The sequence below is a fragment of the Acidobacteriota bacterium genome, assembly GCA_033549365.1.
Lineage (GTDB): Bacteria > Acidobacteriota > Aminicenantia > Aminicenantales > Saccharicenantaceae > JAWSUF01.
The window spans coordinates 57,672-115,342 of the sequence record JAWSUF010000004.1 but is presented as its reverse complement, the minus strand read 5'-3'; the positions used below and the strand labels follow the sequence as shown (position 1 = coordinate 115,342).

Here is a 57,671-nt window from a genome sequence, read left to right as displayed (position 1 = left end):
GCTGCGTCGTTTCCAACTTCGCTCTGTCCGGGGCGCTTCCTGTTCTGGAAAAAATGTACAGAGGAGACGCGATCATTACGGAATTTATATCGGCGGAAATCCTTCGAGGAATCCAGGCCGGTCATACGGCCCTGGCCGGAATTCCGGAAGCTGTTCGGGCCGGGTGGATGAAAGAAACGGGACTGCGGTCGTCCAAAGAAAAAGCTCTCTTTTCGGCATTGTCGATATCGCTGGGTCTGGGGGAAGCATCGAGCATCGCCGTCGCCAAATGCCGCGGTTTCCGTCTGGCCTCCGACGATCGAGTGGCCCGGGCCGAAGCGGGGCGGCTGGCCGTTCTCCTGACCGGAACCGTCGGTATCCTGGTCAAGGCCGTGAGATCCGGTGTCTGTAACACCGGGACAGCCGAAGTCCATCTTAACAAGATGATCGCCGCCGGCTTCTTCTCGCCCGTTCAATCGATTCAAAACATTGTCTAAAATGGTGCCCATCGACCTCGTCAAGAACCTGGTCGCGATCGGCCGCCGGAAGCTCGCCAAAACCTCGTCCCCCAATTTCGAATGAGATGAACCCGCCATTCCGGATATAACTATTCGAATAACCACGCGGTCTTCCGGAGTCTGTTCGTCAAAAAGGGAAAGCCATACGCGATCGAGCCTGACGAGGAGGGATGCGAGGTCGTTATACAATTCTCTGTATCCCGGCTGATCGAATAGCCGGACCATTCCGGACGGCGTGTTTCGGTCGGTTTTGACAGGCCGCAGGCGTTCCTGTATCCTGAGCGGGAAGATGCAAAAGCCCCGCAACCCGTTCCCGACCGTCGACATCATCATCGAGGTCATGCGCAACGGCCGTAAAACCGGGATCGTGCTTATCAAAAGGAAGAACCCGCCTTACGGCTGGGCTCTTCCCGGGGGATTCGTCGATACCGGCGAATCCCTGGAGGCGGCGGCGGCCCGCGAAGCCCTCGAGGAGACTTCGCTGGCCGTCGACCTCGTCCGTCAGTTTCACACCTACTCGGATCCGAGGCGCGACCCCCGGTTTCACACGATCTCCACGGTTTATATCGCCCGGGCCGAAGGCCGTCCCGTCGCCCGCGACGACGCCCGGGAAGCGGGGGTTTTCACGAAAACCGGCCTGCCTCCCCGCCTGGCCTTCGACCACGGCCGCATCCTCGACGAATATTTCGCCGGGAAAGGACGACGACCATGTGCGACAACACGGACAATAAAAACCAAAAACCCGCCCCCGACTCCGGAATCGAGCTCAGGGAAGTCCGCAAGGTCTGGGGCCCGTCGGAAGCGGACATAATCAAGGCCTTTCTCGAAAGCCACGGCATCTCCAGCCTGCAGCGCGGACGCGTGGTTCAGTCCGTCCATCCCTTCACCGCTGACGGTTTGGGAGAAATCCGGGTCTTTGTCGGCGATAAGGACTATGATCGGGCCATGGAGCTTCTCAACGAACTTCCCAATTTGGAAGAAGACCCCGACTAGCCCCGCATCCACCGCCGGGAACCCCCGGATCTCATTTTTCTCGTCAGCCTCAATCAACAACCTCAGATGTCGATTTGCAACCATCCGGACCTCCTTGATCGTGTCCGGATAGTTGATCCGTTCCAGCGTTCACCGGGAATTCTATTTCAAAATCCCCGCTGATCAGGACGTGAAATCCAGGAATTCTTCGCTTTTTTTAGTAAAAAAATGGGTAATAATCGCTTGACTTTCGGTATTTTATAACCTATATTTATGTCAAAACGGGATGAAACGGGACGAATCGGGAAGTTTGGCCATGAACAACACTTTGATGGGCAGCTATTCGGCCCGGCTCGACGCCAGCGGAAGAATCAAGATTCCGGAGAAATTCCGCGAGACGATCGAGGCCGGTTACGGCCGGGATCTGTTCATCACGTCCCTCAGGGACGAATCCATCCAGATCTATCCCCTGGCCGTCTGGCTGGAGATGACCGGGATGGCATCCGAGGGCGGCGCCCACCTGCGGCCCGATGTCAGGAAATTCCTTCTTCGCGTCAACCGCAAGGGCAGCCGCTACGAGATCGACTCCAAGGGGCGCGTTCTGATCAGCCCTGTCCTGAGGGAAAAAGCCGGGTTGAAGGACGAGGTCGAAGTCATCGGTCTGTCCAACCACCTCGAAGTCTGGAACAAGGACAGCCTCGACAGGATTCTCGAGGACACGCCTTTGTCCGATGAGGAGTTCGAAAACATCGCCCGTCTCATCCCTCGAGGAAAACTGGAATGACCACCCATGGGCATATCCCCGTTCTTCTCGATGAAGTCCTGGACATCCTTGATGCCGCCCAGCCCGGATTGTATATCGACGGAACCCTGGGCGCGGCCGGCCACGCCTTCGAAATCCTGAAGAAAAACCCCGGCGCTTCGCTCATCGGCCTGGACCGGGATGAAACATCCCTCCGCGCCGCCTCCGAGCGTCTCGAATCCTTTGCCGACAGAATCGTCCTCTACAACGCCGACTTCCGCCAGCTTCCCGATCTGGATATCGATTTTGCCTCCGTCAAGGGGTATCTCTTCGATCTGGGAATCTCCTCCCGGCAGCTCGACGATCCGGTCCGGGGATTCAGCCACTCCCTGGAAGGGCCCCTCGACATGCGCATGGACGCCCGGGAGAAAACCACGGCTTTCAAAATTCTGGACACATCCAGCGAATCCCGTCTGGCCGAGATCTTCCGGAATTATGGAGAGCTCAACCAGGCCAGAAAACTGGCCCGGGAAATCGCCGGGCGGCGTAAATTCCGGAAATTCGAAACGACGACCCAACTCCGCCTTCTCGTCGAGGAGGTCTGCCGGTGGCATCCGCAAAAAGGCCGGATCCATCCCGCCGCAAAGGTCTTTCAGGCTCTTCGAATCGAAGTCAACCGGGAACTCGAAGGCCTTTCGGAATTTTTGGACGAACTCTTCGATCTCATGGCCCCGGGCGCCCGAATCGCCGTGATCTCTTTTCACTCCCTCGAAGACCGCATCGCCAAACGGGCTTTCCTGGGTGCATCCTCCGGGGAAAATGCGCCGCCGCGCCTGAAAATTCTCACCCGCAAACCGGTGACCCCCTCCAAGGAGGAGGTCTCCCGCAATCCCCGATCCCGATCGGCGAAAATGCGGGCGGCCGAAAGGATCTGACGTGGTCCGCCAATCGATGAATTGGAGCAACCTCGCCCTCACCACCGGAGCGATCCTGGTCGTCCTCGGCCTGTTGACGTTTTATATCTGGCATCAAACCGAATCCATCCGCATGGGATATCAAATCGGCGATATCGAAGCCCGAAACGCCGCCCTCCGGGAAGAGATCCGAAAACTCGAAACCCGCAAAGAGCAGCTTCTTTCGCTCGAAACCATCGATCGGATCGCCCGGGAAAAACTCGGCCTGTCCGACCCGCGCCGGGAACAGGTTGTCTACGAGATTCCACCGCAAGGGATGAAAGTCGAAATCCCATGAGAACCTATTACGGCAGCCTTGTCAGGAAACGGGCCAAAGTCACCGTTGCGCTGTTCGCCTTGTGGTTCATCGTAATTCTGATCCGGCTTGTTCAGCTCCAGGTTCTCGAACATCCCCGCCTCAAATCCGAAGTTCTCGATCAGAACAGAAACAGAATCACTCTCCAACCCCAACGGGGACGCATTCTCGACCGGAACGGGACGGTCCTCGCCGTCAGCCTTCCGGTTCAGTCCGTCTTCTACAGTCCCCACGGCTCCGTCGCTCCCGCGGAGATGAGGGGAACTCTCGATCGCCTGGGAGAAGTCCTGAACCTGTCCGAGAGGGAAAAAGCCGCCCTCCTCCAAAGAGTCGCGGACGGCCATCCCTTCTCCTGGATCAAGAGAAAGATCGATGATGACACGGCGGCCCGGGTTTCGGCCCTTGCGCTGAAAGGTGTCTATCTCCAGGAGGAGCGGGAGCGCTTCTATCCCCAGGGACATCTGGCGGCTCATGTCCTTGGGGGCGTGGATATCGACGGAAACGGCCAGGCCGGTATCGAATATCAGTACAACGACATCCTTCGCGGCGAGACAGGAGAACGCCTGATCCTCCGGGACGCCAAGCGCCGGGGTTACCATATTGAGACCATCCGTCAGGCCCTTCCGGGCCGCGACATTACGCTGACGCTCGATGCCGCCATCCAATACTACGCGGAAACCGAGCTCGGAAAAGCCGTTTTCGAACACGGTGCGGAATGGGGGACGGTCATTCTTTCGGATCCCTATACAGGCGACATCCTGGCCATGGCCAACACGCCAACCTACGACCCCAACCGATTCCCCCCTCAAGGCGGCGCCGGTATCAACCGGGCCGTCAGATATCTCTTCGAACCGGGTTCGACATTCAAGATCGTGTCCGCCGCCGCGGCGCTGGAGGATCATGTCCTTGAGCCGCACGAGCTTTTCGATTGCCGGTCCGGATCGATCAGCATCGGCGGAACGACCATTCGCGATCACAAGACGTTCGGAGTTTTGAGCTTTCCGGAAGTCTTGATTCATTCCTCAAACGTTGGGACGGCCCTGTTCGGCCGCCGGGTCGGGGAGAACCGCCTGTATCAGACCATTCGGGATTTCGGTTTCGGCGAAAAGACCCGGAGCGGTCTGCCGGCCGAGGAGGCCGGGATCTGCCGCACTCCGGACAAATGGCATATCTCCTCGCTGTCCTATCTCTCCATCGGATATGAGATCTCCGTCACTGCCCTGCAGGTTCTTCAGGCCATGAACGTTTTCGCAACCGGGGGCTATCTCGTCCGTCCGCGGGTTGTCAGGACTTTCGGAGATCCGGATCTTGACGCCGGCCTCGTTCCCCCGCCTGTCAAGGTCATTTCCGCGGAAACCGCTTCCACTTTGACGGACATTTGGATCAGAGCAGTGGCCGAAGGGACGGGACGCCCGGCCCGGCTGTCCGGCTTCTCGGTCGCCGGGAAAACCGGAACGGCCCAGATCTTCGATCCGGAAAAGCGGACCTATCGATCGTCCCGGCACCGGGCCTCCTTTGTCGGATTTGTGCCCGCCGAAGACCCGATTTTTTCCATGGTCGTCGTCATCTCCGAACCCAAGGGAGATCTCCGCTATGGCGGTCAGGTGGCTGCACCCGTTTTCCGGGATATCGCCGTCCGCGTCCTCCGCCATCTCCGCATTGCGCCACACCCCGACCCCCATCCCGGACTGATCTCCGTTTCCCTGCAAAGCGAGAACATCCCATGATCCTGAAAGAGATCCTGAAAGACATTCCCGTCGTATCCTTCTCCGGAGACGACGGCCTGGAAATCCTGGACATCGTCCATTCCTCGAAATCCGTCGTTCCAGGCAGCCTGTTCGTCGCGTTGAAAGGCGAAAAGACGGACGGGATGGATTTCGTCCGGGACGCGGAAAATGGCGGAGCGGCGGCGGTTCTTGCGGACCGGGCGCGGCCCGCGGATGTCCGCCTGGCCTGGATTCAGGTCCCCAACGCCCGCCGGGCGATGGGCGAGATCTCCGCAGTCTTTTTCGGGCGGCCCTCCGACGCCCTCACGGTCATCGGCATCACGGGAACGAAGGGAAAAACGACCACCGCCTATCTTTTGGAATCCATTTTCAAAACCGCGGGTTTCGTTCCGGGCGTCATCGGGACGATCGAATACCGCGGTCCCGGAATCCGGATCGAGGCGGCCCGGACGACCCCTGAGGCCCCCGACCTCCAGAGAATGATGGCGGACATGCAACGCAACGGCGCCACGCATGTCATCATGGAGGTGTCGTCCCACGCTTTGGAACAGGATCGGGTCCACGGCACCCACTTCGATGTCGCCCTGTTCACGAACCTCAGCGGCGAACATATGGATTATCACGGTTCCATGGAAAATTACTTCGAATCCAAAAAGAAGTTGTTTTTCCTCAACCACAAGCGCAAGGCCTCCGTCGTCAACATCGATGATCCTTGGGGCAGGAAGCTTTTCGCCGAGCTTCCCATGCGGGCCTTCGGCTACGGCCTCGGTCACGAAGCCGTCGTCCGAGCCGAAAACTTCCAGCACACGCCCAAGGGTCTGGAAGTCAAACTCGTGTTCCCCGGCGGGCGTAAGGTCCTGTCCTCGTCGCTGGTCGGCCGGCACAACGTCCAGAACATCCTGGCGGCCGCCGGGGCGGCGCTGGCTTTGGAGATTCCGAGTGAAGCCGTCGCCGCGGGGATCGCGGCTCTGCCCGGAGTTCCGGGACGGTTCGAAGCCGTGCCCAACTCCCGCGGATTGCACATCGTGGTCGACTACGCCCACACCGACAGCGCCCTGCGCCATGCCCTGGAAACAGCCCGCGATTTCCGCCCGAAACGGCTCATCGCGGTATTCGGCGCCGGAGGAAATCGGGACAAAAGCAAGCGACCCCGGATGGGCGCCGTGGCCGCGGCCCTGGCCGACCTGTCGATCATCACATCGGATAACCCCCGCCGGGAAGACCCGGCGGCCATCATCGCCGACATCGAAGCCGGTTTCAAAGAAGAAGCCGGATCCGGATATGAAATCGTTGTCGACAGAAAAGAGGCCATTCGGCGAGCGCTGTCTCTCGCCCGTCCGGACGATTTTGTCATTGTGGCCGGGAAAGGCCACGAAAACACCCAAACCATTGGAGATCGGGTTCTGCCGTTCAGCGACGTCGACGTCATCGCAGAAATTCTCGCGGAGGAGACGTCCTGAATATGGCCGCGCTTCGACTCGACACCGCCGCCGAGTACTCGGGGGGCCGGATCCTTTCCGGACGCCCGGAGACCGTCTTCACGGGATATACAATCGATTCCCGGACGTCCGGGCCGGGCGATCTCTTTTTCGCCCTCCCGGGGCATCGCGACGGCCACGATTTCATTCCGGCCGCCTCGGAACGGGGCGCCCGCGGCGCGATGGTATCCCGGCCGATCTCCCCGCCCCGCAAGGGGTTCGCCCTTCTCGAAGTTCCCGACACGATCCGGGGTCTTCAGGACCTCGCGGCGGCCGTTCTCAACCATCACCCGGTCAAGATCGTCGCCGTCACCGGAAGCGCGGGAAAAACGACAACCAAGGAGTTCGCCGCCGACCTCCTGTCTCCACGCCTGGGCATCCTCAGGTCCGAAGGGAATTTCAACAACCATCTGGGCCTTCCCCTCTCGCTCCTCGGGCTGGATGAAAACCACGAGGTCGCCGTTCTGGAAATGGGCATGAGCGCCTCAGGAGAAATTCTGGCACTGACGCGGATCGCGCCACCCGACATCGCCGTCATCACCAACGTCCTCCCCGTTCATCTCCAATATTTCGACGGCATCGAAGCCATCGCCCGGGCCAAGAAGGAAATTCTCGACGGGGCCAAGCCCGGAGCGACCGCCGTTTTGAACGGCGACGATGAGCTCGTTCTGAGAATGGCGGGCGGATGGCCGGGGGAATGCATTCATTTCGGACTCGGGCCGGGCCACGCCGTCCGGGCTTTCGATATCCGAACCGAAGATGATCGGGGAATGCGTTTCACTCTGGAATATGGCGGCCGCCGGTCCGAAGCTTTTCTTCCCTTCGTCGGCGAGGCTTTCCTCCTCAATGCCCTGGCCGCGGCCGGCATCTGTCTGGCGTTCCGGGTTCCGGCCGATGCCGTCGTTGAAGGCCTGACCCGCCTTAAACCTCACGACCGGCGGGGCGTTTTTCTGGAACTCGAAAACGGCATCCGGGTCTATGACGATTCCTACAACTCCAATCCCGAAGCGTTGGCATCCGTACTTCGCAGTCTCGGCCGTCTCCCCGCCCGGAGAAAAGTGGCCGTTCTCGGAGACATGCTGGAACTGGGGCCCTCCGAGATCGATTTTCACCGCCGGGCCGGAGAAACCGTTTTCCGGGAAGGCTGGGATTTGCTCATCACGGCCGGTCCCCTTGCCGCTCATATGGCCGACGGGGCCGAGGCGGCCGGCATGCCGGGTGACGCCGTCTACGTTTTTCCGGATGCCCGGCAAGCGGCCCAGGCCGCCGGAAACTATCTGGAACCCGGGGATCTCGTCCTCGTCAAAGGGTCCCGGGGTATGGCCATGGACCGAATCGTCGACGCCCTGAAAAAAGACCGAAAGGAGTGACCCGTGCTGTACTGGCTTCTCGTTCCTCTAAAAAGCTCCTTGTCGTTTTTCAACGTCTTCCGGTACATCACCGTCCGGACGGCTCTGGCCGCCCTTACGGCGCTCCTGCTGTGCTTTCTTCTCGGGCCGCCGATGATCAAGCTTCTCAGGAAATTCCAAATCAAACAGGAAATCCGTACGGACGGACCGCCTTCGCATTCCGCCAAAAAGGGCACACCGTCCATGGGCGGAATCCTCATCATTTTCTCCACGCTGGTCTCAACCCTCATCTGGGGAAACCTTTCGAACCTCTATGTCTGGACGGCCATGGGAACGATGTTTTTCTTCGGGCTGATCGGAGGGGCGGACGATGTCCTGAAAATCCGGCGGAGGCAGTCGCTGGGCCTGAAAAGCGGACAGAAAATCAGCCTTCAAATCGCCCTGGCCCTCGGCCTGGGGATCGCTCTTGTTGTTATGGGAAACCGGGGACTGTTCGATCTCCACATGGCCTTTCCTTTTTTCAAAACCTGGGTCCCCTATCTCGGCATTTTCTACCTGCCCTGGATCATGTTCATCCTTGTCGGCGCCTCGAACGCCGTCAATCTGGCGGACGGCCTGGACGGTTTGGCCATCGGCCTGACGCTCATCAGCGCCGGCGCCCTGACCGCGCTGACCTACATCGCCGGTCACGCCCTCTGGTCCCAGTACCTGAACATCCCCATGGTTCCGGCGGCCGCCGAGCTGACCGTCTTCGGCGGCGCGCTGACGGCCGCCTGTCTCGGTTTTCTGTGGTTCAACTGCCATCCGGCGCAAATGTTCATGGGCGACGTCGGCGCGCTCTCTCTCGGCGGATCGCTGGGCATCGTCGCCGTTCTGATCAAGCAGGAATTTCTTCTCTTCGCGGTGGCCGGAGTTTTCATCCTGGAAGCCCTTTCGGTCATCCTGCAGGTGTCCTACTTCAAGTTGTCGGGCGGGCGCCGGATCTTCAAAATGGCGCCGCTCCACCACCACTTCGAGCTCAGCGGCTGGCCGGAGGAAAAGGTCGTCGTCCGCTTCTGGATTCTGGGACTGGTATTCGCCCTGTTCAGTCTGACGACATTGAAATTGAGATGATCATGGACCTGAGGAATAAAGACGCGCTCGTTGTCGGTTTCGGGAAAACCGGGGCCGCCCTGGTGCGTTTTCTCCACCGGCGCGGCGCCCGAGTCTCGGTGACCGAAAAACGAGCGGCCGGCGAACTCGGCAAATCCGCGTCTCGCTGGAAGGACCGGGGCATCCGTTTTGAAACGGGCGGTCATACGGAGGCCTTCCTTCGAGATCGGGACCTGATCCTCCTCAGCCCCGGCGTTCCTCCTCACCCGGCCGTTGCGGCGGCCGGGCGAGCCGGCACACCGATCCTTTCCGAAATCGAACTGGCCGGACGCTTTCTGCGGGGCACAATTGTCGCCGTCACCGGAACGAACGGAAAATCCACGACGGCGACCCTGATCCACAGAATCCTCACGGATGCCGGCCGGAAATCTTACCTGGCCGGGAACATCGGGACACCGCTGATTTCCTTCGTCGAAGCCAGCAGCACCGGCCATGTCTATGTCGTCGAAATCTCGAGCTTTCAGTTGGAACACACCGAGCGGTTCCGCCCCGACACGGCCGTGTTTCTCAACATCTCGGAAAACCACATCGACTGGCACGGCTCCTTCGAGGCCTACTTCGCCGCGAAGAAAAAACTCTTCCGCAACATGTCCGCCCGGGATCACGCCGTTCTCAACAGGGACGATGCCCGGGTTTGGGCCGTGCGCCGGGAGGGTCCCTTTCAGACGGCCGCCTTCAGCCGAAAGGCGCTCCCGACCCGGGGCGTCTTCATCCGCAACGGTTGGATCGTTCTGAACGACGGCGGAGAAAAACCCTTGATTCCGCTGAGCGACATCCGCCTCCCGGGAACCCACAACCATGAGAATGTCATGGCCGCGGCCCTGACCGGACACCTGCTCGGCGTCTCTCCCGGGCGGATGAAGACGACCATCCGGGCCTTCCAGGGACTCGAACACCGGCTGGAGAATGTACTGACCTTCCGGGGCGTCCGTTTTATCAACGATTCCAAGGCCACAACCGTGGACGCCGCGCTCAAAGCCCTGGCCGCCGTCGAAGACCGGGTCATCCTTATTCTGGGAGGCCGCGCCAAGGGAGGGGATTTCCGTCCTCTTCGGCCGGCGGTTCGAAAAAAAGCCGCCCGGGCGGTTCTTGTCGGCGAGGCCGCGGACGCTTTGGAAAACGCCCTGAAAGGCGCCGTTTCTCTGGAACGGGCCTCTTCATTCCGGGATGCGGTGCGGCGGGCCTTCGCCGCGGCGGAACCCGGCCAGGTCGTTCTTCTGGCACCCGCCTGCACAAGCTGGGACATGTTCCGGAGTTTCGAGGAGCGGGGCCGGGTGTTCAAAAACGAAGTGCGGAAAATCGCCCGGATTTTGGAAAGGAAAAAGGTCTGAATCATGAGCGGCAACGCACGGCAGGGCCTGGATAAAACGCTTTTGGCGGCAACCCTGCTGCTTCTCGTTGTCGGAATTCTCATGGTTTTCAGCTCATCAGCCATCCTGGCCGGAGAAAAGTACGGCCATCCCCTTTATTTTTTCGTTCATCAGGTTTTCGGCGTTCTCGTGGGCCTCGTTGTGCTGGCCGCGGCGGCTTCCTTCCACAAAGATATTTTCAACAGCACGGCGGCCGTCTATGGCCTGCTCATCGTCAGTTTCATTCTGCTTCTTCTCTGCCTCGTGATGCCCCCCGTGGCCAACACTCAACGGTGGGTCTTTCTGTTCGGATTGCGCTTCCAGCCCTCCGAACTGGCCAAGATCGCCCTCGTTCTTTTCACGGCCCATTATTGCCACAGCCGAAAAGACCGTCTCCACGAATGGAAAATCGTTCTTGTGCCGTTTCTCGTCATCATGGTTTTCGTCGTCCTCATCCTGAAACAACCGGATTACAGCACCGCCGTTTTCCTCTTCGCCGTCTCGTCGGCCATGCTTTTCCTGGGTGGCGTCCGGCTGAGATATTTCCTGGCGGCGGGCGCCGGGGCTTTGGGCGTCTTCTTTTTCTTTCTCCTTCGGGCCGACTATCGAATGGACCGCATCCTGGAGTTCCTGACGATGGAAAAGGACGTCCTGGGAAAAAGCTTCCAGGTCATCCAGTCCAAACTGGCCGTAGGCGCGGGCGGCATCCTGGGAGTCAACCTGGGAGGAAGTATTCAGAAGCTGTTCTTCCTGCCCTGCGCCCACACGGATTTCATCTATGCGATTCTTGGTGAAGAGTTCGGTCTCCTGGGAACGGTTTTCACCCTGACGCTGTTTTTCATCTTTTTGTGGCGGGGCCTGGCCATCGCACTCCGCACCGCCGATCCTCTACACAAGCTCGTCGCGGCCGGCTTGACGCTCATGATCACGGCCCAGTCTCTGCTCAACATCTCGATTGTTCTCGGGCTGGGTCCGGCGACAGGGCTGCCCCTGCCTTTCATTTCCTTCGGACGATCGGCCCTTCTCTGCAGCCTGGCGGCCGCGGGGCTTCTTCTCAACATCTCCCGGCGTAAGCGGGAATCCGGAGGGCTGACGTGAAGCCGCGGAACATCGTGATCTGCGGCGGCGGCACCGGAGGGCATCTCTATCCTTCGCTCATGGTCGGCCGGGCCCTCAAGGCGAAAAGCCCCGATCTCCAACTGGTGTATGTCGGCGGCCGCCGGGATGTCGAAAGGCAAATCATGGAGCGCCACGGCGTCCGTTTCATCTCCCTTGCGGTCGAAGGCCTTGTCGGCCGGGGATGGAAAAGCCTGCGCGCCGCCTTTCTTCTGCCCGCGGCCTTCCTGAAATCCGTTTATCTCCTGACCGTTCTCCGGCCGGCCCTCGTTATCGGGATGGGCGGCTACAGTTCAGGCCCCGTCGTCCTTCCGGCCGCCTGGCTGGGACGCCCGACCGTCATTCTGGAACAGAACGTTCGTCCGGGCTTCACCAACCGGATGCTGCGGCGCTTCGTCGATCGGGCCGTGACCTCCTTCGCCGATTCCCTGCCCTTTTTCGGCGACAAGGGCGTTTTCATCGGCAACCCCGTGCGCGATGAGTTTTTCAATCTCCAGGTCCGCCGGGAAAAGAGGGAGATTCCGGTTGTCCTGATCTTCGGAGGAAGCCAGGGTTCGCATTTTCTCAATCGGACGGCGACGGCGGCTCTCCCCCTTCTCCAAAACAGCGGGCGGCGGATTCGCATCATTCACCAGACCGGGAGCTCGGACCTGGACGCGACCCGCGCCGCCTACACCGAACAGGGGTTCGAGAGCGCCCGCACTGAGGCATATCTCTGGGACATGCCCGCAGCTTTCGATGAGGCGGATTGCATCGTCTGCCGGGCCGGAGCCACATCCGTGGCCGAACTTATCGCCGCCCGGAAACCCTCCATTTTGGTTCCCTTCGCCGGAGCGGCCGAAAACCATCAGGAACACAACGCCCGGGTTCTGGAAAAGGCGGGGGGCGCCGAAGTCCTTCTGGAAAAGGATGCGACTCCGGAAGCGCTGGCCGGGAAAATCCTGGATCTGCTGGAAGACCGGGCAAAATTGGCGGCCATGCAGATGAGTCTGGAGAGTTTGCGCCGAGTGGACGCCGCTGGGCATATTGCCGAACTCTGTCTGAAGCTGATCGATCAAGACCCACCGGGAGGGGAACGATGACCAAGAAAGGCTACCGCAAACTCCGGCGCATCCACATGGTCGGAATCGGGGGGACGGGAATGTGCGGAATCGCCGAGGTTCTTCTCAACCTCGAATACGAGGTTTCCGGATCCGACGTCCAGGACAGCGACGTTCTCCAGCGGCTCCGGAAGCTCGGCGCCGAAGTCGCCGTGGGCCACGCGGCGGAAAACGTCCGCAACGCCGACGTCGTCGTCATCTCTTCGGCGGTTCGGGAGACCAATGTCGAGGTGGTGGAGGCCAGAACCCGCCTCATTCCGGTCATTCCGCGGGCGGAGATGCTGGCCGAACTCATGCGGATGAAGTACGGTGTCGCCGTGGCCGGATCCCACGGCAAGACCTCCACGACCTCGATGACGGCCGTCGTTCTCGACGCCGCGGGCTACGATCCCACGGTCATTGTCGGGGGCCGGCTGAACACCCTCGGAGCCAACGCCCGATTGGGCACCGGAGATTTCATCGTCGCGGAGGCGGATGAAAGCGACCGCTCCTTTCTTTTTCTTTCCCCGTTCATCGCCATTTTGACCAATATCGACAACGAGCATCTCGACCAGTACGATTCTCTGGAAGAGATTAAAAGCACGTTCGTCAATTTCGCCAACAAGGTCCCGTTTTACGGCCCGGTCATCCTTTGTCTCGACGACCCCAATCTCCAGAGCATCCTCCCGCTGATCGACCGGAAAATCATCACCTACGGATTTTCCGCCCAGGCGGATATTTTCGCCAGGGATTTCCGATTCAAGGACTTTTCGAGCCACAGCCGCCTTTTTCATCGCGGCCGCGAACTCGGCGAGCTGCACCTCCAGGTCCCCGGAAAACACAACATCCTGAACGCCATGGCGGCCGTGGCCGTCGGGCTGGATCTCGACATCCCCGTGGATACCATCCTGGCCGCGCTTCAGGGATATACCGGAACGGGACGCCGGTTCGAACTTCGGGCCGATGTCGGCGGCATCATGGTCATTGAGGATTACGCCCATCACCCGACCGAAATCCGGGCGACTCTCGACGCCGCCCGTCAGGGATGGAGACGCCGCATCATGGCCGTTTTTCAGCCCCACCGTTATTCCCGGCTGTCCCACCTGATGAAGGAGTTCGCGACTTCGTTCAATCAGGCCGATATCCTGATCGTGACCGAGGTTTATCCGGCCGGAGAGAACCCCCTGCCTGGCGTCACGGGCCAAGCCCTCTTCGATGAAATCCGGCATTTCGGCCACAAAAACGTCCGTTTTGAACCGAAAATGGAGGCCGTTCCCTCGCTGGCCGCATCACTCGCCGAAGCGGACGATATGATCTTTGTCATGGGAGCGGGTCCCATCAACCGCATCATCCCGGCTCTGATCAAGAAACTGGAGGACAGGACCTGAACATGTCGGTATCGGCCTTGGCCTTTCAACGCGGAGTCTCGGAATCCCGGGCCCGGAAAGTGCGCCGGCATTTCGCGTTGAAATACGGACACGTTCTCTCTCTTCTTCTTCTTCAAGTGGCGCTGTTCGCGGTTCTCCATGAAGCCTGGATCTATCTCCTGACGTGGGATCATCTCAAAATCACCGACGTCAAGGTCGCCTGCCCTCATCCGTCCCTGAGCCGCGAGATTGCTCAGGATTTGCGCCTCAGGCCCCTGGGAAATATTTTGTTCTGCGATGTCCGGGGAATTGAGGAGGACATCCGGAGTTTGACCTGGGTCCGCGATGTCCGGGTTTCGAGAGTTTTTCCCTCGACCCTGGTTGTGGACGTCGCGGAACGCCGGCCCGCCGCCCGGATTTCCAGAAGCGCTCCGCGTCTGATCGATCGGGATGGCGTCGATCTCGGCAAGCCCGAAACGGAGACCGGCGAAGATCTTCCCCTGCTCACGGATCGGGACGGATTTCAATTCGGTCTCGACGAGAAATTGAAAACGGCCTGGTCATTTCTGGACGCCCTGCCGGAGACCGAAAAAAGAGACGTGGAATCCCTGGATCTCACGGACTCCGGAGGGCTTTCCATAAAACTTCGAAACGATCCCGTCCTGATCAAGGTCGCCGCCGCGGATGCGTTGGAAGGATTGAACGTTTTCCGGGAGCGCCGGCCGGATTGGGAAGCGCGGTTCGGACCCCTGGAGAGCGTCGACTTGAGGTTCGCGGGCCGGGCCGTGCTCAAACCCGCCGGGCCCGGGAGACCGGCCGGAGAGGCCCGGAGGCCTCAGTTCACCAAGGAGGCGGACTAATGCCCAAAAGCAGCTATATCGTCGGCTTCGACATCGGAACACGCAAAGTCGTGGCCGTCATCGGAGAAATCACGGAGGAGCGCAAACTGGAAATCATCGGTATCGGAACCGCCGACTCCCGCGGCCTCCGGAAGGGCGTCGTGGTCAACCTCGAAGCCACCACGGCCGCCATCAAGCGGGCCCAGGAAGAGGCGGAACTGATGTCCGGCGTCGAAATCGGCGCCGCCTTCATCGGCATCTCCGGCGCTCATATCAAGAGCTTCAACAGCCGCGGCGTCGTCGCCGTATCCGGGAAAAACCGGGTCATCAGCCGCGAGGACGTCCGCCGGGTCATCGACCAGTCCAAGGCGCTTTCCATTCCCCCGGACCGGGAGATCATTCACATCATCCCTCAGGAGTTCGTCGTCGACGAGCAGGACGGCATCCGCGATCCTCACGGCATGAGCGGCGTCAAGCTCGAAGTCAATGTGCACATCGTCACTTCGTCCATCACTTCGCTTCAAAACCTCAAGACCTGCATCGACCGGGCCGGGATCGTCATCGAGGAAATCGTCCTCAACCAGATCGCCACGAACCAGGCCGTGCTCACGACCGATGAGCGGGAGCTCGGCGTCGGGCAGATCGACATCGGCGCGGGGACCACGGAAGTGGCCATTTTCGAGCGGGGCAGCTTGTGGTACACATCGACCATCCCCATCGGCGGCGACAACTTCACCAACGACATCGCGGTCGGCCTGCGGACCCCCATTCCCGAGGCCGAAAAAATCAAGAAGAAATACGGTTGCATCGCCGGTCCCGTCATCGAAGAGCAGGAAACCATCGAGGTGCCTTCGGTCGGAAAGGGCCGCAAACCCCGGGTGCTGTCGCGCCAGATCCTGGCCGACATCATTCAACCCCGGGCCGAGGAGATCTTCCGCCTGGTGGACGGCGACATCAAGCGCATGGGATACGAGAAATCCCTCAATTCCGGAATCGTCCTGACCGGCGGCACGGCTCTCCTCGAAGGTCTCGAGGAAGTCGCCGAGGAGGTCTTCGACCTTCCGGTGCGCCGGGGCGATCCGGCCGGCGTCGGCGGGCTTGTCGACCGCGTTTCCACGCCGGACTACGCGACGGCGGTCGGGTTGATCCTTCACGGGTTTGCGAAATGGCAGGAAAAAGGATTGTCGAGAGATAGAAAACGAAGCGCCTGGACCAGAATCAAGGACTGGTTCAAGGACGGATAGGAGGGACGACATGAGAAATGAAACCAACGGCAAGCTGAAATTCCATCTCATCGAGGAGTATGAAGGCGCGAAGATCCGCGTCATCGGCATCGGGGGAGGCGGAGGCAACGCCGTCAACCGGATGATCGAATCCGGCATTCAGGGCGTGGAGTTCATCGCCGTCAACACCGATCTCCAGGCTTTGAACACCAGCCGGGCGGGGATGAAACTTCCCATCGGGGGCAAACTCACAAAAGGTCTGGGCTCGGGCGGCCGGGCCGACATCGGGAAACAGGCCGCTCTGGAAGATACGGAGCCGCTCGTCGAGATCCTGCAGGGTTCGGATATGGTCTTCCTCACGGCCGGCCTGGGGGGCGGGACGGGGACGGGAGCGACGCCCATCATGGCCAACCTGGCCTCCCAACTCGACGTCCTGGTCATCGCCATTGTCACGCTGCCTTTCGATTTCGAGGGCAAGGTCAGAATGAAACAGGCCGGAGAGGGCCTGAAAGAGCTCAAAGGGGTCGTGGACACCGTTATCGCCATCCCCAACGAACGTCTTCTCCAGTCCGTCAGTCTCGACATGTCGATGCAGGACGCCTTCACCATGGCCGATGATGTCCTCCGCCAGGCGGTTCAGGGCATTTCCGACCTCATCACCAAGCCCGGGCTGATCAACCTCGATTTCGCCGACGTCAAGTCCATCATGAAGGGCATGGGCATGGCCTTCATGGGCACGGGCATAGCCTCGGGAGAGAACAGGGCCGTCGATGCGGCCCGGAAAGCCATTTCCAGCCCGCTTCTCGTCGATACGTCCATCGAAGGCGCCCGGGGCGTTCTCATCAACATCACGGGCGGAAAGGACATGACGCTCCACGAAGTCTCCAAGGCTTCGGAGCTGATCCACACTCTGTCTCACCCCGACGCCAACATCATTTTCGGAACCGTCATCGATCCCTCGCTCAAGGAAATGGTCAAAGTCACCGTCATCGCCACAGGTTTCGAAGACAGGGAAGAAGCCGAGGATGCATACGAGGAAGGTTTGGTCATCGAAAAGACCCCGGACCCCTTCCCGATTTTCGCCCAGACGCCGCCTTACGAGTTCGAGTCCAAGAACCCTCAGCCGCGCCTCATGCCCCGGGACGGAGACGACAAATGGCGCTCCTTCGAAACGCCGACCTTTATCCGCAAGACGCGCCACACCGGACTCAAGAAAAACGCTCATGATGTCAGTTGATCTGGTCATATCCGGCTGCCGGGCGGTCGCGACCTGCCGGGGGCCGCTTCCGAAAAGGGGCCGGGATCTGGGCGATGTCGGTCTCGTCGAAAACGGCTGCGTCGCCTCCGCAAAGGGCCGTATCGTTTACGCCGGTCCCGAAGACGGGCTTGAAAAACAGTTTCGTATCGAAACCGGCGCCGTGCGCATCGACGGCCGGGGCCTTGTCGCTCTTCCGGGTTTCGTCGACGCCCATACCCATCTTCCTTTCGGCGGAGACCGGCAGGACGAGTTCCGGCTGAGGCTGGCAGGCGCGACCTATCAGGAATTGGCGGCCCGGGGCATGGGCATCCGGACAACGGTCAAAGCCACGAGAGACATCTCCCGGGACAAACTCCTCGCTCTCTGCGGGGAGAGACTCGACCGTATGCTGCTCTCCGGAACGACCACGGTCGAAGCCAAGAGCGGTTACGGGCTCAACTTCGAGGACGAAATCAAGCAGCTCGAGGTGCTCCGCGAACTCGATCGGACTCATCCTGTGGACATCGTGCCGACTTTCATGGGCGCCCATGACATTCCGCCCGAATTCAAGGAAAAACGGGGGGAATACATCGACTTTCTCGTCGGAATCGTCCTTCCCGAAGTCAAACGCCGCGGCCTGGCGGAATTTTTCGACATCTTCTGCGAAGAGGGTGTCTTCACTCTGGAGGAGACGCGGACTCTCGTCGAGGCCGCCGGGCGGGCGGGATTGGGCATCAAGATCCACTCCGACGAGTTCGTCCCACTCGGCGCGACGGAACTGTCCGCCGAGGCCGGAGCGCGTTCAGCCGAACACCTGATCGCCGTCACGCCTGAAGGCATCGCCGCCCTGGCCGGGAGCCGGACGGCCGCCGTCCTTCTTCCGGGAGTTTCCTTTTTCCTCCGCATGGACAAGCGCGCGCCGGCCCGCCGCCTCATCGAGGCCGGAGCCGTCGTCGTCCTGGCCTCGGATTTCAACCCGGGAAGTTCCATGGTCAGCTCCATGGCTTTTGTCCTTCAACTCGGCGTCTTCACGCTCGGCATGAGCGTCGAGGAAGCCCTGAACGCCTGCACGGCGAACGCCGCCTACGCCGTCGGCCGGGAAAGCGAGGTCGGAACCCTCGAAGCCGGAAAAAAGGCGGACATTCTTCTCTGCCGCGGCCGCGATCACGTTTCTCTCGCCTACGAGGTCGGGACGAATCCGGTCCGCCACGTCATCAAAAACGGCCAAATCGTCGTGCGGGACGGGTCCCTCCTTCCCTCCCGCTGACGTTATCCCGTTTCATCCTCCAATCCAGCTCCCCCACCCCGGGGGAGCCCTATCCCGGGCTATAGAGAAAAGCGCCGAATTTATTTTCTTTTCTTCTTATTTCGGCGCTTTCCCCCTTCGGGCGAGCCGATCTCACCATTCCGACTGCGGAGCACCTTTATCTTCCCGCAAGGAGGCATCCGCGGGGCGCAGGGGGGAATCCCGGAACAAGCCGTTGGAGGGTCGAGCGGGCACGGATCCGAAGCCGGAGGCTGAGGAGAGCGAGACCCGGAACCGGAGTGGACGGGACTCGCCGGGGCCCGGACACGTCTTGTGAAGGGATCCACCCGAGCCCGAAAAGCGGAAGCCGGCGCAGCATGTACGGCAACCTCGACTCGTCTATAGCCCGGGATACCCCTCTCTTTATAGAGAAAAATGCCGGGTTTATTCATTGCCGGCTTCGGCGCTTAGAGACGGAGTTTTTTGAGGGGGGAACCCGGATCCGCGACGCGCTCCAGAACGCCTGGAAGCGGAGTGATGACGATCTCGCAGGCGGCCGAAACCACAGCCTCGCGCAGGTGGCCGGACAGCGTCTTCATGTCCCGGTCGCCCAGGACGACGTGGGCATGGATGAAAGGCCGGCTTTCGAAAAGCGCGATATTTCCCGTCAGAGCGGCGATTTCGAAATCTCCTTCAAAACGCTTGAAAACATAGGCACCTGTTCCGGCGTCGAAAAACCCGATCTCAGGATCGCGGCACAATCCGATTCCATTCAGCCATGCGGCCCGGATATTTTCCCTTTCGCAGATCGCTTCCAGGCTTTCAAGTATCTTTTCGCCGGGTTCCAGGCTGATGATCAAGTTCCCATTCATTATGTTGTAAGCCATATTCATGCTCCGAGATAAATTTCGATCCGTCATCGTATCTCGCCGGATCACGCCCTCGCGGCTTCTGATCCGGATGCAAGAACGGCCGACCCGTCCCTCCCGATCAGACGCCGGTTCCTGAAGCTCTGTTTTCGGATTTCCGCGCCGAGGCGCTTTTTTTCCAAATCACATAAAACGGAAGTCCGAGAAGGATGATGCCCAGGCCGACGACGGCATTCCAAAATTCGTTGACGAGCGCATTGACCGAGATGAAAACCGCCGACAGGATAAAGATGACGGGCGTCACGGGATAGCCCCAGGTTCGATAGGGCCGGGGAAGGTCCGGCCTCTTGCGGCGCAGGACGAAGACCGCCGATACCGTTAATCCGAAAAACAGCCATTGGCCGAAAATGACATAGGTGAAAAGCTGCTGGAACGTGCCCGAGAGGCTGAGGATCAGGCTCCAGGCCCCGATGGCCAGGATCGAAATATGGGGCGTTCGGAAACGGGAATGAACGGCTGAGGCGCTCTTGAAAAAGACGCCGTCCCGGGCCATGGCATAGTAGACGCGGGGCGAACACAGAAGGTTCTGGTTGGCGGCGCCGGTTATCGAAAACAGGATGACCAAAGCGATCACGGATGCCGCGGCCGGGCCGAGAACCAGGGACATGGCGTCGGAGGCGACGCGCGGCGATTCGGCGATCGTCTCTGCCGGAAAGACCCAGAGATAGGCCAGGTTGGCCGCGAAATAAATGGCGATGACGGTCAGAGTCCCGATAAACAGCCCCAACGGCAGGTTTCTCTGCGGATTCCGCGTCTCGCCGGCACTGTAGGCGGCCGAATCCCAACCCTTATAAGCCCAAAGCACGGCGATCAGGGCGATTCCGAACGGACCGAACCAGCCGAAGGAAAACCGGCCGGGCGAGGGTTCGACGAAGTGGGCCGGATTGCCGGTTCCGAAAATGAAAATCACGGCGCAGATCGCGGCCAGAGCGCCGAACTTGATCACGGTCAGAAGGTTCTGGAGGTTCGCGCCCCAGCGCACGCCGACATAGTTCACCGAAACCAGAAAGATGACGAACAGGGCGCTGACCGCTTTTTGGGCGATCGGCGACAGGGGAAGAAAATGAGGGAGATACATCGAGGAAAAGGCGACGGCCAGCGTGGCCACGGCGCCGCTGTCGATGACCAGAAACAGCGTCCAGCCGAAGAGAAAGGCCGGAAGCTTGCCGTAGGCCTCGCGGAGAAAGACGTAGGTCCCGCCCGCCTCCGGCATGGAGGCCCCCAGTTCGGCGAAGGCCAGAGCGCCGAAAAAGCTGAGAATGCCCCCGGCGGCCCAGACGGCGAAGATGAGGAGAGGCGATTTGACGCCGGCGGCGATCGAGGCCGGGACGAGGAAGATCCCCGAGCCGATGACGCCTCCGACGACGATGCTGACGATGTCCCACATGCCGAGAACCCGGGGCAGGCCGGATTCGGGTGTTTGGACGGGCGGACAGGGTTGGGTCATACGCGTCTCCTCAAATGGATATCAGAAAAATCCTTCCTCATCCCAGAAATGCCGTAGGCCGCGGCACTCGCGGGCCGCCGTGATTTCTTCCGGGGAGGGTTCATAGGCTTTGAAAACAGCCAGGCCGGATGAGCCGCCCTCAATCCGATAGCCTCCAAGGGCGGCGGGAACGATAAGTGTCTCGGCTTTTCGAATCTCGAGGGCGCGGTTCCTTTTTGCGCCGCGCGGCCGGAAAATCAACCGGCCCGCGCCTTCGGCCACAATCAGCATTTGGCAGCTTCCGGACATCCCGACTTCCTCCCGCCTTCCTTCCACATCCGCACAGCGGGGCATATTCACCAAATCCATGGCGAAGTGCGGCGTTCGAATCAGGTTCGTCGTCCACGGGCCGACGGCGATGGGCGCAACCAGATAATCCGCAGCCGCCCTCGGCGTGAAATCCAGTACGGACACGGCCTCTTCGACATGAAGCGGCCGGGCGGGATCGTTCCGGCCCCGGTCATAGAGACGCAGAGTCCTGTCCCCCGTCTCCTGGAGCTCGAAAATCACGCCGCCGGAAAGGGCATGCGGAGTGCCGCCGGGAATATTGACGACCAGCGGGTTTTGGGGAAGACCGAGCCGGCCTTTCTCTTCAGAAGACATTTTTTTTCCGTTGATGAGGATCTCCGCCTCCCCGTTTTGCCGGCGGACCTCGATCCTGTTATGAAAGGCCATAATCTCTGTGCCGGCGGGATCCGTTTGTCCGCGATTCAGGGCTTGGCGGTATCTCTGAACATGGAAGGCCTCTGCGGCCGCAGCGGTGGGCTGCGCCTTATAGGCGGCCTTGAACATGGGAAGGGATTCTTCATCGATCTCCTCGATGAGCCGGAAGCCCAGGGTGATGTCTGCGATCGTGGCATCTCCCATCCCGGCTTCAAGCCGGGGGATGTCGATTGGAACGATCCAGCATTCGTTCTTGGAATCCGGTTTGGCGCGCGCATGAAGTTGAAGAGAAAGGGGCTCTCGGGCATCAAGGATCTTAAAAAGCTGGCCCAGACCGGCCCGGCCCGGACCGAGCAGGCATTCTCCCGCGACCTCGGCAAAAGCGCGGAGATCTATGGAAGCCCGGCCCAGACAAACGCGGCCGGGGTTTTTCGGATGCGCGCCGAACCACAGCTCGGCGATTCTTTCCGGCAGTCCGGGTTCGGACGGATCGCGGCTCAGAAAACGCAGGATCCGGGATTCCGCCGAGGGGCTGCCCCAGGCGTAGGCTTGGATACGGGGCTCGACCCGGAAGGGCCGGGGAGATTCCCTGAATCGCTTCAGGGCGCGAGGCTCTCTGTCGATCTTCGCCATGGCTTTAGCGCATTATGGCGTGATCGCCCTCCATCGTCAAGGCAACGAACCTCTCGTTAATAATCCAGGTTAAAACGCAATCCTGAAAAATTTGGATTCGTAGGGGTGAAGGTCCGGACCGCCGTTTTCGACGGGACGGCCGACGGCATCGATCTGGATGCAGACCAGCGGCGAACCGGTCAGGCCGTTTTGGAGCCGGAAGACGCTCTTTCGCCCTCCGGTGTCCCGGACGTGAAACACCGCCGATCGACCGTCCGGATCCGGGACGGCGGAGACAAGAAGAATGTCATCCGGCCAGCCGGTGATGAAAGACTCTTCCCAGACCTCATCGCCCAACCCGCCGCCGGGGAGAACGCGGCAGAGAAACGGCGTGCGGTTTCCCCAGCCGAAGCGGACGGCTTCGGACCCCTCGCGGCCGGTCCGGCTCGAAATCGTATAAGTCCACTCAATCCCACCATGCTGCTCGGGATTGAAATTGGTGACCCAGTAATTGTTCATGGGCCAACCGTAGATATGGGTGGTTTCGGGGACCGCACCGGCCTGATAACGCCCCGTATTGATTCCGCCGAACTGCATCAACGGGATCTCCCGGGAACCGATCAGAATCTGGGCGTCTTCGTTATAAAGCCGGGTATAGTTCTGAACGGTGTTCCAATCATTGGCCGAGCCGGGAATCTGGTCGATACCGGCCCGGATTTCTCCGCCGGGGACATCGAAGGCCAGGACGCCGTTCTCCAGGAAAAAAGGAAACGCGAGATAGATCCCTTCGGGATCGACGACCATTTTTTTCTCGATGGCATAGGCCAGATCGATCCTCTTTTCGGCGTGGAACAACCGGACTTCGAAGACATAGGCGCCGTCTCGTTCGGCCGCACGCGTGTCGCCCTTGAAACGCACCGTATCCCAGACGTCCCCCGGTTCCCAGGCGTCAAAGCGGACCCTGTCGAGCGGTTCCCGGGTATAATTGTCAAGTTTGAAGGCTTCCATCTGGGCCCGATTGTCCAGGCGCTCATAGATGAACTCGCCGAACTTCCAGGCGGCTTTTTCATCCACAATGTCCAGGTTCAAATCCTTGTCCGTGATCCCGGAAATCGCGCCTCTGTCGGGATCGACGACGATGCGATACCAGCGGTTTTCGAGAACGTGTCCGTCCGGCGCCCGCTGCGGCGGCCCTTGTGCCGGGGCATCCGAACCCGTCTTGATGACATATTTCTTGAAGCCGAAGGCGGGGATATCATCCGCCCGGACAGCCCAATATGTTCCGTCGGAATGACGCTCCAGAGGTTGAGCCAGGACCGGTTTTCCGGTTTGATCGACGATCGCAAACGGGACATCCCGCGGCAGGAGTTGATGATCGATATACATTTTGACAAGCCCGCTTCGCCGCCAGTTCAGGGTGTTATAGACAACAAGCGAGGGGGCTTCTTCGCGCGCATGATAGCTTTGAAGCAGCCCCAAAGCTTCCTCGCCCAACATCTTGGCCCGGCGGCTTGCCTCCCAGGCATAGGACTCCTTGAGGGCCCGCTGCTCCATCGTGTTTTTGTGAAAAGGCTGCCGGACGCTTCCGTGGTATCCGACGGTGTGTTCGGTGTAAAAAAGGAGAGCTTCGTTGGCGGCCCCGATGCGGTCGGCGAATTTTTCCGGCATGGCGGCGCCCTGCAGCGCGGCCATGGTCAGGCCGGCCGTATGCGCGATGAGGTCGCTTTGGGCGGTTCGGGTTGCGGCAACCTCCCTTGCGGAGGCCCCGAAACCATCCGTCCACCAGTCGGGCCAGGCGCCCCGGATGACCGGGAAAGAATCGCCGTGGCGGGCTTCCATTTCTTCGAAGAACTCGGTCGCCGAAGCCGTTTTCAGTTTCGGCCAGGAGTAGGTGTCGTTCCACCGCCGGATCATGTCGCTCGCGAATGTCGACGGCGGAGCGTTGTCCGTGAGGTAACCCGAATGTTGAATGGAGATGACGTCATACTCATAGCCCTTGTTTTCGAGTCCGGCCAGGTAGGCCAGGAGTTCCTCCTCGAACACCCGGAAATCGCCGGCATGGATTTTGAAAACCGTGTTGCCGGTCATGTAATGTTCGGCGCGATAGGCCAGCATGCGTTTTCCCGACGGCGACTCCCACCAGAACAGGGTCGGTTTGTCGAAACAGATGAGCGCCCGGTGGCCGTGCGTGCCCATGTTCAGGTATTTTACGCCCAGATCATGGAAAGTGTCATTGAGACACCAGGCGATGCCGTTGACGTCGTTCTGCATGGCGGTTTTGACATCCAGACCGAGATCCCGGAACCTGCTCAGGGGCCGAAGTGAGGCGGCCAGAGTCTGTTCGTCGGGCAGCTCATCGAAATTGAAAAACATGCCGGTGATTTCGATCCGGCCCTCGCCCACCCTTTTCAACAGGCGTTCGACCTGGGAGGAGGGGCGGCTTCTCAGGTATTCGTCCACCGCCCAGGAGGCCTCGCATGTCCACCGGAATTTCGCCTCGTCCGGAAGATCGTCGGTCAGGTCGCAATAGTCCAGAGCATAGTCGATGAACCGCAGATGCTCCGACAGGATCTCCGTCTGGGGCCGGGTATAACCGATGTCGGTATGCGTGTGCTGGACGAAGTTGACGCGCCAGCGCCGGACGGGGCGGATTTCGAGATTCCCTTCCCATGTTTGTCCGGCGAGGTCCAGCCGATACGGCAGCCGGGTCTTCTCATCGACGGCGGGCCACTGAACTCTGGCGTGGGTGTATCCGAAATTCACGGCGATTTCCTTGACCGGATTCCCTCCGATCGAGATCCTGGCCGTGTCCGGTCCCCCGAAATGGAGAATCCCGGCGATTCCGACCTGATGGGTTTGTCCCGGGCTTTCAACAAGAGCCGGAAGAGCCCTGAAGCTCAGCCCGCTTTCCAGGGGAAACATGAATGTCATATACCAGGAGGATTTTCCGAAGTTTCCGCCGGTCGCCTTGATGGAAAGAGGCGCGCCGGCCTTGACCCTTTCGGCCGGGATCGTCAGGAACATGAATCCGAACCGGTCGCCGTGCTGGTCGACCATGTTCTGCCGAAACCGGAGAATCGCACCGTCCCCGGAGACGAGTTCCCACTCCTCTCCGCCATCCGTCCAAAAGGTGAAGGTGTGAACCCCGTCAACGGCCAGATCGAAACCGGCTCTCCCCGGTGAAGAACCGATTCCGGCCAGCCAGACAAAAGAGACGTATTCGGTGGGGAGGCGATCGGGCGCCGGCGCGGTTGTCCATTCCATGACCGAGTTCCCGTCGGTCGCCCGGATGAGCAGGCTCTCCCGGGCCATGGGGATGGAAGAATGGTAGATGAAATCCTGTCCCGAGACTTTCTCGGCAAAACCGTTGACCAGCGTCGTGTTCCCGCCGAGAGGCGGCTCGGCGAACAAACCGGCCGCAAGGGCCGCCAGAATGAAAAACCCTATGGATATTCTCATGATGTCTTCCCTCTCATCCGCCGCCCCTGAAGAGGTCGAACTGCGGTTTTTCTGCGGGAGCGCATGAAGCCAGAATAGTTTTCCGCCGTGGGAAAGTCAATTCACGCAGCGGGAACGCCGTCAAATCTCCCATTCAGTCAATCCGGAGGGCGAATGCGCCGCCCGTTAAGGGCAAAGATTGTCGATGCATCCGGAATTGTCTTATACTGAACCCGGAATGATCGGCGCGAGGTGCCTTCCATGTCAAAAAAAATCGGGCTTTTATTTCTTCTCCCGGCGATCGTCATGAGTGCGGCGGTCCTTTCCGAAGACGAAACCTCGGGATATGTCCGCCCCACGGATCCCCTGGTGCTTGAAAAACTCGAGGCGTGGCAGGACCTGAAATTCGGACTGCTGATGCATTGGGGCCCCTACAGCCAATGGGGCATCGTCGAATCGTGGTCGATCTGCCCGGAGGATTACGGCTGGTGCGAACGACGCAAGGGGAGCCGCCCCGAAGATTACTTCACCTACAAGAAAGAATACGAAAACCTGAAGCTGTCCTTCAATCCCGTGGGCTTCGAGCCCGAAAGATGGGCCGAGGCCGCCCGGCGCGCCGGAATGAAATACGTCGTCTTCACGACCAAGCACCATGACGGGTTCTGCATGTTCGATTCAAAGCACACCGACTACAAGATCACGGACCCCGAATGTCCCTTTCATGTTCACCCGAAAGCCGATGTCACCCGGGCGATATTCGATGCGTTCCGGGCCGAGGGGCTGTGGGCCGGAGCCTATTTCTCCAAACCCGACTGGCATTCGGAACATTACTGGGATCCCTATTTCCCCCCGCTCGACCGGAATGTGAATTACGATCCGGAACTCTATCCTGAAAAGTGGGAGAAATTCGTGGAGTTCACCCACAATCAGATTCTCGAGCTGATGACGGACTACGGCCGCGTGGACATTCTCTGGCTCGACGGCGGATGGGTGAGCAAAAAAACGCCGGAACAGATCGCGGCCGGTTATGAACGACGGCACGCGGACGCGCCTTCGGGGTTCATCAAGAATCGGATCATCAACCAGGATATCCGGATGGACGAGCTGGCCGCCCGGGCGCGGGAAAAGCAGCCCGGACTCATCGTCGTCGACCGGGCGGTCCGGGGTCCCAACCAGAACTACCTGACGCCCGAAAACACCGTGCCGGACCGGATGCTGCCCTATCCGTGGGAGTCCTGCATCATCGCAGGCGGCGGATGGTCCTGGGTGCCCGGCGCCGAATTCATGACGCCGCGCAAGGCTATTCATATGCTTGTCGATATCGCGGCCAAAGGCGGAAACCTTCTGCTCAATATCGCCCCCGGTCCCGACGGAAAGTGGCCTGAAGGCGCCTACACTCTTCTCGAAGCCGTGGGGACATGGCTGGATGTGAACGGCGAGGCCATTTACGGCACGCGAGCCCATCCGCCCTATAAATCCGGCCCGCTCGGCTTCACCCGCAAAAAAGACACGAACACGGTTTACGCCGTCTATATGGCCGGCGATAACGAGACGCAACCACCCGCGGAAGTCGAGATCGAAGGCCTCTTCCCCGTTCCGGATGCCGATGTGACCCTGCTCGGCGCCGCGGGAACCCTGACATGGGAAAAAACCGGCCGCGGCTTCAGAATCCGAATCCCCGAGGCCGTGAGGAAATCCCCGCCCTGCCGGGAGGCCTGGGTGTTCAAGTTCACTATTCGTTGACATCTTTTTAAGCGATGGTTTATCCTTCGTCACGTCCGATCCGAATCGATTCCGTCAGGAGGTTTCCGTGGCCATAACTCGCCCCTTACTCAGCCGAGGACTGATCCTCATTTCCGTTTTTGCCGTGATATCGGCAGTGTCATTGCCGACCGCGGCATGGGCCGTACCCAAAATCGAGGAAAAGACGGCCGGCATGGTGAAACGGGACGGTTTTTTCCCGCTCTACTGGGATGAAACGGCCGGCATACTGTGGCTTGAGATCCCGAAGCTTGAGACCGAGCTTCTCTATATCAGCGCCCTGTCCGCGGGAGTCGGATCGAACGACATCGGCCTGGACCGGGGACAGCTCGGAGGAACACGGCTCGTCAAGTTCCGGCGCGTGGGACCCCAAATTCTGATGGTTCAACCGAACACGCGGTTCCGGGCGGCCCACGGCGACGCGGATGCGCGGCGCGCCGTGGAGGATTCCTTCGCGACGTCCATTCTTTGGGGATTCCGTGTCGCGGCCGAAACCCGGGAGCGCGTCCTGGTGGATGCCACCGACTTCCTCCTTCGCGACGCCCACGGTGTCGTCCATCGGCTTCGCCCGGCCGTCTTCCGGCTCGACCGGTCGCGAAGCGCCGTGGACATGCCGCGGACGAAGGTCTTTCCGAAAAACACCGAGATGGAGGTCACGCTCACCTTCGTCGCCGACGGCGTCACAACCGGCGCCGGCGGAGGCTTCGAGAAGGGAGCCCTCGGTTACGTGGCCCCATCGGCGGATGCGGTGACGGTGCGGCAGCGCCACTCGCTCGTGGAGCTTCCCGACGACGGCTTCAAACCGCGCCGCTTTGACCCCCGGTCCGGCTTCGGCGCCATAAGCTATGAGGACGCCTCCGTTCCGCTCGGCGAACCGATCACGCAGTCCTTCATCCGCCGGCACCGGCTCGAAAAGAAGGATCCGGCCGCGGACATCAGCGATCCCGTAAAGCCGATCATTTATTACGTGGACCGCGGCGCTCCCGAACCGATGCGAACGGCCCTCATTGAAGGCGCGGCCTGGTGGAACCAGGCCTTCGAGGCGGCGGGTTTCCGCAACGCATTCCGGGTGGAACTGTTGCCCGAGGACGCCGACAGTCTCGACGTCCGATACAACATGATTCAGTGGGTCCATCGTTCGACGCGCGGCTGGAGCTACGGCGGAGGCGTCACCGACCCCCGGACCGGAGAAATCATCAAAGGACATGTCACGATCTGTTCGCTCCGCGTCCGCCAGACCTACCTGATGGCCGAGGGGCTGCTTTCGCCCTACATAACAGGCGATGAAACTCCGCCCGAACTCGAGGCCATGGCCCTGGCGCGACTGCGCCAGCTCTCGGCCCATGAAGTCGGACACGCCATCGGCTTCGGCCACAACTATTACGAAAGCACACGCGGCCGCATTTCGGTGATGGAATATCCGCATCCGCTTGTGACACTTCGCGACGACGGCACGATCGACCTCTCCGACGCCTATTCCGAGGGCATCGGCGAGTGGGACAAAGTCGCCGTCGCCTGGGGTTACCGGCACTTTCCTCCCGGAGTCGACGAGGACAAGGCGCTCGACGATCTCATCGATCAGGCCCGGGAGCGCGACTTGATTTACCTGAGCAACCAGGATGTCGATCTTCACCCCCGCGTCGACGCCTGGGCGAACGGCGTCGATGCGGCCGAAGGACTCGTTCGAATGATGAAGGTCCGCCGGGCGGCGCTCGATCGTTTCGGCGAAAACGCCGTACGGCGCGGTCGGCCGCTGGCGCTCATCGAAGAGGCGCTTGTCCCGCTCTACCTTCACCATCGCTATCAGACCGAAGCGGCCATCTCCGCGCTCGGAGGACTCGAGTATGTCTATGCCATCCGGGGTGACGGCCGCGATCCGATGAAGACGCCCGTTTCGGCCGGCCGGCAGCACGCGGCGCTCGAGGCCGTCCTCGGCACGCTCCGGCCCTCGGAACTGGCTCTTCCCGCATCGATCCTCGAGAAGCTGCCGCCTCGGCCGAGCGGTTTCGGACGTCATCGCGAGCTTTTCCCGCGGACGACCGGCCTGGTTTTCGATCCTCTCGCGCCGGCCCTGGTGAGCGCCGATCTGACCGTATCGATGATTCTTCATCCGGAGAGGGCGGCCCGGCTCGTCTCCCAGAAAGCTCTCGACCCCAACCTCCCGGGACTCGGCGAGGCCGTCGACCGTCTGATCGAAGTTGGTTTCGACACCCGTTCTTCAAACGCCTATGAAGCGGAGATCGCCCGGGGAACCGGACGGGTGATCGCCGATCGACTGATGGTTCTGGCCGCAACGGCGTCTCTGCCCCAGGTCCGCGCGATCGTCTCACACCGGCTGGAGAGGCTGCGCGACCGTCTCAAACGCAAAGACGGCACGGATGACGACACGGCGCACTTCAGGCTTGTGAGTGCTGACATCACACGTTTTCTTGAAAGGCCCGCGGAATCGTTCCGGATGCCGGCCTTCCCTGCGGCGCCGCCCGGCGCCCCGATCGGAGACCCGGGGCTGAGATGGCTTTCGCCGTGGGATACCTGGATACGCGAGTATCTTGAACACGAAAATCCCGGACGGAATTGACGGACGACAAGGAGGAAAAGGATGTCAACCCAAGTCAAACTTATCGCGGTGATCCTGGCTTTGCTGGTTTCAATCCCGGCCGCCGCCGGAGCCGATTCGCCACCGGAGACAGGCGAGCTCAATTTCCATCGCAATCATCTCAACGACGAGGTCGTCGCCTACTTGAAATGGGTCGTGAAAACCTATCCCCACATCGCGCGGCTCCACACGATCGGCAAGAGCTATCTGGGGAAAGATCTTCTCGTCCTGGAAATCACCCATCAAAAAAACGGAAAGCCGGCCGAGAAACCCGGTTTCTGGATCGACGGCAATCTGCACGCCTCCGAAGTCATGGGCGCAGAGGTCTGTCTCAAGCAGATCGACACCATGGTCAGGCAGTACGGAAAAGATCCCGCAATCACCCATATCGTGAACACCCGCACCACTTATATCATGCCCAAGCTCAACCCGGACGGCTCCGATCATTATCTCACCAGGCCCGACGGCATGCGGAGCAGCGTCCGTCCCTATGACGACGACGGCGACGGACTCTTCGATGAAGATCCGCCCGAGGATCTGAACGGAGACGGTCACATCACCCAGATGCGGGTGAGAGACGAGACCGGGCCCTGGAAGACCTCGCCCGATGATCCGCGCCTTCTGGTGCGGGCCAAAGAGGATGAAAAAGGCGAGTGGAGAGTCTACAGCGAAGGCATCGACAACGACAGCGACGGCCGCTTCAACGAGGACGGCGTCGGCGGACTGGACATCAACCGCAACTGGCCGGCCCAATGGCAGCAGGACTATCTTCAGCCGCGGGGCGGACTCTATCCCCTCTCCGAACCGGAAACCCGGGCCGTGGCCGATTTCCTGCTCGCCCACCCCAATATCACGGGCGTCGTCAACCACCACATGGCCGGAAACTTCCTTTACCGGCCGCCGAGCAACCGCATCTTCAATCCCGTAACAGGTGAAGAGGAATTCTTCCCTCCCGAAGACGAGGCCGTCTACCAGATGTTCGGAAACAAGTACAGCGAACTCATCAACAAGCAGCCGGTCCGCAAGGTTTTCGGACGGGGCGGTCCGCCGCGCCACGGCGCCATCTGGGGTGTGATGATGGATTGGGCCTACTATCACTTCGGCGTGATCAGCTGGGTGCCGGAAATGGGATCCCTTCATCACTTCTGTGACGATGACGAAGACGGCCGGGTGACGGATCTCGAGAGACTGCGCTGGAACGACACCGAGATGGACGGCCGGATCTTCGTGGATTGGGAGCCTTACGACCACCCTCAGCTGGGCCGGATCGAAATCGGGGGATTCATCAGCAAGCTCTGGGACACGGAATACCAAAGATACACCAACCTGATGACCCTCCCTCATCCGTTCTATTTCGACCTTCTGGAAAAACATACCCAATGGAATCTCTATCTGATCGCCATGTCGCCGTTCGTCCGGATCACGGACGTCAAGGTCGCCCCGGGAGAGGCCGGCTATTTTAAGGTCTCCGCGTCCATCCAGAACCAGGGTTTCCTTCCCTCCAACGTCACGCAACAGGCCGTCAACAACGGCACGGCCAAAACCGTGAAAGCCGTGATCGCCCTGAACGGCGCTGAACTTGCGGCGGGAAGCGAGGCGATCGACCTCGGCCACCTTCCCGGAAACCGGTCCGAACCCGTCACGGTGGAATGGATGGTCCGGGCGACGGGGAAAAAACCGGCCGAAGTCGTCATCCGGTCCGTTTCCGAAAAAGGCGGAACAGACACCCGAAAGGTGTCCTTGATGTCCAAGTCAACACGTTAAGGGATGGAGTCAATCATGATGAACAACAAAAAGATCAAGGATTTTTCAAGGCGGGATTTTCTTTGGACGTTATCCGGCCTGGCGGCGGCGCCCGCCGTCTTTTCGCAAACCCTCGTCGCCGGGCAGGACAAGCCGAAAATCCCCATCACCGAACTGTTTTCCCCCGAGGAGTGGGAACGCCTGAAAAAGTCGGTCATGGCCTCGGAGATCGACGGCTATTTCGGGCACGGCTATTCCTGCGCCGAGGCCATGCTCCTCGTCGCGCTGCGTCGCCTGGAACTCGACGAAAAGACGGTCTGGGCCTCCGCGGCGTATGGAGGCGGCTTGGGCCAGAAAGACCTCTGCGGATTTTTGACCGGAGGCATAATGGCCGTCGGAATGGCGGACGGGAAAATGCCCCTGGAACGCCGCGAGGCCAAGAAACTCTGTTCCGCCGTCGCCAAGGAATTCTGGGAGTGGTGGAAAAGCGAATATCCCCTGCGCTGCGAGTGCATCGTCATCAAGGAAGAAGACCGGGCAAAATGCCGCCCGATGGGTCCGCGCGTCGCGGCCGAGCTTGAGGAACTTCTGACCCGCTTCGCCTGAGTCCGGACTGAGCCCGATTCTATCGGGACGGCCGTCCCGACGAAAAACGGGCATTCGGAAGGCCGGGATTCGCGGCGCCGCCCAGAGCGGCGGCGAGAAGGAAGACGTGTTTCGCCGAGCGGACCATGGCCGGGATATCGGCCCACTCGTCCGGAAATCCCCGTTGTCCTCCCCGCGATCCGCCGAGTCCGATGGCCGGCGTGCCGCCGCCGATCGCGATATTCATGTTCGAGGAACCGGCGTTGCCGAGCCGGGGCTCGTATCCCAGATGCCGTGAGACGTCAACCGCGGTCTCAACAAGCGGTGAGTTGACGGCGTCCGGAATCTGGCCGCCCGGGGTCAGCTGAAAAGGCTCCATTTGAAAAGCAATCCCGGTTTCCGCAGAGACCTCGTCGAGGACGGCCCGCACCGTCTCTTCGACGGCCGCGATCACGCCCATGTCCAGGGAACGGATGTCGAGCGAGAACCAGCCGTTTTCCGGTTTGTGGTTGAAAACCGCCCCGCTTCGCAGAATGCCCACATTGACCACCGTTCGCAAAGCCGTCTCGCGGGCCGGATGGGGAAGCGACAGGATCCGATCGACCGCCCGTCCGATCCCCTGGTTGACGTTGGGTAATCCTCCGCCCAGCGAGTGCCCCGGCGGTCCCGAGGCCGCGACTTTCCACCAATGGATGCCGATGGCCCCGTAGGAGATCGATCGGCCGTCGCCGAGAATATCGATGAATCCGAGAGCGCCGTCCCGGGTATCGGCGTAGATCTTTCTCATGCCCATCAGGCCGGTCTCTTCCTGGGCGACGGCCGCGAAAATCAGGTCATGCTCCGGCTCGATGCCGGACTTGACGAAAGCCTCGGCCGCCGCAAGCATGGAGATGGTGATGGACGATGTGTTGACGCCCGGACCGATGACCCGGTCGTCCTCCACGCGCGGCGGCCCGCCGGCCCGGCGCTGATGTTCGGCCACCGTTTCCAGATCGTCGAGCGTGGAGATGAAGACCAGAGTCCGGCCGGACCGGCCGGGAATTCGGCCGACGGCATTCGGGATTTCGTCGACCCGGACATCGGAAAGGCCGATTTCTCTCATCATCGCGGCAACGGCCGCAGCCCGCTCATGCTCGCTTCCCGAGGGCGAGGGAATGGCGCCGATTTCAGCCAGATCGGCCGCCATTTTTCCGGCATTCCCGTCAAGACGGCTCAGGGCGGCCTGAACCCGGGGATCCTCGAGCGCGTCGGCCAGCGACCGGCGGGCGGGCGATTCGGCGCCCAGTCCGTTCGCGATGATCAAGACGGCAAGAATCAAATACAACACTTCATTGATTTTCATGTCTATGAGTATAACTGAGTTTGGCTTCGATCGACATATGGATTTCATCCGCGTCTGTCCATCATCCGGTATTGAATGGCCTCCGAGATATGAGCGGCCGCGATGTTCTCCGCGCCCTCCAGGTCGGCGATCGTCCGGGCGACCTTCAGGATGCGGTCGTAGGCCCGGGCACTGAAGCCCATCTGCGTAACCGCGGCCTCAAGCAGCTTCTCCCCTTCCCTGTCGACGGCGCAGAATGTCCGGACATCCCGTGTTCCCATCCGCGCGTTCGCGAAAATCCCCTTCCCCGCAAACCGCCGGAGCTGAACCTCCCGGGTCCGGCAGACACGCTCCCGGATTCTCTCCGAAGATTCCGGTTCATGACGCGAAACAATCTCCCGGTACTTCACCTGCGGCACCTCGACCTGGATGTCGATCCTGTCGAGAAGCGGCCGCGAGATGCGGGCATAGTATTTCCTTCTCTGGGCCTCCGTGCAGTCGGCCTCTCCGCCCCCGCCGTCCTGGAAGACATCCTCACAGGGGTTCATGGCCGCGACCAGCATGAAGGCCGAGGGAAAGAGGACGGACATCCCCGAACGGCAGATCGACACCCGCCCGTCCTCAAGAGGCTGCCTCAGGTCCTCCAGAACGCCTCTTCGGAACTCCGGCATCTCGTCAAGAAAGAGAATCCCGTTGTGGGCCAGGCTGATCTCCCCGGGCCGGGGCACGGAGCCTCCGCCGACGAGCCCGGCATGCGAGACGGTGTGGTGCGGCGCCCGGAACGGACGCACGCTCATGGCCCCCGCGTTCGGAAGGAGACCCGCGGCGCTGTAGACTTGAGTGACTTCGATCGTCTCCTCGAAGGTCATGGGCGGGAGAATCCCCGGCAGGCGGCGGGCCAGCATGGTCTTTCCGGCTCCCGGCGGCCCGATCATCAGGATGTTGTGGCCCCCGGCCGCCGCCAGTTCCATGGCCCGTCTGACGTGATGCTGGCCCCGGACATCCCGGAAATCGGCATCGTAGCAGGGCGGCTCGGCCAGCTCTTCGAAACTCAGATCACAGGGCGGGACGTCCTCCCTTCCGTTCAGAAGCGCCACGACCCGGCCCAGGGTTTCGAGCCCGAAGACTTCGATCTTCGGGACGAGGGCCGCCTCCCTTTCATTGCTCTTCGGAACGACAAGCCCTCTGTATCCCCTTTTCCGGGCCATCAGAGCCACCGACAGGACGCCCTTAACGGGTTTGAGACGGCCGTCCATGGCCAGCTCGCCCATAAAGATGCGTCCGGACTGCGACCCGTCAGGGACGACGCCGAGATCGGCCAGGAAGCCGAGGGCGATGGGCAGATCGAAGGCCGAGCCCTCCTTCCGCCGATCGGCCGGGGCCAGGTTGATCGTCACCTTGCGCGGGGGAAGATCAAAGCCGCAGTTTTTGAGAGCCGCCCGGACGCGCTCCTTGCTCTCGCGGACCGCGGCGTCGGGCAGCCCGACCGTGACAAATCCGGGGAAGCCGAGAGCGATATCGACTTCGACCTCGACGGGGTAGGCTTCAATGCCCAGGAGAGAAGCGCTGTCCACACGGAATAACATGGTCCATAGAAAAGACGGCGGAAGGACGCCTCGTTCGTCACGGCGGCGCGAAAATCGGATTATTTTTTCCGGGTGGTGAACTCTTGGGAGAGTTTATCCAGCTCGTCTTCGATCTGCTTCTGGGACTTGATTTTGATTTTCTTGAGATCGAAAGGCCGGGCTTTCTTGGGTGGTACGAACTCGATATCCTCACCTTTCTTTTTGGCCGGCTTCCTGTCCTCGGACGGTTCCGGATCGAGAAGACCGGTGTCGGCGTCCTTTTTCGTTATTGCATCCTGTTCGCCTTCGAGAGTGCGTTCCCGAATGAGAGGCAGGGAGGCACGGGCGATGGCCTTGAGCGACTCGAAAACCCCGACACCGTTCAGGGCGGAGGCCTCAAAAAACGGCTGCCTGCGGGGATTGAGAAGGTTGTTCAGGGTTTCCACGGGAATCAGACCGGGAAGGTCCCGCTTGTTGTATTGGAAGACCATGGGGATGTCGTTGAGATCGATGCCCTGTTCCAGACAGTTGCGCCGGAGGCCGTCGAAGTTCTCCAGGTTGGCGTCGAAGAGGGAACTCTGGGAGTCGGCGACGAAGATGATGCCGTCGGCGCCTTTGAGAACGCTTTTTCTCGAGGCTTCATAAAACACCTGGCCGGGGACGGTCATCAGGTGGAAGTGGACTTTGTACCGGCCGACCAGTCCGGCCTTGATGGGCAGGAGGTCGAAGAAATAGGTCCGGTCGCTCTCCGTTTCGAAACAGATGAGTTCGCCGCGGTAAACGGGATCGAGTTTAAAATAGATGTAACGGAGGTTGGTCGTTTTGCCGCTCAGTCCCGGACCGTAATAAACGATCTTGACGGCCAAGCTGCCGGTGGCGTCATTCACATATGCCATTGAATTGCCTAACCCCTACCTTCAAGCGCCATTATTAACACACTCCCCCGGCGAAGTCAAACACGCGCAGGGCTCCGCATCAGGAGAATCCGGACAGCCGGCGGATCAGGGTTTCGTATTTGCCGACGATCTTCGGCCAGGTGTAATGTTCCTCGACATAAGCCCGGCCGTTTCGACCGAGAACCTCCCGAAGACGGGTATCTCCCGCCAGAAGGTCGAGCGCGACGGCGAACTCGCCCGCATTCCCATAGGCCAGGCCGGCTCGGCCCTTGAGGCAGTGCTGCATGAGCGGCGGGGTCGTCTCCTGGACCAGAATCGGTGTCCGGACGGCCAGGGATTCGATCGCGGCCATACAGAGACTTTCAAGATGGGACGGATGGATCGTGGCCAAGGCCGCGGCCATCGCCGCGGTTTTTTCCTCGCTGGAGACGAAACCCAGGTAGCGGATCCTGGGATGAGAGGGAAGCTCCATGAGGAGGTTTCCGATCAGGACCAGAGTCATGTCCGGATTTTCCCGGCTGTAGGCCTGGAAATACTCCAGGAGCTCGGCGCAGCCTTTTCCGGCCTCGATGCGCCCGGCGTAGAGAATAAACGGCCCCTGCAGGCCGTGCCTCTCTCGAAAACCCCGGACATCGGGATTTTCGGGAATGTCCACGCCCACTCCGACGATATCCTGGTACTTGCCCTCGAAGGAAAAACGCCGGGCCAGCATGTCTCTCTCCGGCTCGGTGTTGAACATGAAGGCCGCGGGGCGGGCGAAAACCTCTTTCATCATCTCCAGGCCGAGGGCGGGTTCCTCGTGGGCGGTCGGAACCAGGGCCGGGCTTCCCGAAACGGCCCGCAAACCCCAATAGGTGTTGTAGTAGAGGTAGGTGAAAAAGATGAAGAGATCGTGGTCCTTCTCTTCCCGGCCGATGGCCTCGATCAACCGGGGCGAGCACGGACCCTGCCTCTCCATCCATTCCCTCTCGTCGGCGTCCGTATGGGGATTGAAAAAGATCCAGTCGGAATAAGCGTTGAAGGAGGCGATGTCCCGTTCCTTGTCCGTCAAATATCTCTTGATTTTCACGCCGTCAAGAACGGTTTCACCGGCGAGATATTCGTTTCTCCAGGTGATATAGTCTTTGGCCGCGGTCGTGTAGACCGTGCACGCGTGTCCGGCCCGGACCAGTCGTTCGGCGACGATGCGGCAGTGGAGTTCCGACCCTCCCATGACTTCGGCGCCGTAGCGCTGGACGACGAAGGCCACCCGGGCGCCCACCGGTCAGGCTCCTTCCGCGACAAAATTGAGAAGAACGGATTCCCTGTCGGCCGTCCGGAACCGCTCCAGGCGGGCGCGCTGCCCGGCCAGAATTTTCTCTCTCAACTCCGGGTCCCGGGCCACAAGATCCACGAGCTCGGCCGCCCGGTCGATTTTTTTTCTCTTGAACAGCACTCCCGCCCCGTCAAGGGTGAACGGCACGGCCGTCGAATCGTAAGCGACGACGGGGAGGTCGAAGATCATGCTCTCGATGAGCGGCAGACAGAAGCCCTCGTGTTCGCTCATGGACAGGAAGACGTCGGAGGCCCTGTAGAAGGCGGACATCTCCTCGTCCGGGATATGGCCCGTGAAGACGATCTCTTCCGGTTTGAGATAGAACTCGTCGGCCATCCGGACACAGCTTTCGAAATAGGCGGGCAGGGACTGCGTCTTGCCGACCACGATGAGCCGCACCAGGGGGGAGATGTATTTCTTGTAATAGAAAGTCAGACGGATGAGGTCCTCGATCTTCTTGTTGGGCGCGATCCGGCCGACGAAGAGAATGTTCGTTCTGTCATCCCGGTAGAGATCGTGGACAAAAACGGAATGCGTTTTTTCGTATTTTCGGAAATCGACGTAAAGAGGCAGAACCTCGGCCCGCCGGCAGCCGAGTTCGACAAGCTCCCGCCGGTTGTATTCGGAATCGGCCAGCCCGAGGTCGATGAACGGCATCAGGGAGGCGAGCTCCAGCCGCCCGATGTGGGCGATCCGGGCCATTTCGGTGCTGTAGGGGCTGAAAAAATGAGAGGGCGTGATGTTGTGATGGATGAGAATCTTCCTCGATTTCAGCCGGGTCAGGGCCTGGCTGAGGGGTGACGGCAACGCGTAGTGAAGAAGAATGGCGTCCTTCGGCCCCGGAGGCGGGAATGATGAGAACAGCCTGGCTTCGCCGGACAGCTCCTTATCGTGATCCAGGCAGTAGATGTCCGCCTCGAAGCCATGAGAACGGAAGACATCCCGCATATGGAGAGCCGAGTCGCCGATGGCGTCTCCCTGATGAAAGGCGGGAACGAGCTGGTCGATTCTCACCGGCCGGCCACCTTTTCGACGTGATCCATGAGAATGCGGGCAACGTTCTCCGTTCGGTATTTCTCCAGGGCGGCGCGCTGGCCCTTGAGGAGGGTGTTTCTTAGTTCGGCATTCCGGACGATTTCATCGAGAAGGGCCGCCGTCTTCACAAAGTCCTTCGACCGGAGAAGCACGCCGCCGCCGTTCATCGTTTCCTCGACGGCCCCCGCGGCGAAAGCGACGACGGGGAGGTCCAGGTGGAAGGCCTCGAGGAGGGGAACCCCGAACCCCTCGTGCTCGCTCATGCTCAGATAGACGTCGGCCGACCGGTAATAGGCGACGAGTTCCGGAAACTCGACATGTCCCGTAAAGTGCACGTCCGAAAGCGCCAGCCGTTCGACGAGGTCGCGCAGGGCCGCGTGATAGCGCTCGAGGCCGCGATAATCACCGGCCAGGACGAGGCGGGCGCGGGGATTGAACATCGTCTTGTAGAAATGGAAGGTCCGGATGATGTCTTCGAATCTCTTGTTCGGGATCAGGCGGCCGACGAAGAGAAAGGTCGTTTTCTTTTCCGACATCATATCCAGGACGACGGGGTCTCCGGGAATATCGAACCGGGAAAAGTCGAGCAGAATGGGCAGAACTCCGGTCGGGGCGTATCCGGCCCGCTCGAGTTCCTCACGGTTGAACTCGGAGTCGCCGAGGGCCAGGTCGACTTTGCCGACAAACGTCTTGATCTCGAGGCGACCCTTGTAGCATTCCCGGGTCAGGATGCGGTGATAGTCCAGAAAAAATCCGTGGGGTGTGATGTTGTGGTAGATCATGATCTTGCGGTCGGGAATCCGGAAGATCATTTTCGACACCGGGGATCCGATGGAGAAGTGGAAGATGACCACGTTGTCGGGGGAGCTCAACTCCCGATAGGTTCGGAAGTCCCGGGCCAGGCCGGCCGTTTTCGGGTCGAAATAGCGGATGAAGATCTCGGAACGGTGGCCGAGGGACCGGAGGGCCTTTTGGATCTCCAGGATCTCATCGGAAATGGCGTCTCCGTAGGTCAGGGACGTCGAGAACTGGTGGATGTCCACGGATCTAGCGGCTTTCCAGGTTCCGGATGACGGTTTGATACTTGCCGACGACGATGTCCCAGGTGTAGTTGGCGTCGTAGTAGCGACGGCCGTTTTCTCCCATGACCTCCCGCAGCCGGGCGTCGGCGTCAAGCAGCTCGAGAGCTTCTCGGAACTCCCAATAGTTTTCATAAAAGAGCCCGGCCCGGCTTCTCAGGCACTGGCCCTTGAGAACCTCGCACCGGGCGTTGGCCAGAACCGGTTTTTTCATGGCCCAGGCTTCGAGCGTGACCATGGACAGGCTTTCGTAAAAGGACGGCATGACGAGAATCCGGGCCCCTTCGAGGGCGTCGAATTTGACCTCCTCGGGCTGGAAGCCCAGATGGATGACATCGGGATGAGAGGGAATCGGAAGGATGGAGCTGCCGATGAGGACGAGCTTGAGCGGCGAGTCCGTGTCCTTCTTGAATTTCAGGAAATATTCGAAGAGTTTGTGGCAACCCTTGTTCTCGTCGATGCGGCCGATGTAGATGATGTAGGGCCCATCAACGCCGTGGAGCTTGCGGAACCGGTCCTCCGAGGACGTTTCGGGAACGACCGTGCCGACACCGACGATGTCGCCCGGAACATCGTCGTTCCCCGAAGCGGCGTTGATCATGGCCTTTTCCTCGTGGGAGTTGTAGATGAAGGCCCGCGGCAGTTTCAAAAGGTCGCGGAAGATGCCCAGGTGGATGACCGGGTCGCGCTCGGCCGTCGGCACAAGGATGCTTTTTTCAGGGACGACGCGGATTCCCCAGTAGGAGTGATAATAGCGGTAGCTGAAAAAGATGAAGTGGTCGTAATTGTCGCGATGGTCCCGGATATGGCGGATCAGTGACGTGGAGAGCGGACCCTCCTCGTCCAGCCAGCGAAGCTCGTCGGCCTCGCTGTGGGCGCGGTTGAAGACGAAGTCCTGGATGCGGCCGAACCGCTCCGGGTTTCGCGGCCGGTCCACGGAGAAGCGCCGGACGGTGATCCCGTTGATCGATTCCTCGTCCTTCGGATAATGATCCTTCCAGGTGATGTAATCGAAGGCCCGGGTCGTCAGGACTTCAACGTCATGGTGCTCCCGGAGATGTTCGGCCACCCAGCGGCAGTGAAGCTCGGCGCCGCCGTTGATCTCCAGACCGTAGCGTTGAACGACGAATGCCAGTTTCATTCGAAGACCTTTTTTTCCAGGGCCCGCTCGCGGCGGCTGAGTGTCTCGAAATCCTTTTCCATGACCCGGATCTTGTTCTTGAGCGTCTCGTGCTCGATCTTGAGTTTCGTCAACTCGACGACGGTGTTATGGGCCAGGGTGTGGAGGAGCTTGACGTTGTCGACAGCCGGTGTCAAACAGGAGCGGATTCCGCCGAGAGCATCCGCCGTTTCCTGCTCGACACGTTGCAGTTCGCGCGCCAATGCCTCCCTCTCCCGCCCCAGGACCTCCTGAAGGGCGGCGAATCGCCGGTCGGCCCTCCTGAGCTCATGTTCCGACTTGGCGGCGTAATAATCCACCCGGCGGTTGACGTAGTCGAGATGGCGGACGGCCCGGACGATGTCTTCATTGATCGGAAGGATGACGAGCTTCATGAGCGGCGCGAACGGCCGCATGAGTTTCAGGAGAATTCTCTTGATGCGGGATTTGCCTCCCGGCTCGTCGTCGGGAAAGTCGGGATAGGGGGCAAGGAACGGCTCGTCATCGGCGGGGAAGCCGGTATCCTGAGGGCGATCCGGTTCCGGGACCGGAAAGGTTTCTTCCGGACTTCCTTCGTCCCCGGCCCGGCGGGCGGCCCGCTCCTTGACGGCAGCCATAAGGGTGGATATATCGAGATTATCGTAATCGATCGAAAAATCGTCCATGGGCATCTCCTCAAGGCCTGTCCGGACCCGGCCGGGGCTCCGGATCAGCGGTCATTCCGAAACAGAAAGTCTTCATAGACGCTCTGAACGTCCAGGATATCGGGAATCGGCCGGAGCCGCATGAGCTCGATCTCGCGGACCTCGCGTTCCGTGAAGACTCCGGATTTGAGCTTTTCCGCGATTCGGCGTTCGATGGTTTCCTCGAGCCCGGCCTGTTCCTTTTTGCCGAGGCATTTGATGTCCAGAAATCCGGCCATGATGATCGTCCTTGCCGTTGAATTCACCAGTTGAAAATCAGAACGTATTGTAAAGCATTTCCGCCGGAGAGTTCAACATGAATCCGGATTCCGATGGGCCTCCGTTGGCAAAGACCGCCGGGTATGATACAAGAAAGAGAGGCTGTCATGAGCGAAACCAGAAGCAAATTTCGGATCGGCGTCATCGGCGGATCGCGACCGGACCCCGCATCGAGTGAAGCCGCCTACCGGGTCGGCCGCCTGATCGCCAAACTCGGGGCCGTCGTCGTCTGCGGGGGCCTCGGCGGAGTTATGGAAGCCGCCGCCCGCGGCGCCAAGGAGGTCGGCGGACTGACCGTCGGCATCCTTCCCGGCTCCGATCCGCGAGACGCCAATCCCCACATCGACATTTCTATTGCCACGGGAATCGGATACGCCCGAAACGCCCTTGTCGTCATGAATGCCGACGCCCTGATCGCCATCGACGGCGCCTTCGGCACCTTGAGCGAAATCGCCTACGGCGGCGTTTATGAGCGCCCGGTCGTCGGCCTCGGGACCTGGGATGTCCGCGGCGTCATCCCGGCCGGAACCCCCGAGGAGGCCGTCCGTCTGGCCCTGGAAAAAGCGGCCGGGCGCCGCTGATCGGCCCGCATGACCAATTACCGGATCACCCTCGGCTATGACGGAACGGATTACCACGGCTGGCAGCTTCAGCCCGGACTCAGAACCATTCAGGGTGAAGTGGAAAAGGCCCTGGCCGTGATCACCCACAAACGGGTACCCGTCAACGGAGCCGGACGGACGGACGCCGGAGTCCACGCCCTGGCCCAGACGGCCGGATTCCGGGCCGACCTCAGGCTGGGAACAGATGAGCTTCTCCGGGCCTTGAATGCCGTTCTGCCCGAAGACATCCGCGTCTTTTCCGTCGAGGAAGCTCCGGCCGATTTCCATCCCCGCAAGTCGGCTCTGTCCAAGACGTATCGGTATCGAATCTGCATCTCCCCCGTCCATTCGCCCTTTATCCGGCGCTACGCGATCCACCGGCCCATGCCGCTCGACTTCGAGGCGATGCGGGAGGCGTCCGGCCTCTTCGTCCGTGAAGACGATTTCTCGACATTCTCTTCGAACAAGGACAAATGCCCCGTAAGAAAGGTCATCCGGTCCGAGATCGTCCGCGTAGACGACGAAATTCAATATACGGTGACGGCGGAAGGTTTTCTGAAATACATGGTCCGGACCCTGGCCGGAACGCTTCTCAACGTCGGTCGGGGACGAATCCGTCCGTCCGATATCGAGGGCCTGTTCCGGAAGAAAGCCCGCACCCTCGGCGCGCCCACGGCTCCCGCCAAAGGGCTGTGTCTGGTCGAAGTCGCTTATCCGCCGAACTTCAGCATCATGACATCGGCGTCCTCCGGCGGCCGGGAATAATATCCGCGCCTTTTTCCGACGACGGTGAATCCGTGTTTGCGATAGAGGGAGATCGCGGATGTATTGGACGGCCGGACTTCGAGAGCAACCACCCTGGCTCCCTGGGCTTTGACGGTTTCCAGAATATGCGCGAGCAGACTGTCTCCCAAACTCCGTCCCCGGAACTCGGGATGAACGGCGATGTTGTTGATCTGGACGTCATCGGCGATTTTCCAGTAAACGGCATACCCGATGATGCGGCGGTCGCCTTCCGTCGAAACGACCAGAGGAAAGGAAATCCCGGTGTTCTGGATTTCGCCGATGAAGGCGATCCGGTTCCAGGGATTGGGGAAAGAGACCGTTTCGATGCTCAGGACGGCCGGAAGGTCATCGACCCTCATTCTTCGAATGACGCATCCCTCGCCGATTTCCGGTCCCGCCATGATGTTTTTCCTCCGCTTGGGATCTCCGATAGTAAAGGGGTTCGAGCTCTTCGAGAACGGCGCCCGCGTTCCGGGCGAATATCCGGGCGGCCAGAAGGCCCACTTCGTGAGCGATGAAGGGCGTCCGGGTTGAAAACCGCGCCCTGTCGCCGAGACGCGCCTGAGCGGAGTCGCGGCAGACATCCAAGCCGTCGCCGATGAAGGTGACGACCCCCTGATCCGGGATCCGGGAAAGAAAATCTCCGGGAATCCAGGCGCCTTCGGGAACGGCGGCCGCCGCATCCTCCGCAGAGACTTTGAAAAGGGCGGCGTAGATTTCTCCCTTGCGGGCGTCGAGCAGGGGCGCGATCCATGTGCCTTCGTCCGCAGCCGCCTTGAGAGACAGAGCACGGAGAGAGGATACGGCCGCGGCCGGTTTGTTCGAGGCGAAAGCCAGGGCCCTGATCGTGCTCAAGCCGATGCGGATCCCGGTAAACGAACCCGGACCGGCGGCGACGGCGAAGGCCTCGATGTCCCGGGCCGTAGCACCGCAGACTGCCAGAATATGGTCGATCGAACGGAGAAGGACGGCGGAATGGGTGGGAGCTGAGGCGACCGCCGTCTCGGCCAGAAGCCGCGGCCCGTCGAGAATGGCCGCCGATCCGTTCGGCGTGGTCGTGTCGACAGCCAGAATGAGCATCCTTCACCCGCCTTTCCCGCCGAGCGGGACCGCAACGGATCAGATTTTTTCGGCCACGGCCCGGGCGACATCCAGGGTTTTGGCTTGCCCGCCCAAATCGTATGTTCTGACCCGGCCTTCTTTGATGACCGCGGCGACCGCTTCCTCGATGACACGGCCCTTGTCCGTCTCGCCCAGCCAGTCCAGCATCATTTTTGCGGACAGGATCATGGCAATGGGATTGACCTTGTACTGGCCGAAATACTTCGGCGCCGAGCCGTGCGTAGGCTCGAACACACCATAACGATCCCCGATATTCCCGCTGCACGCAAAGCCGAGACCACCCACGAGCTGAGCGGAGAGATCGGAAACAATGTCGCCGAAAAGGTTTTCGGCGACCATGACGTCGTAATCGCGGGGGTTCTTGACGAGCCACATGCAGATGGCGTCGATGTTGGTCTCATAGAGCGGAATGTCCGGATAGCCCGCGGCGACTTTCCGGGCTTCCTCGAGCATGAGGCCTCCGGTCTCCCGCAGGACGTTCGGCTTTTCAACAACCGTGACCGAGCGCCTCTTGTGCTTCCGGGCATAATCAAAAGCCGCCTTGACGATGCGGGCGCATCCCTTGCGGGTCATGATCCGGGTGGAAACGGCGATATCATCCGCGGGGACATCCTTGAAAGGCTTCATTTTCGGATGGGCGGACATGGCGGCCCTCATGGCATCGGGAAGTGGATGAAACTCCACGCCGGCATACATCCCCTCGGTGTTTTCTCGGAAAATCACGAGGTCGATGCCGTCCCTGTGGTTCAGGGGGTTGCCGGGATAGGCCTTGCAGGGGCGAAGCGCGGTGTAAAGATCGAACTCCTGGCGCAGACGGACGATGGGGCTGAAATACGACAGGCCTTTGTTCCCAAGCGAAGGATCGAGTTCGGCGACGGCGTCGTCCTTGGGCTTGGACGTGATGGCGCCGAAAAGACAGGCGTCGGTTTCTTTCAGAAGGGCGAGCGTACGGTCGGGAAGGGCATTTCCCTCCCGGCACCAGAATTCCCAACCGATGTCGCCGGTTCTGTATTCGGCATCGAGTCCGATTTTCTCAAGCACGATCATGGCGGCTTCCATGACTTCCTGTCCGACTCCGTCTCCCGGGAGAACGGCGATTTTGTACTTCGGCATCAAAAACTCCTTTTGAATTCAGGGACCCCTCGGCCCGGCCTTGGGAATGTGTATGATACCTGAAAATCGGGAGCCGAATCAACAGATTTCGGCGCCGTCGACCCGAAAGGCTGTTCAGGTTTTCCTGGATTTTCCCAGGACGCGGGTTCGGGTATAGGGAATCAATCCGCCGGCATCGATGATCGCCTGGCGCGATTTCGGAAGCGGCTCGACGGGGAAACTTTTTCCCGTGGTCCGATTCAAGACGGCCTGCTCCGTGATCTCCAGGTCATGCCCTTCCTCGGATTCGATATCCGGACAGACGATCGTTCTCAAGCCCAGGTTGATCGCATTCTGAAGAAAAATGCGGGCGAAATTCCGGGCCACGACAACCAGATCCCAGCCCTTGAGCGTCGAAGCCGCCTGTTCCCGCGAGGATCCACAGCCGAAATTCTTCCCGGCCGCAAGGATGCTCCCCGGAGGAATCTCCCCCTTGGCCAGCCGGGTGTTAAACTCCGTGTGATCGGCGAAAGCGAAAGCCGGCGTTTCCGACGGCAGAACCGTGGCCATGAAACGTCCGGGATAAATGATGTCCGTCGAAATATCGTCTTCGAGTTTCAGCACAACCTTAGCCATGGCGTTTACCTCCCGTCCTCGGATCGACGATCTCGCCCGCCGCGGCGCCGGCCGCGGCGACGGCCGGCGAGCAGAGATAGACCTCAGCCCGCGGGTTGCCCATCCGGCCTTTGAAATTGCGGTTCGTCGTGGACAGGGCGACTTCGCCGTCGCCCAACGCGCCCTGGTGGACGCCCAGGCAGGGACCGCAACCGGGGTTCATGACGACGGCGCCGGCCTTGATGAAGGTGTCGATATATCCCTGCTCCATAGCCTGGCGGTAAATCCTCCATGAGGCCGGAAAAACCAGCATCCGCGTTCTCCGGGCCACCTTCCTTCCCTTGAGGATTTTGGCGGCAACAGCCAGATCATCCAGACGGCCGTTTGTGCAGGAGCCGATGACAACCTGATGGATTTTCACGCCGGCGGCCTCGCCCACCGGAACGACATTGTCCACGGTGTGGGGACGGGCGATCTGGGGTTCCAGGCGTGACACATCGACACTCAGGGTTCGGACATAGGAGGCGTCGGGATCCGGGCCGAACAAATCGAGCCTCCCCTTGACTTTCGCCTCCTCCCTCAGATATCGGACGGTCTCCTCGTCCGGTGGAACGATGCCCGATGTCGCCCCGGCCTCGACGGCCATATTGCAGAGGACAAGGCGCCCGGACGTGCTCATGGCCCGGATCGCCGGGCCGTGAAACTCCAGAACCTTGAAGTTTGCCCCTTCCGCCGAAATGAGTCCGATGATATGGAGAATAAGATCCTTGGGCAAGACATATTTCGGGAAACGGCCCCGGACCTCGACCTTGATGGTCTCGGGGACTTCGACGTTGAGAACCGTGCCCAGGGCCCAGACCGAGGCCATTTCGGTCGCTCCGATGCCGAAGGCGAAGGCGCCGAGGGCGCCGTGGCTCGTCGTGTGGCTGTCCGTGCCGACGACCACGGTCCCGGGCACGACATAGCCGTTTTCGGGAAGAATCTGGTGACAGATTCCGCCTTCGTCGCCCCGGACATCATGGAACTTGGCGATGCCAACCGCGGCGACGAATTCCCGGACTCTTTTCTGATTGGTCGCGGTTTTCGAGCTCTCGGCCGGAACGCGGTGGTCCAGGATGATCGCGATTTTCGACGGGTCCCAAACATTGGATTCGATGCCCGTCCCGCTGTAGATTTCACGGAACTGGTTGATGACCAACGCCGCATTTTCGTGGGACATGGCGCAGCTTGCAACGGGCTCCACCACATCCCCGGCCCGCACTGCGGGAAGCCCCGCCGCCCGGGCCAGAATTTTTTCCACCATCGTCATGCCCATGGGATGAACCTCCAAGCATTTCCGGCCGTCCGTCCGGAGGCCGGATGTCACCTATAACAAACAGCCGGGAAACTTGTCAACACCGCTTTCTCGCATGGCCGTTTCAGGGTGGGGACCCCGGAGGAGGCGGTTTCTTAGAGAACGGCCGACGCGCTTACCAGCAGGGCCCCCGGTCCCAACCGATAACGAATTGGATGGTGAAGTCCTGGTTCTCAGCTCTCCTGCGGCTTGTGGTCAACTCGACCCAGCGGTCGGCGGGGACCGTGCTCCGGTAACAGACGTTGAGTGTCGACGGCCCCGAGTATGGAACGCTCTCGACGACAAGCTGATATCGGCCGGCTCTGAGGGGCAGCCCGAAGCGGTATTCGCTTCGGCCTTCACTATTGAGAGTCAAGACCTGCGAGACGACGGTGCTGCCGCTTTGCCGGACCGAGATCTTAACTTGCCGCCCGGCTGTAAACCGGCCCTCCGGACCGGAGTCGATGGCTCCCAGAATTTCGTAGGTCGGCATCTTCATAATCGGAATGCATGTTAAGGTGAAGTCCGCCCGGTCGGAAACAAGGCTGTTCGGCGACAAGATTTCGATAGCCTGCCAATCATCGCGGGACATTTCAGCGCCGCTACCCAACTGCCAGTAGGTGGCGACCGTTTTCGTCCCGCGCCCTAAAAAAACGAGCTTGCTTTCGGCCGCGCGGGCCCCGTCCGATCTCAACCAGCGGTAGCGGACCGTACCGGCCCTGTTCACCGTGATATAGCCGGTAAAGTCGAACCGGTGCGGGCAAGGCCCGGTATAGGAACGCTCCGAAACCTCAACCCGAACCTTCGTCACCTGAAACCTGAGGTCCTGACCCGGCTCAACCCCGTCGGCGGCGGTTGGGGCCATCGTCAGCAAAACCAGGGACAAACACACAAGACTCCGCATGTCTTCCTCCTTCGCCCGCGCAAAGGCTTCGCGCGGACAACCCTACCTTTGGGATTGAGTATATCCCAAAAGACTGAAAAATGAAACGCCTGTCTTTCAGCGGTAAGGGGTTGCGCCGACGCCCTACTCGAACCAGACCTTGATCGTTTCGTTTTCGTCGTGGACCTCAATGATGGCCATGGGCCCGATTTTTTTCAGTTCGGCAAGAAGCGCCCCGAGTTCGACATCGCCGGCTTTTCGATCGAAACGGAATTCAGCACCCGCCGCAATCTTCGAGACCGCTTCGAGAAGAGCAAAGGGAAGGGAAATGCGGACTTTGTCTTTATTCGTCCGATTGTCGGTGACCAGGACTCTGAACCACTTGACCTCTTTCATGTCTGACGGGACGTCGGGTCCATTGTCCCGGACGGCCTTCCGGATGATCTGGAGATCGTTCTTTTCGACCGCCGGCGCCGCCGCAACCGATCCCATCCCCGCCAGAATTCCGATAAGGACACACATCGCCGTTGTTTTGGATTTCATGATGACCTCCTTGTCATTTGGCTATGGATATTTTGATGAGGATCTGTTCCTCGCGGATTTCCACAATGCCGCCCCGGGAATCGGCCAGTTCGGACAGAATCCGGTCGATGTCATAGCCTTTCTTCATCAGAAGATCCTTGTCCTTCTCGGGGATGGCCAGGAGAGCCAGCTGGGCCAGAGCCCAGGGGATATTGATGTCGATTTTCATCTCCCCCTTTTCGCTCACCTGAATTTTTAAAACCCGTCCGACCTCCCTCTCAGGCCGCCGGCTCTCCAACGCTTTCAGATCGCCGGGAGAAACCCGCAGGAGAGCGATTTTGGCCCTGTCGCGAAGTTCGATGTTTGTTTCGCGGTCGATGATCTCCTTGAGAACCGGGACGCTCAGAGCGGCGATCTTTCGGTCATCCATGTAACTCAGAGTGAATGCGGCATAATAGCGAACAACCGTGTTGGAGTTCTTCAGCCGGCTTTCAACCTCCCGGATCCTGGACGCTTCCCCTCTTTTGTAGAGCTTCTCGGCCGCGTCGATGATTCCGATTTCCGCATCTTCATCGAGCCGGCCGCCCCGGTCTTTTCTGGAAAGATAAGCCTTGAAGGTGTCGAGAGCCTCCCCTTCGCGCCCCGGCAGTTCCGCCAGGCATCGGCCTTTGTAAAACAGCGCCTGGGAAGCCAGCGGGCTCCGGGGAGAACCGGCCAGAAGCTCTTCGAGCTTGGTCAGGGCGGCACCCCAGTTTTTGTCGAACATGAGGATCTTGGCATCCTCGAACAGCGTCTCCGCTTGCCTGGCCTCGGCGGGAAGACCGGACAGCAGAATCCACAGACAGCCTATCGATAGAAACGCGGCTCGACATCTCATGTTAAACCTCGCTTTTCTGAAGTTCACGTTTGGCCAGGCGGATGTTCAAAAGAAGCTGCCTGTCCTCGATAAAGCTTCGAATCCGGGCCGTTTCCTCGGCCGTCAGGCCCTCCGCCAATCGGAAAAGCTCCATAAAGAGGAGTTCGATTTGGTCGCAGACGGCTTTGGCCTGAGCCATACGAGGGCTTTCGAAATGAGCATTCAAGTATTTTTTTTGACCCAGGAGTTCACGCACCCGATCCGGAGCCGGCCATAATCCCCTCTCCGGACCTTCGGCGTCCGCGGCCTGGAGAAAATCCAGAAGCAGGTCTTGGCTTCTTTCGAGATAATCGATGGCTTCCCTCCGGGCCAGGGTCTGTTCGATCCTGTCGATGAAGCCGGGTGAAGCGAAATAGTCACCCCGAACGGAAAGACCCGGAGCCGGGCGTTTGACGGCGAGATACATGCCGGCCGCACCGAGAACAAGACCCAGGGCCAGAGCGGCGAACACCGGTCGAACCGGGAGCCATTGCGGGAATCCGGCTCGCTGCCTTCGGCACACGGCCGCAGCGGACTCACGGAAAGCTCTGTCGGCAATCTTTTCGGGAAGCGCGGCCCAATCAATCGAATCCATCTCCTTTTGGATCTTCGCTCTCTCATGATCCGCCCGGTTGAGAATCCGCCTCAGACGCTCGGCTTCCTCCCGGCACACGGCACAGCTTTCCACGTGCTTTCGGTGGGGGGATCCCTCCGGGACGGTCCCGGCCGAGAGAAAATCGGCCGTCCAGTCTTTGATCATTTTTCTGCATGTTTTCATGTTTGCATCCCCAGATGCGGAGCCAGCCATTTTCTCAAGTTGCGGACGGCCTTGTGATGGAGGGATTTGGCCGTTCCGATCGAGATATTCATGGCCTCCGATATTTCATGGTAAGGACATTCCTCGTAGTGCTTCATGATGAAAACCATTTTTTGCCGGTTCGCCAGACGGCCGATGCATCGGGAGAACTCCCGGCGCATATCCGCCGCCCTCTGAACGCCGGCGCCGTCATCCCCGGCCGGATCGAACTCCTCGACACTTCGGTCCGCCTCAAGTCCCCTTGTTTTCCCGCGGTTTTTCCGGTAATCGTCGATGGCCAGGTTTCGGGCGATCCGGAGAAGCCAATTCTGGAAATTGCAGCCCGGACGAAACATGTGGATTTTCCGGAACATCCGGAGAAAGGTTTCCTGCACAACGTCCAGCGCGTCCTCCCTGTTGCGGACAATCGAAAAGGCCATGACGAAAATTCTCTGCTGGAAAAGCCCGGCCACGGTCATGAAAGCCTCACGGTCTCCCTCGCGGATTTTTTCGACAAGCCGGGGAAGCTGTTCATCCGCCCCGGTCTTATGATCGTCCCTATCCACGAACGGCGTCCTTGTTCAATCCCTTTGTTTCGAAGAATCCTCAGATCCGGCTGCTCGATTTCATGTTTCTCACAAAGTTCTACGGACGGTGTCCGCATAAGGTTCACCCCGAAAAACCTTTTTTTTTCAGATCCGTCCGTGGAACAGGGGTTCCGCCACGGCCGGAATCAGCAGGAAAAGAAAAGAAGAAGGGGGGAGTATAGAGATCGGAACATCAAACGGGCTTGGCCCGGATTCGCGGAAGAAAACGGAGATGGCGTTTTATCGATCAGAACCTGCGGAAACCTCTTCTGTCGTCGGGTCGGCCGCCGCCCGGGCCCCCTTCGGTTCGGGGACGGGCCTCATTGACGATGAGTTTCCGGCCGTCGAATTCCGTTCCGTTCAGCCTGTTCTTGGCTTCCCCGGCCGCATCCGATGTCGCCATTTCGACAAATCCGAAGCCGCGGCCCTGGAGGATGTTGACCGTGGCAACCTCGCCGTACTGGGAAAACAGCTCTTTCAGCTTGTCTTCGGTCGTCCTGTAGTTCAGGTTGCCAACATAAAGCTTGTGTGACATAAAAAAAACCTCCTCGATCTCCGCATCCGGAGTCGACTCATTGTTTCATAACTGCTTCGGCAAATCAAGAACGTTTTGGCGGCTTATTCGTATAATATCCGGGAAATGGAGTTGTCATGAAAAAAGGCAAATATATCCTGATCATCTTCCTTATTTTGGGAATCCTGGCCCTGGCGGCGTTCTTGTCCTATATCCTGACATCCTTCGGCCGCCCCTCCGTCCATGTCCCCTCGAAAGCCTATCTGGACATCGACATTTCGGGTGAAATCGTCGAAATGGCTCAGGACGACCTTTTCACCCTGCTTTTTTCGGGCCGCAAGCCTCTCGCTCTCCACGATCTGAGAATGCACATCCGAAAAGCCAAATCGGACCCGCGGATCCAGGCCATGGTCCTCCGCCTGAACGTTCTTCTCTGCGACTGGGCCAAAACCGATGAAATCCGGCGTTTGATTCTCGATTTCCGGACATCGGGGAAAAAAGTTTACGCTTATATCGAAGAAGCGCCCGATTTCGACAAGGAATACTACCTCGCCACAGCCTGTGACACCATCGTTCTCCACCCCATGGGCTGGTTGGGCATCAACGGGCTCGGCGGCTATATTCCGTTTTTCGGCAAAACTCTGGAAAAAATCGGCGTCAAGGCCGAGTTCGAACACGTCGAAGAATACAAAACAGCCATCAACACCTTCACCGAAAGCCGCTTCACACCGTCCCATCGGGAAATGATGGAATCCCTCTTCACGGATGTCTTCGAAACCTATGTTTCGACCGTCGCCGAGGCGCGGGGGAAAACCGGAGAGGAAATGCGCGCCTTGATCGACCGGGCCTTTTTTCAGGGACCCAAGGCCATGGAGGCGGGACTCGTTGACGCCGTCCTTTTCGAGGACGAATTGCGGGACAACCTGAAGGACGGCGATCAGGAGCTCTCCCGGATCCGGTTCGATGATTACGCCAAGGCCCGGCCGGCGGCGGCCGGATTGAGATCGGGCCGGAAAGTGGCTCTGATTTATGCGGTCGGGCCGATTCTGACCGGAGAAAGCATGCCCCAAGTCATGGGCGGGACAACCACGTCCGCCTGGATCCGGCAGGCCCGGCAGGACAAATCCCTGGTCGCCATCGTGGTTCGCGTGGACAGCCCCGGCGGTTCCACAACCGGTTCCGACGTCATCCACCGTGAGCTGGCCCAGGCCGCCCGGGAGAAACCCGTGGTTGTTTCCATGTCCGACATGGCCGGATCGGGAGGCTACTGGATTTCACTTCCCGCTCACAAGATTATCGCCCACCCGCAGACATGGACGGGTTCCATCGGAGTCCTGGCCGGAAAATTCAGTTTCGGCGGCCTTTACGAAAAAATCGGAGTGACCGGGGAAAAACTGACCTACGGAGAAAAAGCGGATATTTTTACGACGTTCCGGGAATTCACGCCCGAGGAAAGAGCCGTTCTCAAGGACGAAATCCTCTGGACTTACGAACAGTTTCTGGATCGTGTCGCCGCAGCGCGAAACATGTCCCGGGACGAGGTCGACGCCCTCGGTCGAGGACGGGTCTGGACGGGCCGCCAAGCCGTTGAATCCGGCCTCGTGGACGCCTTGGGCGGTCTCACGGAAGCCGTGGATCAGGCCAAGGTCCTGGCCGGCATCGCCCCGGACGAAGCCGTCCGGCTTGTCGTCTGGCCGAAGAAAAGATCCTTCTGGGACGCCTTTCTGGGCCGACGAGACCCCGCTTCGGAGGCCTTGCTTCCCCGGCATATCCGACAGGTTCTGCCCGTTCTGAAACTCATGGAGCGGACGCGAAGCTGGGCGATCATGCCCGGATGGGTCTCCGCACCCTAGGCTCTCCGGGTCCGCATCGGGATTATTCGTCTTTGCGGGATTCCCGAGAATCGCGTTCCCGCGGCGCGGGGGCGGCGGATCGGCTGAAAACGACGATGATTTCGTCGGGACGAACCATCCAGAGTTTTTCCCGGGCGGCTTTTTCAACGGCGGAGGGATCGGTCATCAATCTCTCGATTTCCCATGCCAGAAGGGCCCGCTGCCGCTCCATGGCCGCTCGCTCTTCCTCCAGGGCGGCATATCTTTTTCTCGCCTGAAGGATGTCCATGTATCCCTTTTTCCCGAACAGAACCGTCACGAATATGGCCAGAATGACAAAACCGATCCCGAGAAGAACGATCCGCTTTCGGATTGCGGGATTGGTTTTTTTTGAAGGGCTTCTCACTGGATGAGCTCCAAACCGCGGGCCATCAGACGATCGAGCGATTTTCTGTTTTCCGCCTCGGCATAACACCGGATCAGAGGTTCCGTTCCGGAGATGCGGAGGAGGAACCAGTCGTCCCCGTCGAAATCCAGTTTCAAGCCATCGATCGTTTCAAGAGAAACCACGGGTCTTCCGTCAAGCGATTCCGGAGGGGTCCGGACAAGCTCCCGGAATCTGCGCTCGTTGTCGGGCGTCAAGGAGATGTTTTTCTGATCGCCGACCATCGGTCCATAGATTTTGAAAAGATCCCTGCGCAAATCGACCAAATTTTTTCCCATGACCGCGATCATCTCCGCGACCAGGAGTCCGGCGATGATGCCGTCCTTCTCAGGCAGGTGGTCCTTCAATACGACACAGGCGCTTTCCTCGCCTCCGAAAATGATCTTGTCCTGGAGAAAGAGGTCGGCCAGATACTTGAATCCGACCGGTGTTTTGTAGAGCGGCAGATCGAAAGATCTGGAGATGCGGTCCAGGAGATGCGTCGTGGTCACGGATCTCGCGACGCCGCCCCGCCAGCCCTTGACGGAGACGAGATAGTGAAGAAGCAAGGCCAGGATTTCATTTTGAATGACGAACCGGCCCTCGTGATCGAGAATGCCGAAACGATCGCCGTCGGCATCCGTGGCCACGCCCAAATGACATGATTTTTCCCGGACGAGTTTTTTGAGTTCGCCGAGGTTTTCTTCCGTGCAGGATGGGATGACCCCGCCGAAATAGGGGTCGACATATCCGTGGATGCCTTCGACGACGATATTGTTTTCCACCAGGATTTCGTCCAGGTATTCCCGGCTGGTTCCGAAGAGCAGATCGACGCCGACCTTGAGGCCCGCCTTGCGGATCGATTCGAAATCGATCCTGTTCTGGATGAAGGCCAGGTAGTCCGGCTGGAGGTCGATGCGGGTGATGTATTCGGCCAGGGGATAATAGGAGCAGTGAGAATAGTCCTCGGCCAGAATGCGGATTTCCTCTTCCAGGGCATCCGTCACCGCAGGCAGAGCCGGAGCTCCGGTTTCGACATTGAACTTGAGCCCGTTGTATTCGGGCGGGTTGAAGGATGCGGTGAAGTTGATGCCGCCGTGGCATTGCCTTCGGATGATCTGATAGGCCTGGGCCTGGGACGGCGCATCCCGTTCCGAAAGAAAGACGCGGATCCTGTTCCGGGACAGGATTTTGGCCGCCTCGGCGGCATAGCGTTCGCTGAGAAAGCGGGTGTCGTAGTTGACGATGACGGAAACGTCCTCATCGGGAAACCGCTTTTTCAGATGACGGGCCACAGCCTGGACGACGAGCCGGACGTTGTGAAACGTGAATTCCTCACCCATCACCGCCCGCCAACCGGATGTCCCGAACTTGATCATATTCTTGAATTTAAGTTAGCACAGCCTCCCGGGAAAATCAACTCTGCGTTGACAGGGACGGGCCCGTTCGATATTGTGGAAAAAATGAGACATCCGCGCCTGAACATCCTGCTGGGCGTCTCCCTGACGTCGGCGGCCGTGCTGGGTTTTCAGCTGGCGATGACGCGATATTACGCCGTGTCTCAGGACTACCATTTCGCTTTTCTGGTCATCAGCCTGTCCTTTTTAGGCTTCGGCGCCGCCGGCTCCTTTCTGGTGTTGGCCCGGAATCACCTTGAGAAACGGGGAGAGGCCTTCCCCGCTGCAACATCTTTTCTATTCGGGCTGACCCTGCTCGGAAGCACTCTGGCCGTCAACCATTTTCCGTTCGATTTCCAGGAACTTCTGTGGAACGAGAAGAAGGCTTTCTTCATCGTTCTTGAATATCTCATCCTGTGCCTGCCGTTTTTCTTTGCCGGCTTGACGCTTTCGAGTTCCCTGACGTTGTTTTCCTCAAGCCCCCACAAGATTTACTTCTTCGATCTTCTCGGCGCGGGGTTGGGCGTTTTGGGAGGATTGTTTCTCTTTGCCCTCAATGAAGACCGGGGGGTGTTCCCGACCCTGGCTTTTATCGCCTTTTGCGCAACACCCGCCTTCGCTCTGAGGAGAAGCCGCCGAACGGCCGTTTTTCTGCTTCTCCTGCCGGCCGGGGCGGCTGTCCTCGCGGCCGCCGCTCCGGACTTTCTTGCTTTTCGCATGGCTCCGTTCAAACCGCTGGCGGCCGCCTTGAAATATCCAAACGCCGAACTTGTGCTGACACGATGGAACGCCCTGGCCAGAGTGGACGTCATCGATTCTCCGGCCGTAAGGTTCGCCCCCGGGTTGAGCCTCATTCACGAGGAGGATCTGCCCCCTCAATTGGGACTTATTCTCGACGGGGAAGCGATGACGGCCGTAACCGCCGTTTCCGGAGACAACGCCGGATCCGACACGTTCCTATCCCGGCTTCCGTCCTCCTGGCCCTATCTCGTCAGGCGCCGGCCTCATGTTCTGATCATCGAACCCGGAGGGGGTCTGGATGTCCTGGCCGCACGCCGCTTCCAAGCCTCCTCGATCACGGCCGTTGTTGAAAACCCGCTGGTCGCCGAAATCCTAAGACGCGACCTGTCCGAATGGACCGGCGGACTGTTCTCTCACGACCATGTCCGCATGGAGGTCTCCGGAGCGCGGACGTTTCTGCGGAGGGCGGACCGGACGTTCGATCTGATCGTTCTTCCCATGACCGACGCCGGGGGAGCCATGGGGACCGGACTTCTCGGTCTGGGCGAGGACTTTCTCATCACTGTGGAATCCTTCATGGACATTCTCGCTTGTCTTGATGAGGACGGCCTGGTCTCCATCACGTTTTACCTCCTTCCCCCTCTTCGCCAGGAATTCAAAATTCTGGCCACCTGGATCGAAGCCCTGGAAAAAACGGGACGGCGGCCGGACGAGCACCTGGCCGTGATGAGAACATGGGGAACCCTGAGTCTTTTCGTCGGGAAATCCCCCTTTTCAGCCGAGGAGACAACCGGCCTCAGGGAGTTTGCCGAGAGACTCGTTTTCGATGTCGATCATCCTCCCGCTTCACCGGAGGACGGCGGCATGAACTCCTCATTTTCCGGATTTCCCTACTCGGAATTCGTCGCCGAATTGCTCGATCCCCAACGGCGCGGGGATTTCTTCAAAGATTATCTTTTCGATGTCCGGCCCGCTTCGGACAACCGGCCGTTCTTCAAGAATTTCTTCAAGTGGAGCCGAACGGCCGAAACCCTGGAGGCCTTCGGCGGCCGATGGTTGCCTCTTCTCCAGGGTCAATACATCGTCCCTCTCATTCTGATCCAATCCCTCCTGTGGGCTTTTCTCTTCATTCTCCTTCCTCTCCGGCCGATGAATCGATCTTTTTCTCCTCCCCGCGGGCTCCTCGTCAGGACGCTGTTCTATTTCAGTTGCATCGGGGCCGGTTTCATTTTTATTGAGATGACTCTGATCCACACCTTCATCCTCTTTCTCGGCCGTCCCCTCTATGCTTTCGCGGCCGTGCTTTCGGCCGTCCTGATCTCCGCCGGCATCGGAAGCCTGGCCGGTCTCCGAATTCTCGGCCGGAATCCGGCGTTTCGGCTGAGAGTTTGTTTGGCTCTTCTAGGGGGAGCGGCCATCGCCTATCAGGCCATTTTGCCGGTCCTGATCGACCGGTGTATCGGATTTTCCCTGGGCGCCCGGCTGGGCTTGACGTTCGCCGCCGTCCTCCCCCTCGGATTCGCCATGGGCATGCCTTTTCCAGGCGCCCTCCGCATGCTTCACATTCGGGAAAAACGCCTGATCCCCCTGGCCTGGGCGACCAATGCCTTTGCCTCCGTGGCCGGATCCTCCCTGGCGCTTCTGGCGGCTTTTTCCATGGGATACGGAGCGGTCCTGGCTCTCGGAGGCGGGTTGTATTTAGCGGCCCTTCTTTTTCTCGGCTTCGCCGACCATGGGAACAAA

53 protein-coding genes (3 of these 53 running past the window's edge) are annotated in these 57,671 nt (G+C 60.0%); 26 read left to right on the top strand and 27 right to left on the bottom strand.

Features of this window, described 5'->3' with window-relative positions; genetic code table 11:
* The 18 genes from SCM96_07890 to hutI form a co-directional block, all read left to right on the top strand.
* Nucleotides 1-476 carry the 3' portion of a hypothetical protein gene (locus SCM96_07890; GenBank protein MDW7760544.1) on the top strand. Its footprint begins 22 nt before the window's first position, so only the last 476 of its 498 coding nucleotides appear in the window; its start codon lies beyond the left edge, outside the window; it ends in the stop codon at nt 474-476.
* Between the two features lie 310 nt (nt 477-786).
* The gene (locus tag SCM96_07885) at nt 787-1,308 is read left to right on the top strand and encodes an NUDIX hydrolase (GenBank protein MDW7760543.1); all 522 of its coding nucleotides are present in this window, start codon (nt 787-789) and stop codon (nt 1,306-1,308) included.
* Nucleotides 1,206-1,490, top strand: a complete 285-nt coding sequence (locus SCM96_07880; GenBank protein MDW7760542.1) for a DUF2007 domain-containing protein — start codon at nt 1,206-1,208, stop codon at nt 1,488-1,490. Before SCM96_07885 ends, SCM96_07880 begins: the two co-directional genes overlap by 103 nt.
* Before the next feature lie 295 nt (nt 1,491-1,785).
* The gene (locus SCM96_07875) at nt 1,786-2,253 is read left to right on the top strand and encodes a hypothetical protein (GenBank protein MDW7760541.1); all 468 of its coding nucleotides are present in this window, start codon (nt 1,786-1,788) and stop codon (nt 2,251-2,253) included.
* The gene (rsmH, locus tag SCM96_07870; GenBank protein MDW7760540.1) at nt 2,250-3,146 is read left to right on the top strand and encodes a 16S rRNA (cytosine(1402)-N(4))-methyltransferase RsmH; all 897 of its coding nucleotides are present in this window, start codon (nt 2,250-2,252) and stop codon (nt 3,144-3,146) included. The genes SCM96_07875 and rsmH overlap by 4 nt, the downstream gene beginning before the upstream one ends.
* Before the next feature lies 1 nt (nt 3,147).
* The gene (locus SCM96_07865; protein MDW7760539.1) at nt 3,148-3,462 is read left to right on the top strand and encodes a septum formation initiator family protein; all 315 of its coding nucleotides are present in this window, start codon (nt 3,148-3,150) and stop codon (nt 3,460-3,462) included.
* Nucleotides 3,459-5,207, top strand: coding sequence for a penicillin-binding protein 2 (locus SCM96_07860; protein ID MDW7760538.1), 1,749 nt, complete (start codon nt 3,459-3,461; stop codon nt 5,205-5,207). The genes SCM96_07865 and SCM96_07860 overlap by 4 nt, the downstream gene beginning before the upstream one ends.
* Nucleotides 5,204-6,667 (top strand): UDP-N-acetylmuramoyl-L-alanyl-D-glutamate--2,6-diaminopimelate ligase, encoded by a 1,464-nt coding sequence (locus tag SCM96_07855; GenBank protein ID MDW7760537.1) that lies wholly within the window; start codon nt 5,204-5,206, stop codon nt 6,665-6,667. Before SCM96_07860 ends, SCM96_07855 begins: the two co-directional genes overlap by 4 nt.
* 2 nt (nt 6,668-6,669) lie before the next feature.
* Nucleotides 6,670-8,055 carry a UDP-N-acetylmuramoyl-tripeptide--D-alanyl-D-alanine ligase gene (gene murF, locus SCM96_07850; protein ID MDW7760536.1) on the top strand — a complete coding sequence of 462 codons (1,386 nt, stop codon included), beginning with the start codon at nt 6,670-6,672 and terminating at the stop codon, nt 8,053-8,055.
* Nucleotides 8,056-8,058: 3 nt separating this feature from the next.
* The gene (gene mraY, locus SCM96_07845) at nt 8,059-9,147 is read left to right on the top strand and encodes a phospho-N-acetylmuramoyl-pentapeptide-transferase (GenBank protein MDW7760535.1); all 1,089 of its coding nucleotides are present in this window, start codon (nt 8,059-8,061) and stop codon (nt 9,145-9,147) included.
* A gap of 2 nt (nt 9,148-9,149) precedes the next feature.
* A complete protein-coding gene (murD, locus tag SCM96_07840) occupies nt 9,150-10,517 on the top strand; it encodes a UDP-N-acetylmuramoyl-L-alanine--D-glutamate ligase (GenBank protein MDW7760534.1) in 1,368 nt (455 codons plus the stop codon).
* Nucleotides 10,518-10,520: 3 nt separating this feature from the next.
* Complete coding sequence (locus tag SCM96_07835) at nt 10,521-11,633, top strand: putative peptidoglycan glycosyltransferase FtsW (protein MDW7760533.1); 1,113 nt, start codon at nt 10,521-10,523, stop codon at nt 11,631-11,633.
* The gene (gene murG / locus SCM96_07830; protein ID MDW7760532.1) at nt 11,630-12,733 is read left to right on the top strand and encodes an undecaprenyldiphospho-muramoylpentapeptide beta-N-acetylglucosaminyltransferase; all 1,104 of its coding nucleotides are present in this window, start codon (nt 11,630-11,632) and stop codon (nt 12,731-12,733) included. The genes SCM96_07835 and murG overlap by 4 nt, the downstream gene beginning before the upstream one ends.
* On the top strand, nt 12,730-14,118 hold the full coding sequence (gene murC, locus SCM96_07825; protein MDW7760531.1) for a UDP-N-acetylmuramate--L-alanine ligase: 1,389 nt from the start codon (nt 12,730-12,732) through the stop codon (nt 14,116-14,118). Before murG ends, murC begins: the two co-directional genes overlap by 4 nt.
* A 2-nt stretch (nt 14,119-14,120) precedes the next feature.
* Entirely contained in the window at nt 14,121-14,957 is an 837-nt protein-coding gene (locus SCM96_07820) for an FtsQ-type POTRA domain-containing protein (GenBank protein MDW7760530.1), read from the top strand.
* Nucleotides 14,957-16,180 carry a cell division protein FtsA gene (gene ftsA, locus SCM96_07815; protein MDW7760529.1) on the top strand — a complete coding sequence of 408 codons (1,224 nt, stop codon included), beginning with the start codon at nt 14,957-14,959 and terminating at the stop codon, nt 16,178-16,180. The genes SCM96_07820 and ftsA overlap by 1 nt, the downstream gene beginning before the upstream one ends.
* A gap of 10 nt (nt 16,181-16,190) precedes the next feature.
* Nucleotides 16,191-17,396: a cell division protein FtsZ gene (ftsZ, locus tag SCM96_07810; protein ID MDW7760528.1), complete on the top strand. Its 1,206-nt coding sequence runs from the start codon at nt 16,191-16,193 to the stop codon at nt 17,394-17,396.
* Nucleotides 17,383-18,663 carry an imidazolonepropionase gene (gene hutI / locus SCM96_07805; GenBank protein MDW7760527.1) on the top strand — a complete coding sequence of 427 codons (1,281 nt, stop codon included), beginning with the start codon at nt 17,383-17,385 and terminating at the stop codon, nt 18,661-18,663. Before ftsZ ends, hutI begins: the two co-directional genes overlap by 14 nt.
* 446 nt (nt 18,664-19,109) lie before the next feature.
* Here the strand turns inward: hutI and SCM96_07800 are convergent, their stop codons facing one another.
* From SCM96_07800 to SCM96_07785, 4 genes are all read right to left on the bottom strand, one after another.
* Nucleotides 19,110-19,529 (bottom strand): PPC domain-containing DNA-binding protein, encoded by a 420-nt coding sequence (locus tag SCM96_07800; GenBank protein MDW7760526.1) that lies wholly within the window; start codon nt 19,527-19,529, stop codon nt 19,110-19,112.
* Nucleotides 19,530-19,632: 103 nt separating this feature from the next.
* Entirely contained in the window at nt 19,633-21,018 is a 1,386-nt protein-coding gene (locus tag SCM96_07795; GenBank protein ID MDW7760525.1) for an amino acid permease, read from the bottom strand.
* A gap of 21 nt (nt 21,019-21,039) precedes the next feature.
* Nucleotides 21,040-22,353, bottom strand: a complete 1,314-nt coding sequence (locus tag SCM96_07790; protein ID MDW7760524.1) for a type I phosphomannose isomerase catalytic subunit — start codon at nt 22,351-22,353, stop codon at nt 21,040-21,042.
* 69 nt (nt 22,354-22,422) lie between these two features.
* Entirely contained in the window at nt 22,423-25,791 is a 3,369-nt protein-coding gene (locus SCM96_07785) for a glycosyl hydrolase family 38 (protein ID MDW7760523.1), read from the bottom strand.
* A 240-nt stretch (nt 25,792-26,031) separates the two neighbouring features.
* Between SCM96_07785 and SCM96_07780 the strand changes: the two genes are divergently transcribed.
* The 4 genes from SCM96_07780 (at nt 26,032) to SCM96_07765 (ending at nt 32,476) form a co-directional block, all read left to right on the top strand.
* The gene (locus SCM96_07780) at nt 26,032-27,513 is read left to right on the top strand and encodes an alpha-L-fucosidase (protein MDW7760522.1); all 1,482 of its coding nucleotides are present in this window, start codon (nt 26,032-26,034) and stop codon (nt 27,511-27,513) included.
* Between the two features lie 67 nt (nt 27,514-27,580).
* Nucleotides 27,581-30,109 carry a zinc-dependent metalloprotease gene (locus SCM96_07775; GenBank protein ID MDW7760521.1) on the top strand — a complete coding sequence of 843 codons (2,529 nt, stop codon included), beginning with the start codon at nt 27,581-27,583 and terminating at the stop codon, nt 30,107-30,109.
* 21 nt (nt 30,110-30,130) lie between these two features.
* Entirely contained in the window at nt 30,131-31,891 is a 1,761-nt protein-coding gene (locus tag SCM96_07770) for a M14 family metallopeptidase (protein MDW7760520.1), read from the top strand.
* Between the two features lie 15 nt (nt 31,892-31,906).
* Nucleotides 31,907-32,476 (top strand): C-GCAxxG-C-C family protein, encoded by a 570-nt coding sequence (locus tag SCM96_07765; protein MDW7760519.1) that lies wholly within the window; start codon nt 31,907-31,909, stop codon nt 32,474-32,476.
* A 19-nt stretch (nt 32,477-32,495) separates the two neighbouring features.
* Here SCM96_07765 and SCM96_07760 read toward each other — a convergent pair whose 3' ends face one another.
* The 9 genes from SCM96_07760 to SCM96_07720 form a co-directional block, all read right to left on the bottom strand.
* Nucleotides 32,496-33,797, bottom strand: a complete 1,302-nt coding sequence (locus SCM96_07760) for a M20/M25/M40 family metallo-hydrolase (GenBank protein MDW7760518.1) — start codon at nt 33,795-33,797, stop codon at nt 32,496-32,498.
* A gap of 44 nt (nt 33,798-33,841) precedes the next feature.
* The gene (locus tag SCM96_07755) at nt 33,842-35,362 is read right to left on the bottom strand and encodes a YifB family Mg chelatase-like AAA ATPase (GenBank protein MDW7760517.1); all 1,521 of its coding nucleotides are present in this window, start codon (nt 35,360-35,362) and stop codon (nt 33,842-33,844) included.
* 59 nt (nt 35,363-35,421) lie between these two features.
* A complete protein-coding gene (locus SCM96_07750) occupies nt 35,422-36,237 on the bottom strand; it encodes a GTPase domain-containing protein (protein ID MDW7760516.1) in 816 nt (271 codons plus the stop codon).
* 79 nt (nt 36,238-36,316) lie between these two features.
* On the bottom strand, nt 36,317-37,498 hold the full coding sequence (locus tag SCM96_07745) for a glycosyltransferase family 4 protein (protein ID MDW7760515.1): 1,182 nt from the start codon (nt 37,496-37,498) through the stop codon (nt 36,317-36,319).
* Nucleotides 37,499-37,501: 3 nt separating this feature from the next.
* Nucleotides 37,502-38,566 carry a glycosyltransferase family 4 protein gene (locus SCM96_07740; protein ID MDW7760514.1) on the bottom strand — a complete coding sequence of 355 codons (1,065 nt, stop codon included), beginning with the start codon at nt 38,564-38,566 and terminating at the stop codon, nt 37,502-37,504.
* The gene (locus tag SCM96_07735; protein ID MDW7760513.1) at nt 38,563-39,630 is read right to left on the bottom strand and encodes a glycosyltransferase family 4 protein; all 1,068 of its coding nucleotides are present in this window, start codon (nt 39,628-39,630) and stop codon (nt 38,563-38,565) included. The genes SCM96_07740 and SCM96_07735 overlap by 4 nt, the downstream gene beginning before the upstream one ends.
* A 4-nt stretch (nt 39,631-39,634) precedes the next feature.
* Nucleotides 39,635-40,807 carry a glycosyltransferase family 4 protein gene (locus SCM96_07730; GenBank protein ID MDW7760512.1) on the bottom strand — a complete coding sequence of 391 codons (1,173 nt, stop codon included), beginning with the start codon at nt 40,805-40,807 and terminating at the stop codon, nt 39,635-39,637.
* On the bottom strand, nt 40,804-41,490 hold the full coding sequence (locus tag SCM96_07725) for a hypothetical protein (protein MDW7760511.1): 687 nt from the start codon (nt 41,488-41,490) through the stop codon (nt 40,804-40,806). The genes SCM96_07730 and SCM96_07725 overlap by 4 nt, the downstream gene beginning before the upstream one ends.
* A gap of 44 nt (nt 41,491-41,534) precedes the next feature.
* The gene (locus tag SCM96_07720) at nt 41,535-41,747 is read right to left on the bottom strand and encodes a hypothetical protein (GenBank protein ID MDW7760510.1); all 213 of its coding nucleotides are present in this window, start codon (nt 41,745-41,747) and stop codon (nt 41,535-41,537) included.
* Nucleotides 41,748-41,894: 147 nt separating this feature from the next.
* On the opposite strand from SCM96_07720, the gene SCM96_07715 reads away from it, so the two are divergent.
* Together SCM96_07715 and truA are read left to right on the top strand one after the other, a co-directional pair.
* Nucleotides 41,895-42,368 (top strand): TIGR00725 family protein, encoded by a 474-nt coding sequence (locus SCM96_07715; GenBank protein MDW7760509.1) that lies wholly within the window; start codon nt 41,895-41,897, stop codon nt 42,366-42,368.
* Nucleotides 42,369-42,377: 9 nt separating this feature from the next.
* Entirely contained in the window at nt 42,378-43,154 is a 777-nt protein-coding gene (gene truA / locus SCM96_07710; GenBank protein MDW7760508.1) for a tRNA pseudouridine(38-40) synthase TruA, read from the top strand.
* Here the strand turns inward: truA and rimI are convergent.
* From rimI to SCM96_07655, 11 genes are all read right to left on the bottom strand, one after another.
* Nucleotides 43,100-43,534, bottom strand: a complete 435-nt coding sequence (gene rimI, locus SCM96_07705) for a ribosomal protein S18-alanine N-acetyltransferase (protein MDW7760507.1) — start codon at nt 43,532-43,534, stop codon at nt 43,100-43,102. The two genes, truA and rimI, sit on opposite strands and share 55 nt — an antisense overlap.
* Nucleotides 43,521-44,255, bottom strand: a complete 735-nt coding sequence (tsaB, locus tag SCM96_07700) for a tRNA (adenosine(37)-N6)-threonylcarbamoyltransferase complex dimerization subunit type 1 TsaB (protein MDW7760506.1) — start codon at nt 44,253-44,255, stop codon at nt 43,521-43,523. The genes rimI and tsaB overlap by 14 nt, the downstream gene beginning before the upstream one ends.
* Nucleotides 44,256-44,294: 39 nt before the next feature.
* Nucleotides 44,295-45,410, bottom strand: coding sequence for an isocitrate/isopropylmalate dehydrogenase family protein (locus SCM96_07695; protein MDW7760505.1), 1,116 nt, complete (start codon nt 45,408-45,410; stop codon nt 44,295-44,297).
* A 114-nt stretch (nt 45,411-45,524) separates the two neighbouring features.
* The gene (locus tag SCM96_07690; GenBank protein ID MDW7760504.1) at nt 45,525-46,025 is read right to left on the bottom strand and encodes a 3-isopropylmalate dehydratase; all 501 of its coding nucleotides are present in this window, start codon (nt 46,023-46,025) and stop codon (nt 45,525-45,527) included.
* Entirely contained in the window at nt 46,018-47,319 is a 1,302-nt protein-coding gene (locus tag SCM96_07685; GenBank protein MDW7760503.1) for a 3-isopropylmalate dehydratase large subunit, read from the bottom strand. The genes SCM96_07690 and SCM96_07685 overlap by 8 nt, the downstream gene beginning before the upstream one ends.
* 154 nt (nt 47,320-47,473) lie before the next feature.
* Nucleotides 47,474-48,241, bottom strand: coding sequence for a hypothetical protein (locus SCM96_07680; protein ID MDW7760502.1), 768 nt, complete (start codon nt 48,239-48,241; stop codon nt 47,474-47,476).
* Between the two features lie 123 nt (nt 48,242-48,364).
* Nucleotides 48,365-48,763, bottom strand: a complete 399-nt coding sequence (locus SCM96_07675) for a hypothetical protein (protein MDW7760501.1) — start codon at nt 48,761-48,763, stop codon at nt 48,365-48,367.
* Nucleotides 48,764-48,776: 13 nt separating this feature from the next.
* Nucleotides 48,777-49,619 (bottom strand): tetratricopeptide repeat protein, encoded by an 843-nt coding sequence (locus SCM96_07670; protein MDW7760500.1) that lies wholly within the window; start codon nt 49,617-49,619, stop codon nt 48,777-48,779.
* Nucleotide 49,620: 1 nt separating this feature from the next.
* The gene (locus SCM96_07665; protein MDW7760499.1) at nt 49,621-50,415 is read right to left on the bottom strand and encodes a hypothetical protein; all 795 of its coding nucleotides are present in this window, start codon (nt 50,413-50,415) and stop codon (nt 49,621-49,623) included.
* Nucleotides 50,412-50,999 (bottom strand): RNA polymerase sigma factor, encoded by a 588-nt coding sequence (locus SCM96_07660; GenBank protein MDW7760498.1) that lies wholly within the window; start codon nt 50,997-50,999, stop codon nt 50,412-50,414. The genes SCM96_07665 and SCM96_07660 overlap by 4 nt, the downstream gene beginning before the upstream one ends.
* 268 nt (nt 51,000-51,267) lie before the next feature.
* Nucleotides 51,268-51,555 carry an RNA-binding protein gene (locus SCM96_07655; GenBank protein MDW7760497.1) on the bottom strand — a complete coding sequence of 96 codons (288 nt, stop codon included), beginning with the start codon at nt 51,553-51,555 and terminating at the stop codon, nt 51,268-51,270.
* A 116-nt stretch (nt 51,556-51,671) separates the two neighbouring features.
* Between SCM96_07655 and sppA the strand changes: the two genes are divergently transcribed.
* Nucleotides 51,672-53,387 (top strand): signal peptide peptidase SppA, encoded by a 1,716-nt coding sequence (gene sppA / locus SCM96_07650; protein ID MDW7760496.1) that lies wholly within the window; start codon nt 51,672-51,674, stop codon nt 53,385-53,387.
* Between the two features lie 22 nt (nt 53,388-53,409).
* On the opposite strand, the gene SCM96_07645 is transcribed toward sppA, so the two are convergent.
* The gene (locus SCM96_07645) at nt 53,410-53,772 is read right to left on the bottom strand and encodes a septum formation initiator family protein (protein ID MDW7760495.1); all 363 of its coding nucleotides are present in this window, start codon (nt 53,770-53,772) and stop codon (nt 53,410-53,412) included.
* Nucleotides 53,769-55,169, bottom strand: a complete 1,401-nt coding sequence (locus tag SCM96_07640) for a hypothetical protein (GenBank protein ID MDW7760494.1) — start codon at nt 55,167-55,169, stop codon at nt 53,769-53,771. The genes SCM96_07645 and SCM96_07640 overlap by 4 nt, the downstream gene beginning before the upstream one ends.
* An 84-nt stretch (nt 55,170-55,253) precedes the next feature.
* Here SCM96_07640 and SCM96_07635 point away from each other — a divergent pair, with 84 nt between their 5' ends.
* Nucleotides 55,254-57,671: the 5' portion of a hypothetical protein gene (locus tag SCM96_07635; GenBank protein MDW7760493.1), read on the top strand. It continues 75 nt past the right edge of the window; only the first 2,418 of its 2,493 coding nucleotides appear in the window; its start codon is at nt 55,254-55,256; the stop codon falls past the right edge of the window.
* A protein-coding gene (locus SCM96_07630; protein MDW7760492.1) for a protein-L-isoaspartate(D-aspartate) O-methyltransferase crosses the window boundary here: on the bottom strand, nt 57,627-57,671 show its 3' end. It continues 675 nt past the right edge of the window; the window shows 45 of its 720 coding nt (coding positions 676-720); its start codon lies beyond the right edge, outside the window; the stop codon is at nt 57,627-57,629. The two genes, SCM96_07635 and SCM96_07630, sit on opposite strands and share 120 nt — an antisense overlap.

Excerpts from the sequence above, each read along its gene's own strand:
- SCM96_07885 (MDW7760543.1), top strand. The coding sequence starts at position 787 with ATGCAAAAGCCCCGCAACCCGTTCCCGACCGTCGACATCATCATCGAG.
- SCM96_07880 (MDW7760542.1), top strand. The coding sequence starts at position 1,206 with ATGTGCGACAACACGGACAATAAAAACCAAAAACCCGCCCCCGACTCC.
- SCM96_07875 (MDW7760541.1), top strand. The coding sequence starts at position 1,786 with ATGAACAACACTTTGATGGGCAGCTATTCGGCCCGGCTCGACGCCAGC.
- rsmH (MDW7760540.1), top strand. The coding sequence starts at position 2,250 with ATGACCACCCATGGGCATATCCCCGTTCTTCTCGATGAAGTCCTGGAC.
- SCM96_07860 (MDW7760538.1), top strand. The coding sequence starts at position 3,459 with ATGAGAACCTATTACGGCAGCCTTGTCAGGAAACGGGCCAAAGTCACC.
- SCM96_07855 (MDW7760537.1), top strand. The coding sequence starts at position 5,204 with ATGATCCTGAAAGAGATCCTGAAAGACATTCCCGTCGTATCCTTCTCC.
- murF (MDW7760536.1), top strand. The coding sequence starts at position 6,670 with ATGGCCGCGCTTCGACTCGACACCGCCGCCGAGTACTCGGGGGGCCGG.
- murD (MDW7760534.1), top strand. The coding sequence starts at position 9,150 with ATGGACCTGAGGAATAAAGACGCGCTCGTTGTCGGTTTCGGGAAAACC.
- SCM96_07835 (MDW7760533.1), top strand. The coding sequence starts at position 10,521 with ATGAGCGGCAACGCACGGCAGGGCCTGGATAAAACGCTTTTGGCGGCA.
- murC (MDW7760531.1), top strand. The coding sequence starts at position 12,730 with ATGACCAAGAAAGGCTACCGCAAACTCCGGCGCATCCACATGGTCGGA.
- SCM96_07820 (MDW7760530.1), top strand. The coding sequence starts at position 14,121 with ATGTCGGTATCGGCCTTGGCCTTTCAACGCGGAGTCTCGGAATCCCGG.
- ftsA (MDW7760529.1), top strand. The coding sequence starts at position 14,957 with ATGCCCAAAAGCAGCTATATCGTCGGCTTCGACATCGGAACACGCAAA.
- ftsZ (MDW7760528.1), top strand. The coding sequence starts at position 16,191 with ATGAGAAATGAAACCAACGGCAAGCTGAAATTCCATCTCATCGAGGAG.
- hutI (MDW7760527.1), top strand. The coding sequence starts at position 17,383 with ATGATGTCAGTTGATCTGGTCATATCCGGCTGCCGGGCGGTCGCGACC.
- SCM96_07800 (MDW7760526.1), bottom strand. The coding sequence starts at position 19,529 with ATGGCTTACAACATAATGAATGGGAACTTGATCATCAGCCTGGAACCC.
- SCM96_07795 (MDW7760525.1), bottom strand. The coding sequence starts at position 21,018 with ATGACCCAACCCTGTCCGCCCGTCCAAACACCCGAATCCGGCCTGCCC.
- SCM96_07790 (MDW7760524.1), bottom strand. The coding sequence starts at position 22,353 with ATGGCGAAGATCGACAGAGAGCCTCGCGCCCTGAAGCGATTCAGGGAA.
- SCM96_07785 (MDW7760523.1), bottom strand. The coding sequence starts at position 25,791 with ATGAGAATATCCATAGGGTTTTTCATTCTGGCGGCCCTTGCGGCCGGT.
- SCM96_07780 (MDW7760522.1), top strand. The coding sequence starts at position 26,032 with ATGTCAAAAAAAATCGGGCTTTTATTTCTTCTCCCGGCGATCGTCATG.
- SCM96_07770 (MDW7760520.1), top strand. The coding sequence starts at position 30,131 with ATGTCAACCCAAGTCAAACTTATCGCGGTGATCCTGGCTTTGCTGGTT.
- SCM96_07765 (MDW7760519.1), top strand. The coding sequence starts at position 31,907 with ATGATGAACAACAAAAAGATCAAGGATTTTTCAAGGCGGGATTTTCTT.
- SCM96_07760 (MDW7760518.1), bottom strand. The coding sequence starts at position 33,797 with ATGAAAATCAATGAAGTGTTGTATTTGATTCTTGCCGTCTTGATCATC.
- SCM96_07755 (MDW7760517.1), bottom strand. The coding sequence starts at position 35,362 with ATGTTATTCCGTGTGGACAGCGCTTCTCTCCTGGGCATTGAAGCCTAC.
- SCM96_07750 (MDW7760516.1), bottom strand. The coding sequence starts at position 36,237 with ATGGCATATGTGAATGACGCCACCGGCAGCTTGGCCGTCAAGATCGTT.
- SCM96_07730 (MDW7760512.1), bottom strand. The coding sequence starts at position 40,807 with ATGAAACTGGCATTCGTCGTTCAACGCTACGGTCTGGAGATCAACGGC.
- SCM96_07725 (MDW7760511.1), bottom strand. The coding sequence starts at position 41,490 with ATGGACGATTTTTCGATCGATTACGATAATCTCGATATATCCACCCTT.
- SCM96_07720 (MDW7760510.1), bottom strand. The coding sequence starts at position 41,747 with ATGGCCGGATTTCTGGACATCAAATGCCTCGGCAAAAAGGAACAGGCC.
- SCM96_07715 (MDW7760509.1), top strand. The coding sequence starts at position 41,895 with ATGAGCGAAACCAGAAGCAAATTTCGGATCGGCGTCATCGGCGGATCG.
- truA (MDW7760508.1), top strand. The coding sequence starts at position 42,378 with ATGACCAATTACCGGATCACCCTCGGCTATGACGGAACGGATTACCAC.
- rimI (MDW7760507.1), bottom strand. The coding sequence starts at position 43,534 with ATGAGGGTCGATGACCTTCCGGCCGTCCTGAGCATCGAAACGGTCTCT.
- tsaB (MDW7760506.1), bottom strand. The coding sequence starts at position 44,255 with ATGCTCATTCTGGCTGTCGACACGACCACGCCGAACGGATCGGCGGCC.
- SCM96_07695 (MDW7760505.1), bottom strand. The coding sequence starts at position 45,410 with ATGCCGAAGTACAAAATCGCCGTTCTCCCGGGAGACGGAGTCGGACAG.
- SCM96_07690 (MDW7760504.1), bottom strand. The coding sequence starts at position 46,025 with ATGGCTAAGGTTGTGCTGAAACTCGAAGACGATATTTCGACGGACATC.
- SCM96_07685 (MDW7760503.1), bottom strand. The coding sequence starts at position 47,319 with ATGGGCATGACGATGGTGGAAAAAATTCTGGCCCGGGCGGCGGGGCTT.
- SCM96_07680 (MDW7760502.1), bottom strand. The coding sequence starts at position 48,241 with ATGCGGAGTCTTGTGTGTTTGTCCCTGGTTTTGCTGACGATGGCCCCA.
- SCM96_07675 (MDW7760501.1), bottom strand. The coding sequence starts at position 48,763 with ATGAAATCCAAAACAACGGCGATGTGTGTCCTTATCGGAATTCTGGCG.
- SCM96_07670 (MDW7760500.1), bottom strand. The coding sequence starts at position 49,619 with ATGAGATGTCGAGCCGCGTTTCTATCGATAGGCTGTCTGTGGATTCTG.
- SCM96_07665 (MDW7760499.1), bottom strand. The coding sequence starts at position 50,415 with ATGAAAACATGCAGAAAAATGATCAAAGACTGGACGGCCGATTTTCTC.
- SCM96_07655 (MDW7760497.1), bottom strand. The coding sequence starts at position 51,555 with ATGTCACACAAGCTTTATGTTGGCAACCTGAACTACAGGACGACCGAA.
- sppA (MDW7760496.1), top strand. The coding sequence starts at position 51,672 with ATGAAAAAAGGCAAATATATCCTGATCATCTTCCTTATTTTGGGAATC.
- SCM96_07640 (MDW7760494.1), bottom strand. The coding sequence starts at position 55,169 with ATGATCAAGTTCGGGACATCCGGTTGGCGGGCGGTGATGGGTGAGGAA.